Source organism: Acinetobacter sp. (assembly GCF_041911495.1).
GTDB lineage: Bacteria > Pseudomonadota > Gammaproteobacteria > Pseudomonadales > Moraxellaceae > Acinetobacter.
In genome coordinates this window covers 1-47,596 of the sequence record NZ_JAYROT010000035.1, presented here as the reverse complement: position 1 = coordinate 47,596, position 47,596 = coordinate 1, and the positions used below count along the sequence as shown (strand labels likewise).

Below are 47,596 nucleotides of genomic sequence, written 5' to 3'. Positions count from 1 at the left end.
TTTATTTGATGTTTATTTTGATTATGCTCGGAAAAGGGTGTAGCACAGGTTCGCAAGTGGATGGTGCGCCGATTGTTTCTGATGAGCATATTGCTGTCGTGGATATTCAAGGCATGATCGCAGGCGATGCCAATAGCGTAAATAGTAAAGACACCAACAAAGCATTGAAGCGTGCTTTTGAAGCGAAAAATGCGAAGGCGGTGGTGCTCAATATCAATTCGCCGGGTGGTTCACCTGTACAGTCGGATGAAATTTGGCAAGAGATACGCTATCAGAAATCGCAACATACCGATAAAAAAGTCTATGCCATCATTGGTGATATGGGCGCATCGGGTGCGTATTATATTGCATCAGCCGCTGATGAGATCTACGTCAATCCATCAAGTATTGTCGGTTCGATCGGTGTGGTGATGCCAAACTATGGTGTAACAGAGCTTGCGAAGAAATTAGGCGTGGAAGATCGCACCATGACTTCAGGCGACCATAAGTCATTATTGAGTTGGACGAAGCCAGTCGATGCAGAAGAGAAAGCCCATGTACAAGCCTTGCTGAATAATGTCCATCAACACTTTATCACTGCGGTAAAAGAAGGTCGTGGTAAACGTCTAAAAGCAGATACGCGAGACTTGTTCTCAGGACTGTTTTGGACAGGTGATCAAGCGATCAAAATTGGTCTAGCAGATAAAGCAGGCAATCTCACCACTTTAGCACGTGAACTGAAAGTCGATAAAAAAGTAGATTACACCGTGAAACGTAGTCCGTTTGAATCTTTGCTTGGCACGGTTGGTACATCTATCGGAAATGGTATTGGTCAGTCGATCAATCAACAGATCGAAGCCCAGTCACAAGCAAAATTACAGTAACAAGCAAAATTACAGTAATAAGAAAAATTGCAGTAATAAGCTTGCAAGGCGATAGCGGATGATCTCGTGATCTCATTTGCAGAAGTGTTCATTGCAATAGTAAAACCGCTCAGTTCTACCCCTTGTGTCTTATTCACAAGGGGAGGAAGATAAAAGTCTAATCCCACAAGAATGTACATGATGAAACCACTGATTCATTTTGCTCATGCCAATGGCATTCCATCTGAAACCTATCAAAAGCTATTTGATGCGCTGTCTGATGAATATGACATCATCTATACCACACCGATTGGTGCGAATCCTCGCTATCCGATTACCGATCATTGGGATTATTTGGTACAGCAGATTACCGATAGCATAGAATCACAAGCCAATGGTCGTAAAGTGATTACCTTAGGGCATTCGCTCGGTTCGGTACTGAGTTTTATGGTATCGAATAAACGTCCAGACTTGATTAGCCAAGTGATTATGCTTGATCCACCGTTGATCTTGGGCGCAGCATCTTTGGTCTTTCACATGTCCAAGTTGTTTTATCCAAAGTTCGTTGATCAAATTACGCCTGCGGGATTGTCAAAGCATCGTCGTGATCACTGGGAAAGTCGTGAGCAAGCTGCACAGCTTTTATCGGGGAGAGGCTTTTTTAAAGACTTTGATCCTGAATGTTTTAATGCATATATTCAACATGGTTTAACTGAAGATACCGTGCGTGGTGGTGTGACTTTAACCATTCCTAAGGCAGCCGAAGTAGAAATTTTTAGAAAGAATCCATCGCTATGGTGGCTACCTCAACCTCAACCCAAAGTTCCAGTAGATTTAGTCGTTGGGCAAGATAGCCAATTCTTAAAACGTAAATTTCCACAGGTAGCAAAACGCAAGCTAGGCATTCCATTCCAAGTAGTCGAAGGTGGACATATGTTCCCACTAGAGCATCCGCTAGATACGGTGGAAAAAGTCAAATCATTGATTCGTCAAGATTTGCTGTAGCTCATCTTGTGTTTTGATTTTTTAAAATTGAGCTGCCATAACGGTGGCTCTTTTTTTATGTGTGGTTTTTTCTGCTTAGATTTTTGTGTAGGAAGGGTGCTTCAAAATTTACCATTATAAACTCTAGCAATTAACTATCCGTCATTAATCATTTACCATAAAAAAACCTCGGAAATTCCGAGGTTTTTTCGATTCTGTAAATCGTAAATCGTAAAGAGCCGTTGCTCTGAAAAAATTAACGCTTAGAGAATTGAGGACGTTTACGTGCTTTACGTAAACCAAGTTTCTTACGTTCAACTTCACGTGAGTCACGAGTAACGAAACCAGCTTGACGAAGCGCAGGCTTCAAAGTTTCGTCAGATGCGATCAATGCACGAGTGATACCGTGACGGATTGCACCAGCTTGACCACCGATACCACCACCTTTAACAGTGATGTAAAGATCATATTTGCCAGTTGCTTCAAGCAACTCAAGCGGTTGACGAACAACCATACGTGCAGTTTCACGACCGAAATACTCTTCGATAGAACGGTTGTTGATCACGAGTTTACCAGTACCAGCTGATAAGAAAACACGTGCAGTTGCGGTCTTACGGCGACCTGTACCATAATTTTGTGCCATGTCTTTTATCCCTTAGATATCCAAAACTTGCGGCTGTTGAGCAGTATGAGGGTGCTCGCTACCAGCATACACTTTCATTTTCTTGATCATTGCATAACCAAGTGGACCTTTTGGCAACATACCTTTAACAGCACGTTGGAAGATTTCTTCAGGTTTGTGCGCAACTAATTTTTCAAAGTTAGTTTCTTTCAAACCACCTGGGAATTCAGTGTGGCGATAGTATTTTTTGTCAAGTGACTTGTTACCAGTAACTTGAACTTGTTCCGCATTGATCACTACGATGTAATCGCCTGTATCAACGTGCGGTGTAAAAGTTGTTTTATGCTTACCACGAAGGCGGCGAGCAATTTCAGTCGCTAAACGACCAAGTGTTTTACCTGATGCATCCACAACATACCAGTCGTGTTGCACCTCAGCAGGTTTTGCACTGAGAGTTTTCATGAACGAAATACCTATTATAGTTGGTTTGTTCATTTTTAAATTGTGTAATCACACAAAACAAAACGACCAAACGAAAAGAAGCGCAAATTATAGGAGCTTTGTAAATAAAGATCAAACAAATATTACGCTGAAATTGAATTTATTCCGGTGTTTTTATGCCAAGTTTTCACTATGACGATAACCACCGTGAAGCTGTCGATATAAACCTGGTGTTACACCTGTCCATTTTTTGAATGCACGATGGAATGTACTGGTTTCACTAAATCCAACTTGCTGTGCGACATCTTCCAAAGTCAAATCATGGCGCAACAATAAGTGAATCGCTGCATCACGACGAAGCGCATCTTTGACACCTTGGTAGCTCTTGCCTTCGGTGGCAAGGCGACGTCGCAAAGTCTGCGGTGACAGATACAGCATAGCAGCGACATCATTGAGTGTTGGCATTTCTTCGCCAATATGGCTTTTCAATACATCGCGAATGCGATTGGTCAGTGAGTTTGTATTTTTAAATTTCACCAAAAGCCCAGCAGGTGCGGTTTTTAAGAACTCTGCGAGAGTTTCTTCAGTCTGACGAATTGGCAAATCCAAATAATCAGCTGCAAAAGTGACCTCTGTACGCTGTGCATTAAATTGCATGACAGGTGCAAAGAATAAGGCATCGTATTCATCGGCATGTTTTGGACGTTCATAGCCAAAATGAACACGTTCTAAAGGAATACGGCGTTCAATCAACCAAGAGGCTAAGCCGTGCCAAATCATCAGCATACTTTCGGTAACGAAATGATCGGGATCGTATTTCGGCGGAATCGCAGGAATCAAACGTGCTTCATGTTTATCACGTTCAAGATTTACCGACCATTCATCACCAAATAAACGATAAAATTCAGTAGATCGCTCTAGTGCTTCGCCCAAAGTTTTGCAATGAATAATCAACTGACACATCATGGCAAAGGTGCCGAGTTTACGTGGTTGTATATCAAAACCAATGTGTTCATCTTGGGTGACAAGCCACAGCATTCGAGCAAATTGGGTATATTGATCGGGAGAAATACGTGCTTTAGGTTGTTTGAGTAATTCTGCCTCAATCCCGACGTGGGAGAGCAAAGTATCAGTATCTAAACCTAGACGCTTTACACCTGTGAGTGCAGCATTGACAAAATGAATGCTAATCGTATCACGGCTCATGTTTTTGACCTTTTGTTGGATTTCACTGCATCAGTGCAATCTCGTTCTTGCTAAAAAATACAACTGTTCACTGAGTAATTATGATAACGCAAATCTTATATTCTTGAATATGTCATAATTTGCGTAAAATTGCAGTAATCTTTTATCAATCATTTACTTAATGTTGAATTAAATCAAATATTAACTTTAGTCGAATAAGATTGGGCTTGGCAGAAAATGACAAAGCCATTGAGCAAAATGCGTATTGTATCGTGGTTGGAAAATACATTATGGTACTGGCTTTGCAGAATCAAGATTTAGGGAAAGTGTGATATGGATGGCGCATTAAGTGGTTTAAAAGTTTTAGATTTTTCGACTTTATTACCAGGTCCTTTTGCCACATTGATGTTCGCCGATATGGGGGCAAAAGTCGTGCATATCGAATCGCCAACTCGGGTGGATTTGGTGCGAGTAATGCCACCTTATGCCAATGGGCAAGCCACAGCTCATAGCTATCTCAATCGAAATAAACAGTCGATCGCCCTCGATTTAAAAGATGCAAACAATATTGAATTGATCAAATCTAAAATTAATGACTATGACATTGTGGTTGAGCAATTCCGTCCTGATGTGATGAAGCGACTCGGTTTGGGTTATGAAGAACTTTCGGCAATTAATCCACGACTGATTTATTGTTCAATTACAGGTTATGGGCAAACTGGTCAATATCGCAATCGTGCAGGTCATGACATTAACTATCTTGCCTTGTCGGGGATTGCAGGGCATAGCGGACGTAAAGCGTCTGGTCCACCACCTTTGGGTGTGCAGGTTGCTGATGTAGCAGGTGGTTCACTTCATGCGGTGATAGCGATCTTGGCGGCTGTGGTTGAACGTACTCGTAGTGGTCTGGGACAGTATATTGATATTTCGATGACGGACTGCGCAGTAAGCCTCAATAATATGGCGGCATCTGCACAACTGGCAGCCAATCATGGTACAGAAGCTGAATCCGCCGCACTGAATGGCGGTAGTTTTTATGATTATTATCGCTGTGCCGATGGTCGATACCTATCTATTGGTGGCTTAGAGCCACAGTTCTTACAAGGCTTAGCTCAAGCTTTAGAGTTGTCGATTGTCGCTGAAAAAGGTTTATCGCAATTGCCTGACGATCAGAAATTAGTAAAGGAAGCGATTCAAAATAAAATTGAAACGAAGGACTTGGCATATTGGCAAGATTTTTTCGCGCAGCGTGATTTATGTGTTGAGCCTGTTTTAAGTTTGGCAGAAGCGTTAAATTCTGAATTGTCTAATGAGCGTGAGTGGGTTGTTAATGTACCTTTAAATAAGAATGACTCCGCTGTAGAGCGTCAGTTGGCGAATCCAATCCAATTTTCACGTTCAAAAATGCGCTATGACTATATAGGTCGAGCTTTAGGCGTGGGCGAGTGGTAGTTTGCGGATTTGAATTGAAGTATTCGTGAGATGCTCAAATTAAGAATTATTTATTAAGGGATGGGTGCGCTAAAAAAATGTGATTTGCTTATATCAATAAAATCGAAATTAAATATGCAAAAAAAGCATTTTATTGATGAAGTAAATATCGGTATGCTACACACCTTTCTAGAATGACTTACTAGCTGAACGCCATGTATTTATATACCGACTTCGATCAACAGTTGCTCAATCAACGTGTTGCACAGTTTCGAGATCAAACTAAACGCTATCTTGCTGGCAAACTGACAGAGGATGAATATCGTCCGCTGCGTCTGCAAAATGGCTTATATGTACAGCGCTATGCGCCAATGCTTCGTATTGCTGTGCCTTATGGTTTGATGAATACCAAGCAATTGCGCAAGATCGCTGAGATTAGTCAGGAATATGACCGTGGTTATGCGCACGTATCAACACGTCAAAACATTCAGTTTAACTGGCCTGCACTGGAAAATGTGCCTGATATGCTGGCAGAGCTTGCAACCGTGCAAATGCATGCCATTCAGACGTCTGGTAACTGTATTCGTAATACCACCACAGACCAGTATGCAGGTGTTGTGGCGGGCGAAATTGCCGATCCACGTCCAACCTGTGAATTAATTCGTCAGTGGTCGACTTTCCACCCAGAATTTGCCTTCTTACCACGTAAGTTTAAAATTGCTGTGTCTGCACTCGAAGAAATTGACCGTGCTGCAACTGCATTTCATGACATTGGCGTCTATATTGTTAAAAATGAAGCAGGCGAAATTGGCTATAAAATTAAAGTTGGTGGTGGCTTAGGTCGTACTCCAATTATTGGTAGCTTTATTCGTGAGTTCTTGCCACGTGAGGATTTGATTGCTTACTTAGAAGCTATTTTACGTGTCTATAACTTGCATGGTCGTCGCGACAATAAATATAAAGCACGTATTAAAATTTTGGTAAAAGCCCTAACTCCAGCAGTATTTGCAGAAAAAGTTGAAGCTGAATTTGCACATACCGTGAAAACCTTAAAAATTGATGCTGAAACTTTGAAAAAAATGGATGAAAACTTCACGCCATTTGCTTATCAAAACTATGCCGATGAAGATTTTAGTGAGCTGTTTGCACAGTATCCAAAATTCAAACAATGGTTCAACATCAACACCAATGCGCACAAAGTTCAAGGCTACCGTATTGTCACTATTTCATTGAAACGTGCAGGTGTTGCACCAGGTGACATGACAACCGAAGAAATGAATCTAATTGCAGATTTAGCAGATCAATATACCTTTGGTGAATTGCGTACCACGCATGAACAAAATATTGCCTTGGTAGATGTGCCACAAAAAGACTTATTTGCATTGTGGCAAGTCCTAGATGCTAACAACTTGGCGCGCGCGCATATTGGCTTTATCACCGATATTATTTGCTGTCCGGGGGGTGATTTCTGTTCACTTGCCAACGCTAAATCTATTCCAATTTCAGAAGCTATTTCACGCCGTTTTGATGATTTGGATACCATATATAATCTTGGCAAACTGGATTTGAATATTTCAGGTTGTATGAATGCTTGTGGTCATCACCACGTTGGTAATATCGGGATTTTAGGTGTCGATAAAAAAGGCGCCGAATTTTACCAAATCACTTTAGGTGGGCATGCAGACCATGATGCTTCAATTGGTGATATTTTAGGGCCATCTTTTGCTGCCGAAGTGATTCCAGATGTCGTGGAAGAAATTTTAAATACCTACTTAGATTTGCGTAGTGAAGGTGAAGACTTCATCGACACTTATCGTCGTTTCGGCATTCAACCATTTAAGGAGCGCGCTTATGCTTAATTTGACTCAGCCTGTGCTCGGCAAAGATGGCAGTATTTTTGATAATACCTTTCAGCAAGTTTCTGAAGAAGGACAGTTGCCACAAGGTGATGTGGTATTAACGGTTGAACAGCTTGATCAATTGCCGAATGTTTCAGGGAAAAAAGCATTATTTTTGACTGCGGAAGATTCACCTGAAACAACAGCATACCCACTGGATCAACTCGAGGCGATTTTTATTGATTTCGCAGGTTTTGGTGATGGGCGTGGATATTCTTTTGCAGCACTTTTACGCCGTCAAGGCTATCAAGGTGAGCTGCGTGCAGTTGGCGATGTCTTTAAAGATGTGTTGAATTATCTAAAGCGTTCAGGTTTTGATAGCTTTGTGATTAAAGAGGGCAAAGATATTCAAGAAGCTGCGGCAGGTTTGAATGATTTTACCCATCCTTATCAAGCCTCAACGGCGGTACGTGAAGCGAGCTATCAAACTAGTCGTTAAAAGTAACTCATGCTGTTATATAAAAATCCCGCACTTTGATGCGGGATTTTTATGGCTGGGATTATCAAATAGAATATTCGAGAGTTGATGAAAAATTATAAAGCAATGTCTTGGCTGTAATGTGTCGCATCAAGCTGACAATTCACCATCCATTTCACTCCGAACTGATCGGTAAACGAACCAAACAACGCACCCCAAAAGGTTTTTTCTAGCGGACATTCAATATGACCATGCACAGATAATTGATTGAACAAACGACGAGTTTCGGTTTCATCATTCACTAAATTGATGGAAATATAATGATTGTTACCCTGAATAAACCCATGCGCATTATTGCCACAGAAGGCCTCCATATAGTCCGAACCCATCAGCTCAGTATGTTCATTGATCGGAAGCGATACGTGCATAATAAAGGTGCGTTCTTCTTCAGTTAAGTTTACGCCATCTTCAGGTGGCATATCGCCATAGCGTGTCATGTTGGAAAATGTTCCGCCAAATACGGATTGATAAAATAAGAATGCGGCTTCGGTTTGTCCCTTAAAGTTTAGATAATGATTAAGTTGCATTGTTATATCCTTCGATTGCTGGACGAACTTTAGTTTTGGAAAAGATGTTTAAATATTATACGATGTGTTTATGTAACATCCTAGCTTTGAATTGTTATAAGAATATTATTCCACTAAACAAAAAATCCCGCATCAATGTGCGGGATTTTCTGTTTAAACTTTTGAATTAAAATAATTCAATCGCTACAGCAGTTGCTTCACCACCGCCGATACATAGTGCAGCAATGCCTTTTTTGCCACCAGTACGTTTTAAGGCATGGATTAGCGTTAAGATAATGCGTGAACCTGTAGAGCCGACAGGGTGACCAAGTGCACATGCACCACCGTTGATATTCACTTTTTCGATATCAAGTTTGAACTCATCGATCGGACACATCGCAACCATGGCAAATGCTTCATTGATTTCCCAAAGGTCAACATCTTGTACATCCCAACCTGTTTGATTGAGCACTTTGTGGATTGCGCCAACTGGTGCAATGGTGAACTCAGATGGGTGTTGTGAGTTTGAAGCGTAAGCAATAATTTTTGCCAACGGATTTAAACCCTTTGCTTCTGCATTATCAGCAGTCGTCAATACTAATGCAGACGCACCGTCAGAGATCGAACTTGCATTGGCTGCGGTGATGGTACCGTCTTTGGCAAAAGCAGGGCGAAGTGTTGGAATCTTGTCGATATTGGCATTGAACGGTTGCTCATCTTTATCAACGACCACATCACCTTTGCGTGTAGATACAGTGACAGGAACGATTTCATCAGAAAAATAGCCTTCATTGACCGCAGTTTGCGCACGCTTCAATGAACGAATCGCAAATTCATCCATTTGCTCACGACTGTACGATTTTTTATTTGCCATGTCTTGTGCAAATGAACCCATTAGGCGACCAGTTTCTGCATCTTCTAAACCATCTAAGAACATGTGATCTTTAACTTCACCATGTCCCATGCGGTAGCCACCACGTGCTTTTGGTAGGATGTAAGGTGCATTGGTCATGGATTCCATGCCGCCAGCAACCACGATACTTGCCGAACCAGCTTTAATCATGTCCGCAGCCTGCATCACGGCTTTCATCCCTGAACCACAAAGCTTGTTAATGGTCACTGCGCCAGTAGAGTCTGGAAGTCCAGCTTGACGCATGGCTTGACGAGCAGGACCTTGCTTTAGACCTGCAGGCAATACGCAGCCCATGATGACTTCTTCGATATCAGTCGGCTGAAGACCTGCACGAGCAATCGCTTCTTTAATCGATACTGCGCCAAGTTCAGGTGCGGTAACACCTGCTAAACTGCCTTGAAAACCGCCCATTGCAGTACGAGCACCATTGACAATTACGATATCAGACATGAATAAACTCCTGTGTAAAATCTAGTGGCTTATAAAAAGATGAACAAACTATAAGTCATTTTTAAATATAGGTACAAAAATAAAGGGAACTATACGTTCATTTGTTACCAAATTCTTAGGGAGATTAATGGGGATGGTTAAATTTTAACAACTGGTCACCGTTTCATGTCGTGCATGTCCCATCGTGCCAATAATAATCTTTTGATGTTTATTTGAGTTCGCACAATACGTGAAACTGCCGTTCGATCCACGAGGGAGACCAGTATCAGGCTGAAAGAATAATGCACTACCACCAAAACCACGCCAAGAGAGTGTGCCATGTTTCAAATTTAAACTGTGCTTCTTTATGATCTCTTCAGCAAGATCTTTTGTTTTGTTGATATTTAAGTCATTAAAAATGATAAATCCATTAGACCACTGCGCATCGCAATCTTGTAGATTTGAACTGCCGCAAATCGTAATACGCTGTCGATTAGTGAAAGCACGATATTTACTGTCTTGGATAACGGATCGCATGGTAGATTGAACTCGATTTGCCTCAAGATTAGCCATGACGGCTTGGAAAGAGGGTACTGCAATCATCGCTACAATAGCTAAGATTGCAATGGTGATCATCAACTCGACTAAAGTGATACCATATTGTTTGGAGTGTGTGAAAGCTCGCACTTGAAACCTCATGTTTTAATTTATTGTTCGTTTCTGTTACCCAGTTTCTTTAATGATTACGTAGTAGATTGTAAAATTGATATGGGTATTTGTGATACTTGTCAAAATATAATAATTTTGTACATATTGTTTTGCAATAATTTTAATTTATTTTGTTAGTAATAAGGCAATCATAGTTACAAAAAAACTGTGTTGGATATCAAACTTTCATAAAAAAGTATAGAAAAAGCATTTAAATACAACTAGACTGCAAAGCAAGGATAAGTCAATATCCTAGACGAGTTACCGAACTACAACGGTAATTGTAAATAAGTTTGTCAATACTATTGACAATTGGGTTATGACATTTGAGTTTGATGTCCAATTTTTGTAAAATTTTAGGCAAGTAGCTTAAAAACATATGAAATTGTGTATATACTATGCACTGAAAACAAAGTTTTAGGCTTGCGTTACACAACAAAATGTTAATCTGGAGGCATTCCATGAAAATGAGTCGTATTGCATTAGCAATGTTAGTCGCTACTCCATTTGCAGCTGCAAATGCGGGTATTACAATTACTCCGTTGATGGTTGGTTATCACTGGTATCCTGAAGATACTCAAGATAAGCAACGTGAAGTATTGACGAGCCGTGATGGCGGAACTACACCTACTGGTACTTTGCCAGGATCTACTGGATCTGGTGTTGCGCTTCAAAGTGATTTGGTTGTTGGTGCTGCAATCGGTGCAGAATTGACGCCATGGTTACAAGCTGAAGTTGAATACCAACAAACTAAGCCAGATGCTGCTGCGAATGAATCTGCAACTAACTTTGGTCAACCATGGGAAGCTAAGCAAGAAACTCTTAGCTTGAATGCGATCGCTACTACAGACGTATTCACTGGTAACTATGACAGCAAAATCAAGCCTTATGGTTTGATTGGTGTTGGTCATTCACGTATCACTGTAGATAATCCTGGTTTTGATCGTCGTTCATACGATACGCTTGGTAACTTAGGTGCAGGTGTACTTTGGCAGTTGAACGATGCATTGACACTTCGTACAGAAGCTCGTGCAATCCACAACTTCGATAACAACTGGTGGGAAGGTCAAGGCTTGGCAGCACTTCAAGTTGTTCTTGGTGGCCACTTGAAACCAGCTGCGCCAGTGGTTGAAGTTGAACCAGTTCCAGAGCCAGTTATTGTTGAACCTGCTCCAGAGCAACCACAAGAAATCACCGAAGATCTTAAGATGGAACTTCGTGTATTCTTTGACATTAACAAGTCAAACATCAAACCACAATACAAGCCTGAAATTGCTAAAGTTGCTGAGAAACTGGTTGAATATCCAAATGCAACTGCACAAATCGAAGGTCACACTGATAACACAGGTCCACGTAAGTTGAACGAACGTCTTTCACTTGCTCGTGCAAACTCTGTGAAATCATCACTTGTAAATGAGTTTGGTATCGATGCAAATCGCTTGAGCACTCAAGGTTTTGCATGGGATCAACCAATTGCAGACAACAATACTAAAGAAGGTCGTGCGATGAACCGTCGTGTATTTGCTACGATCACTGGTAGCCGTACTGTGATGGTTCATCCTGGTCATTAATTTGACAGTTTTTACCAAATAATAAAAAAGCAACTTTCGGGTTGCTTTTTTTGTATCAAAAAATTACAAACAACACGATTATAAATCACTATATTGAACACAACTTGTTGATTTAGTAATTAAATGATAAAGCTTAAAGCGAGAATTGTTTCAAAGCTTTCAATTTTGATTACTCAATAAATTTTAATGCAGAATGCATATTTTGGAGTTAGATATGAATTTAAATCGTATAACATGTGCCTTGTTGTTGGCTCTCCCGTTTGCTGCAGCTAATGCTGGTGTGACTGTTACCCCATTAATGCTTGGTTATACTTTCCAAGATACCCAACACAACAATGACGGCGACAAAGGTGATCTAACCAGTTCTGCTGAAATCCAAGACGATTTATTTGTTGGTGCAGCGCTTGGTGTTGAATTGACACCTTGGTTGGGCTTTGAAGCTGAATATAACCAAGTGAAAGGTGATATTGAAGTCGGCGGTCAAGAGCTTAATGCTGCAGAGTACAAACAAACTCAGATCAATGGTAACTTTTATGTGACTTCTGATTTGATCACAAAAGATTATGACAGTAAGTTTAAGCCTTATGTACTTTTAGGTGCTGGTCATTACAAGTATGATTTTGATGGTGCGGATGAAGCAACATTGGGTCGTGCAGGTCGTGGTTTGAAAGAAGAAGGTACTTTGGGTAATGCGGGTATTGGTGCGTTCTATCGCTTCAATGATGCTTTGTCACTACGTACAGAAGCTCGCGCTACCTATAATGCTGATGAAGAGTTTTGGAACTATACAGCACTTGCAGGCTTGAATGTTGTTTTGGGTGGTCACTTGAAGCCTGAAGCGCCTGTCGTTGCGGTTGAACCACTTCCAGAGCCTGCTCCTGCGCCAGCACCACGTGTTGAGCAAGAAACGATTAACCTAGCTGCTGACGCATTGTTTAAGTTTGATGGTTCATCGGTTTCTGACTTGTTGCCACAAGGTCGTGCAACTTTGGATCAAGTTGTTGACGCTGTGAATGGTAACTACACAACGATTAACAGTATTGATGTCACAGGTCATACCGATCGTTTGGGTTCTGAAAAATACAACTACAACCTTGGTATGAAACGTGCGCAAACTGTACAGCAATACCTTGCAAGTCGTGGTATTCAAACTCAAATGAACGTGAACAGTGCGGGTGAATCTCAACCTGTAACTACGAACTGTACTGGTACTAAAGCAACTGCTGAATTGAAAGCTTGCTTACAACCAGACCGTCGTGTAACATTGCAGATTACCGGTGTTAAAAAAGTTGTTGTACAGCTGGGTCAATAATCATATTGGTTGAATTACCATAGATGTGAAGTAAAAAAGCAACCCTCGGGTTGCTTTTTTAGTTTGGTATTGATTAAGTTTATCTACCAAACTTATTTATCGGCTTGCCAATCTGTTTTACGAAGCTGATGTTTCGATGCTTTGCGTTCACGTCGATGCGTCGCTTGAGGCTTTTCAGTTTCAAAGACACCACTTTTATGCAAAAGCGGTGATAGTGCAACAGGATTGCGTGATTTGATTTTAGGCATATCTTTCAGTTTCATTTTTTAATCATTCCAAAAAAGAAAAAATCTAGCGAATGCTAGATAGGGAAGTTTGTCTTGGCATTCGGACGTTGTTTGGATACAACATATGTCCTATACCGACGTATGCTGAATTAGTTAAATGTGTACTCTTGGGTGAATAGCATAACGACCTCCTTTAAAAGAATGTTGAAGACAGCGTAAGGTGAGCGCATTTTAATCTAGACGTACAATTTGTCAATCAACAAGCTCCACAGCAGTGATAAATGCCGATATAGTGGGATATAAATGTGTAAGAAAATAGTAGGTTGTCATCATGAAAATGTATCAAGTCGATGCTTTTAGCCAAAAGTTGTTTAAGGGGAATCCTGCGGCAGTGATTATCTTGGAAGAATGGCTTGATGAATCTGTCATGCAGAATATTGCGATGGAGAATAACCTTGCTGAAACTGCTTTTGTAAAAAGGTTAAATACGACAAACTTTGAGATTCGATGGTTTACACCTGTTGCTGAAGTTGATTTTTGTGGTCATGCGACTTTGGCGAGTGCCTGTATTTTGTTTCAGCTTGATTTGGACTTGCAACAAATCATTTTTCATGTGCGGAAGCTCGGTGAATTTATTGTACATCAAGCTATTGATGGCAAGATTCATATGAATTTTCCGATTCGTCGTGCAGAACGTATAGATGATTATCCTGAGTTGTTGCGTGAAGGTTTAACTAAGCCATTTAAAGCGGTTTATCTCAGTCCACAAGCTTATATTGTGGAATATGAGTCTGTGCAAGATGTACTCGATGAACAACCTGATTTTGCAAAACTAAAAGCACTGGGTAATTTAAGAACAGCGATTACAGCATCTAATCGTGATGTAGCAATCACAGCCAGTGCAGATCATGAGCATGTGGATTGTGTTTCTCGTTATTTTGCGCCTGCGATGGGTATAGATGAAGATCCTGTGACAGGTTCGATTCATACTGGAATTGTGCCGATTTGGGCGGATCGTTTTAATAAACAAGAGCTTGTTGCCTATCAAGCCTCAAAACGAGGCGGAACACTATATTGCAAAATCCTAGATAATGATCGCATGGAAGTTGCGGGCTATACACGGCTGTATATGATTGCCGAAATTAATATTGCCAATTAACTCAGTGAGTTTATTCAAATCTTAGATTAGCAATTGATGAAACAGAGCATTGCTCCAAAATGAGGCGTAAAATTGGATTCTATGCAAATTGAATCTAAAGTATGATTTTGTGGCTTTGCTTTGTGTTGCACGAAAATGGTGCAATTCAGCATTTAATTAAATATAAAGTGAGTGTTAGCAAGCAAAGATAAGAATAAATAAACAATCAAGTTGACGACGTGATTTTGGTTGATGAAGTCGTGAGCATTTATATGTTTATTCTCAAGTTGAGAATAAGAAAAATATGCTACTTCTAATAGATAAAAATTTATGGTTTTTAATTTAATTTAAGTAAAAACAAATTCTTAAGAGTGATTTTTTGTTAATGGAAATACTTTTCAATTAACTATTTGAATTTTGGCATGGCTGTTGCATTACATCTTGTAAGTCAAAGATGACTCCAAATTGCAACGGTCAATGGCGCCCGTTCTGACAAGCGAATATGTGGTTTTAAGTTTTATTACTGCATTAATTTATGTTTAGTTCAGGGGACGCCATTATGTCTGTTACTTTCCCATCTGTAGATTTGTCGGCCAAAAAAGCAACATCAATTAAACTATTTAATTTTTCCACTCCCGCAATGCGTGCTTTCCATATGTCATGGCTCGCATTCTTTATCTGTTTCTTTGCATGGTTTGCCTGTGCGCCATTGATGCCAGTCATCGCAGGTGAGTTTAGCTTAACCAAAGATCAGATTGCCAATATCAATATTGCCGCAGTTGCGATCACCATTCTCGTTCGCCTCATCATTGGTCCATTGACTGATAAATATGGTCCACGTCGTACCTATACCGCTTTATTACTGATCGGCAGTATTCCTGTATTTGGTGTGGCTGCTGCAAATAGCTATGAATCATTCTTATTCTTCCGTCTATTGATTGGTGCGATTGGTGCGAGCTTCGTCATCACGCAGTATCACACCAGTGTCATGTTTGCACCAAATGTCGTCGGGACTGCGAATGCAGCAACTGCGGGTTGGGGTAATGCAGGTGGTGGTGCGACGCAAGCGTTAATGCCTTTATTAATGGCTGCGTTAATCATGGTTGGTGTTGATGCGGCTTGGGGTTGGAGAGCAGCGTTATTGGTGCCAGGTATCTTGATGGTCATCGTTGGCATCATGTACTGGAAGCTTACTCAAGATAGCCCACAAGGTGACTACAAAGAACTTCGTGCCATGGGCGTGGAAACAGGTAGTGGTAAGAAAAGTAGCATGGGTATCTTAAAACAAGCTGCATCGAACTACCGTGTGTGGATTCTGTTCCTGACTTATGGTGCGTGCTTCGGTGTGGAAATCTTTATCCATAATATCGCAGCAATGTACTACGTCGATACCTTTAATCTTGGTCTAAAAGAAGCAGGTCTAGCAGCAGGTATCTTTGGTTTGCTTGCACTGTTTGCTCGTGCACTAGGCGGCATCATTTCTGACAAAGTTGCGATCGGTAAAGGTTTGGATGGTCGTACCAAAATATTACTGATCATGATCTTGGGTGAAGGGATTTTCTTAATCTTATTCTCGCAAATGTCTACGGTGTGGACAGCGATCATGATGATGACAATCTTTGGTTTGTTCACACACATGGCATGTGGCGCAACGTACGCACTGGTACCGTTCGTTGATCGTGAATCATTAGGTGGTGTAGCTGGGATCATTGGTGCAGGTGGTAATGTCGGTGCGGTGGCAGCAGGTTTCTTGCTCAAAGGTATGGTGGATATTCAAACTGCACTGATGGTCATCGGGGTGTTGGTGCTGGTTGCAGGTGTATCAGTAATGTTCATCCGCTTTAGCCCAGAGCACAAAGCCAAAGAGCAAAAATTATTTGAACAAGCGATTGCGGAACGTAACGCAATTGCAGAGGCCTAAGCATAAACCTTAGCCTCAATAGCCAAAATAGCAGAGGTCAACTGACTTGAAGTGATGAAGTAGATAGTCAGTTGATCGAAGCCAAAGATAGCAAGTAAAGATAGTAGAAATAACGCGGAGAAATTCCCATGAAATTAGTAGTTGTTGGTCATGGTATGGTTGGGCACAAATTCTTGGAAGGCGTGCTTGAATATGCGAACGATGATGTTGAGATTACGGTAATCGCAGAAGAACCACGTTTGGCGTATGACCGTGTCCATCTCAGTGAATATTTTTCTGGGAAATCGGCAAAAGACTTGTCGCTTGCTCGTCAAGATTTTGCGGATGCCTATGGGATTGATCTGCATTTGGATACCCAAGCGATTGCGATTGATCGTGAAGCGCAAGTCGTGACGACAAAATCAGGTCAACAAGTCCCATATGACAAGTTGATTCTGTCTACAGGTTCGTATCCATTTGTACCGCCGATTCCAGGCAATGATCGTGAAAACTGCTTTGTTTACCGTACCATTGAAGATTTGGATGCGATCCGTGCTGCAAGTCAAACGGCAAAAAATGGTGTCGTGATCGGTGGTGGTCTGCTTGGTCTAGAAGCGGCAAAAGCACTGGTTGATTTGGACTTAAAAGCACATGTGGTGGAATTTGCACCTCGCTTGATGGCAGTGCAAATTGACGATCTTGGCGCTAAAGTTCTGCGCAATAAGATTGAAGATTTAGGTGTTGAAGTTCTCACCCAAAAAGCCACTCAAGCGATTGAGGATGGAGATGACTTCATTCATAGCATGAAGTTTTCTGATGGCACAGAGCTGAAAACAGATTTGATCGTCTTCTCCGCAGGGATTCGTCCACGTGACGAGTTGGCACGTCAGTCAGGGCTGGAGCTTGGTGAGCGTGGCGGTATCGTGATTAATGATTATTGCCAAACTTCTGATGAACATATCTATGCAATCGGTGAGTGTGCACTGTGGCAGGGCAAAATCTATGGTTTGGTTGCACCAGGTTATGATATGGCGCGTATCGCTGCCAAGCATGTGATGCAAGAAGAAACCAATCCTTTTGCAGGTGCGGACATGAGCACCAAACTCAAGCTGATGGGTGTCGATGTGGCATCAATCGGTGATGCACATGCTAATCATCCGTCTGCAGCAAGTTATTTCTATAATGATGACCATGCACAAGTCTATAAAAAAATCGTCATCAATAAAGAAACCAAAAAATTACTCGGCGCAGTCCTTGTCGGTGATGCAAAAGAATATAGCGAACTGCTCCAAATGATGCTCAACGACATGGATTTGCCTGAAAATCCAGACAGCTTGATCGTGCCACAATATGGCGGGAGCAATGTCGCATCATCAGGTGGCACAGGTGTAGATCTGTTGCCTGATTCTGCAACGATATGTTCATGTAATAACGTGTCGAAAGCAGATTTGTGTAGTGCGATTGCTGATGGTTCGACCTCACTTGGCGCATTGAAAAAATGTACCAAAGCCGCAACAGCATGTGGTGGCTGTGCGCCACTGGTGACACAAGTGCTGAAAGCAGAATTGCAACGTCAAGGTGTCACGGTCAACAACCACCTTTGCGAACATTTCCCGTACTCACGACAAGAGCTGTATCACTTGGTACGTGTCAATGAAATTCGTTCTTTTGATGAGCTAATTTCAAAACACGGTCACGGACTCGGTTGTGATATCTGTAAGCCGACTGCATCGAATATTCTCGCTTCATGCTGGAATGATTTTATCTTGCAAAAAGAACATGCAGGCTTGCAAGACAGTAATGACTACTTCCTCGGTAATATTCAAAAAGATGGTTCTTACTCGGTCGTGCCTCGTATGGCAGGCGGTGAAGTCACGCCAGATGGTTTGATCGCAGTCGGTCAAATTGCCAAGAAATATGGTCTATATACCAAAATCACAGGTGGTCAACGTGTCGATTTGTTTGGTGCGCAAGTACATCAATTACCAACGATTTGGGAAGAGTTGATCGCAGCAGGTTTTGAGTCTGGACATGCCTATGGTAAGTCACTGCGTACCGTGAAATCATGTGTCGGTAGCACATGGTGCCGTTATGGTGTGGATGATTCTGTAGGCTTGGCGATCTTCTTGGAAAACCGTTACAAAGGCTTGCGCTCTCCGCACAAATTAAAGATGGCAGTGTCGGGTTGTACTCGTGAATGTGCCGAAGCACAAGGTAAAGACGTCGGTGTCATCGCCACTGAAAAAGGTTGGAATCTCTATGTCTGCGGTAATGGCGGTATGAAACCTCGCCATGCAGAGTTACTGGCATCTGACTTGGATACCAATACCTTGATTCGTTATATCGACCGCTTCTTTATGTTCTATATCCAAACTGCCGATCGCCTACAACGTACCAGCGTATGGCGAGACAACCTCGAAGGTGGTTTGGATTACCTCAAAGATGTGGTGGTGAATGACTCGCTGGGTGTGGCACAAGAGCTTGAAGATCGTATGCAACACGTGGTGAATACTTATCAAGATGAATGGAATACTGCGGTCACTGATCCAAAAGTCCGTGCACGTTTCCAAACCTTTATTAACTCTGATCAAGCGGATCCGCATATTCAGTTTACCCCTGAGCGTGGTCAAATCCGCCCAATGAATGCGCAAGAGCGTGATGCAAAACGTATTGCAGTAACGTCTGTATAAAGTGAACACATTCGAGTTAGCGAAAAGTATTTAAGAATTGAAGGAAATGATTATGTCAGAGATGAAGCAAGGTTTAGATTGGCAAAAAGTGTGTTTGCTTGATCAAATCCAGCCAAACACAGGTGTTTGCGCACTGATCGGCGAGCAACAAGTTGCCATGTTCCGTGTGGGTAATGAAAAGCGTATTTATGCACTCTCCAACCACGATCCATTTAGTGGTGCTAATGTCATGTCACGTGGCATTTTGGGTGATATTTTGGGAGAGCGTGTGATTGCATCGCCGATTTATAAACAACATTTTAGCTTAGCCACAGGTCGTTGCTTGGAAGATGGCAGTCAAAGTTTGCCAGTCTTTCCGACCAAGATCATTGATGGTGAAGTGTGGGTGTATCCTGAAGCACAAAAAACCTATCTCACCAACGTGGCATTGCAACGTGATCGGATGAAACTCGTCCTCGTGGGGAATGGTTTGGCAGGCATGCGTTGCCTCGAAGACTTACTCGATATGGCACCTGAGATGTATGATATCACCGTGATTGGTGAAGAGCCGTGGGGCAATTACAACCGTATCATGCTTTCGCCAGTGCTTTCAGGGGAAAAAACCATTGAGCAAATCATGTTGCATGCACCTGAATGGTATGCGGAGAAAGGCATTAAATTCATCGCAGGGGATAAAGCTGTGAAAGTTGAACGTCGTAAAAAGCAAGTCATTACCGAATCAGGTTTATCGGTAGATTATGATCGTTTGATCTTGGCAACAGGCTCAAAACCATTTATGCCACCGATCAAGGGTAATGATCTCGATGGCGTGCTGAGCTTCCGTGATATTTATGATGTCAATAAAATGATCGAAATCAGCCAAACCAAGCAAAATGCCATCGTCATTGGTGGTGGTTTGCTTGGACTTGAAGCGGCGTATGGCTTAAAGCAACGTGGTATGAATGTCACGGTATTACACCTGATGGATCGTATCATGGAGCGTCAGCTTGACCTACGTGCGAGTCAAATGCTACGCCAAAGCATCCATGAAAAAGGCATCAAAATCATCACTGAAGCCTCAACCCAAGAGATTCTCGGACAAGATGGTAAAGTCGTTGGCGTGCGTCTTGCTGATGGCACACAGCTTCTTGCCGACCTCGTGGTATTTGCGGTAGGGATTCGTCCGAATACCGATCTTGCGCAAAGTGCAGGCTTGCGTTGCAACCGTGGTGTGGTGGTCAATGACACCATGCAGACTTTTGACCCAAGTATCTATTCGATCGGTGAATGTATCGAGCATCGTGGTAGCGTCTTTGGTTTGGTTGAGCCACTTTGGGGACAAGCCTTTGTTTGTGCAACACATTTGGCAGAACATGGTAGCTTGACCTTCAAAACCTTGCCAACGCCGACACAGCTTAAAGTGAGTGGTGTTGATGTGTTCTCCGCAGGCAATATTGAAGCAAACGAAGACTGTGAAGACATCGTGCTCAATGATGAAAAGCGTCAAATCTATAAACGCTTAATTATCCAAAATGACAAAGTGATCGGTGCGGTATTGTTTGGTGATACTGAAGATGGTGCATGGTATGCAGAGTTGATCAGTGACCAAACGCCGATTCACCAAATCCGTAATAAGCTGTTGTTTGGTCGAGATTTCGCTCTAAAACAAGCAAGCTAAAGTAGATCAATAAAAAATATTAGGGTTGAATCTGATGTGCGATGCAAGTTTAGGCTTGAATCTTTTTAAAAATCAGAGCTCAATTTAATGCTAAATCCCCTCTAAATCTCCCCTTTAAAAGGGGAGACTTCTCACGAAATTAATGATTGGGATAGGAGTACTATCAGATGAATCAAGTTGCACAGCTCATCCCAACGATTTCAAACAATGAAGTCGTGCATTCGACCTGTCCTTACTGTGGCGTAGGTTGTGGTGTCACCGCACAGCAAACTGCCAAAGGGCTACAAGTGGTCGGGGATGAGTCGCATCCTGCCAATCGAGGAAAACTCTGTATCAAAGGCAGTAATCTGGCTGATACTGTGGGTATGTCGCATCGTGTGATTGCGCCACAACTTGGAAGGGGAGCTGAGCGTAAGCAAGCGTCTTGGGATCAAGCCACGGATTTGATTGCGGATAAATTTCGTCAATGTATCGACCAATATGGACGTGAAAGTGTTGCGTTCTATGTATCGGGACAGCTCTTAACCGAAGACTATTATGTGGTCAATAAATTTGTCAAAGGCTATCTCGGCACAGGCAATATCGACACCAATTCACGCCTTTGCATGTCTTCTGCGGTAGCAGCACATAAGCGAGCTTTCGGTGAAGATATCGTTGCAGGTAATTATCAAGATTTTGAACAAGCTGAATTGATTGTCCTAGTCGGTTCAAACACCGCATGGTGTCACCCGATTTTGTTTCAGCGCATCATGGCGGCCAAAGCAGAAAATGCCAATCTGAAAGTCGTGGTCATCGACCCACGTTTTACTGCAACCTGTGAACAAGCGGATTTACATCTCCCAATTTTGATCGGTCAAGATATTTGCCTGTTTAATGGTTTATTGCAATATCTCAATGAACAAGGCTATGCCGATCAAGCCTTTATTGATGCGCATACCACGCAATTGGATCGTGCACTTGATGTCAGTCAAGCTGAGCAAGACCTTGATTTTGTCGCTTCGGAAACAGGCATTGCCATTGAGAAACTGCTTGAGTTTTATCAACTGTTCGCCAAAACCAAGAAAGTCATTACGCTATTCTCAATGGGCGTGAATCAGTCCAGTCAAGGCACAAATAAAGCCAATAGCATTATCAATTGTCACTTGCTTACAGGTCGTGTGACAGGCGAAGGCATGGGCGCATTTTCCATGACAGGTCAGCCGAATGCCATGGGCGGACGGGAAGTCGGTGGACTAGCAAATATGCTGGCTGCGCATCTCGATATTGATAATCCCACTCACCAACAACTGGTACAAGAATTTTGGCAAAGTCCGCATATCGCACAAAAAGTCGGTTTAAAAGCTGTAGATATGTTCGAAGCAGTCGAAGCAGGTAAAATCAAAGCAATTTGGATCATGGCGACCAACCCTGTGGTGAGCTTACCGAATAGTGATCAAGTCAAACGTGCTTTGGAAAAATGTGAATTTGTGGTGGTGTCAGATGTCTGTAAAGATACCGATACCACAGACTTTGCCGATGTGTTGCTTCCTGCGCAAGCATGGGGAGAAAAAGACGGGACAGTGACCAATTCTGAACGTCGTATCTCTCGTCAGAATGCTTTCTTAGCTGTGCCTGAAACGATTAAGCCAGATTGGTGGGCGGTGAGCCAAGTCGCACAAAAACTCGGTTGGCAAGGTTTTGATTTTAATTCGAATTATCAGATTTTCTTAGAGCATGCAAAGCTCTCAACGGTTGGCAATGGTTTTGCCTCGGAACGTTATAACTTGCCTGCATTTCGCTATTTTAATCTGCAAGGTTTAAGCGACATCAGCCAAGCCGAATATCTTGCACTGCAACCGATTCAATGGCCTGTCTATGCGGACAAGCTAGGTACGCCACGCATTTATGGCGATGGGATTTTCAGTCATACAGATAGCAAAGCAAAATTTATTGCCACGCCAAATGTGACACCGAAAAATAAGCCAAATGCTGAATATCCTCTGATTTTAAATACAGGTCGTGTTCGTGATCAATGGCATACCATGTCACGTACAGGACTGTCTGCCAATCTGTCGACGCATCGCAGTGAGCCTTATTGTGAGATTCATCCACAAGATGCGCTCAAGTTCGGGATTAAAGAATTTGATTTGGTCGAAGTGCGCTCGGAATGGGGGCGTTGCGTAGTACGTGGTCAGTTCTCAACCAAAGTGCGACGTGGTCAGATTTTTGTGCCAATTCATTGGAATGATCAAGTTGCCTCAGATGCACGTGTTGGTGCAGTGGTCAATCCTGTGGTCGATGCGATCTCGGGTGAGCCTGAATTTAAACATACACCAGTGATGATTCAGCCATTTTATGGGCGTTGGCAAGGGGTACTGTATGTGCGTCCAGAGTGGATGGAAAATGCGCCAAGTGATAAAGCCAAGCAGTGGGATAAAGAAGCCTTTACCTGGTGGGTGAAAATCCAAACGGTACAAGCAATTCGCTATGAAATCGTCGATCGTACCGAGAGTTTACACGTCGCCAATAAATTGCAAGATTTACTGCCGTATGATGCCGAAAATGATGAATGGCTGATGTATGAAGATGTGCATACCGACACCTTGCATATCGTGGTACTACGTGAAGATGGTTTGATGGCGGCATTCTATCTTGCACCTCGTGAGTTTTTACCTGATCGGGACTGGTTGGCAGGGTTGTTTAGTCGTAATCGTCTGAGTGCTTTGCATCGCCGTGCCTTACTCGCAGGCATGCCAATCGGTCAGGCGAATAATGAAGGTGCATTGGTGTGTAGTTGCTTCAAAGTCGGTAAAAACCGTATTATTGAAACGATTAAAACCAAAAATATCACCAATGAAAAACAAGTTACAGCCTGTCTAAAAGCAGGTGGGAACTGTGGTTCATGCTTACCTGAAATCCGTGGTTTGATTAAACAATGTCAGTCGGAGCGTGAAAGTGAACTGTCCAACGAAGCCAATTGATGATTGTCAGTTTCAAAATCAGCAGTTTCAAAATCAGCAACGTCAAGATCGACAGCGCTTTGATTCGAAAACGATTCTGAACAATACCGATGCCGTGATTCTCGCAGGTGGTCAGGCGACACGGATGGGCGGTTGTAATAAACTGCTTCAGTGTTTCGATGGGCAATGTCGTCAGCTTGATCGACTACGGGAAAACCTCAAACCACAAGTGCAAAAGCTGTGGATTAATAGCCACCGAGATAGTGAAATTTATCAAGCCATAGATGCACAGCTTGGGATTTTTTCTGATTTAGAAAAAGGCTTTCAAGGTCCGATGATGGGCATGCACAGCGCATGGCTGTATAGTCAACGAGATTGGATTTTGTTTGTGCCATGCGATCTGTTTTATATTCCAAATCAATTGCTTGAGCAGTTCGCTGAGCAAATTGCGAAAGATCAAAGTCAACTCTGTTATGCAGAAATTGATGGGCAAGCCCTATATCCATTTTGTTTAATGCATCGTTCGGTGAGTGAGCACCTTGCACAAAGCTTGGCGCAAGATCAACGCAGTTTATTTCGACTATTTAAATCACTAAAATTTTCTGTGTTAAAATTAACGAATGACAGTGCGCAACCACACAGTATTAATTCGTGGGCTGAATTAAACATCAGACTTCCTTAGCCAACTTTTAAGTCAAAGCGCGCTGAACCGATGTATTTCTTTCTTTGAGAACATGAGTAAAAGCATTGACTGATCTACCAACACAGATCATGTCTAGATATGATCAATCGCCAATGCGACAAGTGAGCAACAATGCAAACTTGGTGGATCAATTTGGTCGTGAAAAAAGAAAATTGCGTATTTCCGTGACTGATCGTTGTAATTTCAAATGCCAATATTGCATGCCTGAACATCCCGAATGGTTGGCGAAGAAGGATATTCTTTCTTTTGAAGCGCTGTATACCTTTTGTGAATTGATGGTTGAGCAGGGTATTGAAAGTATTCGTATTACAGGTGGCGAGCCCTTAATGCGTCAAGGCGTGGTGCATTTTATTAATGATCTAAATCGCTTGCGTGCCAAAGGCTTAAAGCGTATCTCGATGACTACCAATGCACATTATCTCGCCAAATATGCACAGGATTTAAAACTGGCAGGCTTGGATGATCTGAATATTAGTTTGGATAGTTTAGATGCCACGCAATTTCAACAACTCACCAAAAAATCTCTACAACCAGTTTTACAAGGCGTTGCTGCTGCGCAAGCGGTCGGTTTAAAAATTAAAATTAATACCGTGCTGATGTGTGGCATCAACGATGATCAAATCATTCCTTTAGTCAAATGGGGAATGGCGCAGAACATTAGCGTGCGTTTTATTGAATATATGCCACTCGATGGTGATGCGCTGTGGCAAAAAGATTGGGTGGTCAGTGAGCAAGACATTCTGAGCACACTGGAACAAGAATTTCAGATCACTGCAATTGCCCAAGATCATGAGCCTGCACGACAATTTGCAATTCAGAATTTAAATAATGTGGTTAAAGAAAATTTTTCAAAACAAACATATAGAGTTGGGATTATCTCGACGATTTCTAATCCATTTTGCCAGCAATGTGATCGCTTGCGTTTGACGGCGACAGGTGAGTTATTTACCTGTTTGTTTAGCGATCAAGGTTTAAGTTTTAAAGATAAATTAGAGCAATATCAAAAAAATAAAGATGATGCACTACGAAACGAGATCATCGACACAATTAAAACTGTAGTGTGGTACAAAGATGCAGGCTATGTCAGTAAACAGCGTGCGCCATTACGTAAAATTAGTATGCATGCGATTGGTGGCTAATCTTTAGGGAATCTCGAAAAAACAGCTACGTAGGTAAATTTCTGCGTTGCGCCTTGCTCGCAATCCTCATGTACTTTATGTACATTGCGGTTGCTGTGCGAGGTGCGCCTTGAAATTTCCTCTACTCGCTAAGTTTTTTAAAGATTCCCTGTAAAAATTATATGCTCAAGTAAATTAAAGTGATTGATTTAAATGTTGCATCGGTTTGGCAATCTCATCATAGTTCATCTGACCAAATGCACCTGTTTTTAATCCAGATACCGTAAAAGCCATTTGCTTTTGAAAGTAAGGGATCTGATTCATCCAAGAAAACATAATATTTCGTAAACTGCCTGCCCACCATAGATCTGATTGATATAGTGGTGTGAGTAGTCGGCTCATCAGTTGATACATGTTGATCGAGGAGTGTCTGAGTTCGTGGTAATGTTGCCAAACAACGTGCCAATCCATATCTTTTGCTGTTCTTGCTTTGCTGAAACTTTGCGCCAAAGCCCAAGCATCCAGTAACGCCATATTCGCCCCTTGCCCAAGTTGAGGACTCATCGCATGTGCGGCATCACCAATGACACCAATGCGACCTTGACCATATTTCGACATGACCACATCACGGTATTGGGCATTCAACCATTGCGGTTGATTGTCTTCAAATACAGCCTCTAAACACGTTGCCAGGTCTGACCAACGGCTTTGAATTTTAGCTAACCATGCTGTGTAAGGTGCTTGTGCAAATGTATCGAACTGACCTGTTGGTAAGCTCCAGAAGATACTTGATAAACGCTTTTGCGGATCAGAGGGCAAGCTTCCAGTAGGTAAAACCCCCATCATCATTGACGTACTGTCATAGAATTGATGCAGAATTTTTGGATCGCCATATATGCAGTCAGGTACGATCGTCCATGCAGCACCCCACGGATAAGGTTTGTCTAGCTTGACCCACTGTGCAGGGCGCAAACGGCTACGTGCACCATTGGCAATAATGGTTGCGTCAAAAGCCTCATCAAAAGGCCGATCTTTGCAACGGCCTTTTACGATGACCTGCGAGCCTGTGTCTTCGAGAAGTGTGATTTTATGTTGAAAGCGCCAAGTGATTTGGCGTTCATTTGCTAAACTTTGCGTTAGCACATGGCATAAAGTGGCACGGTGGATACCAATACCAAAAAATCTTGAATCGGCTTGGGCATAATGGCTATCCACAATGAGCTGTTGATTTGGCAGTTGACCTGTTAAGCCTGTGACCTCTGCACCGAGCTTCTGAGTTTCTTCCAAAATGCCGAGATGGGCTAGTACCGCAAGTCCAGAGGGTTGGAGTAATAGACCTGCACCAACGGGATCGAGGGTCGGTGCTTGTTCAAATAGAGTGACTTCGATATCTTGATGAATCAACATTTTTGCCAATGCTAATCCTGCTGTTCCTGCCCCGATAATGGCAACTTTCATTGTTATCTATCCGTTTTTTATGAATACAGCTTAATACCGTCATATTTATAAAATGAGTATTTTACAAAGATAGACATCTTACCCAAAAAAGATGATGGAAGACAGCTATGTCATCTCAATAATTTTTAAACATATTTTTATGAAATTTAACCTCAGTTCGACATAAGATGAGTAAAAATTATCTGATTCGTGGGAGCGTCAGTCGCATTGTTCGAGGGCAGAACAACTTTAGCAAAATGACGTTTTTCAAGGTATAGGATAAATTTTAGAGTATGACCGAGTTTGCGGCTGACAAATGGTTTTGCTTACTTTTCCCGAAAGAAAAGTGAGTCGAACCGAAGGTTAATCCAGAAATATAAGTATACACCGCAAGACCTTGCCTAAAATGTTTTTCCTTTTCGACTATGTACAATACAAACTTCATCGAACTTAGGCTGAATTTAGAAAATGAACAGACCTAATTTAAACTACTCAACACCTCTTGATAACACGCCAAATCAATACACTGCAAACTATAATCCTGAAATTTTGAACTGTCTAAATCCGCATGCAACCATGCCTTGAGCTGTGACAATATCCAATCAAAATCTGTGGCTTTGGGTTGCATATTCTGCTGATGGATTTGCAGGATTAATGCTTCAACATCTTGTTGTAGTGTTGCTGAACCAAATGCAGGATCAAGCGATGAATCAAACGCAGTGTCGATAATGTCAAACTGTTGTAGCAGTTGATAGGCTACTGCACTATTTTCTTTTTTTGACAAATCTTGCTGTGCTTTTATTAAGGCACGAATCATTGCTTGATGCGCTTCGCTATGTTGCGTTGCCCACTCACTGGTCACGGCAAGCACTTTATCGGCAATACTTGGAATCACATCTTGCGAACGACACACGACTTTGGAGATTTGCTTGGTTGCGCCAACGCTATTCCACGGCTCACCGACACAACAACCATCAATCATACCTTGATCAATGGCATCAAGCATATAATGCGGTGGTAAAGTGGCAAGTTTGAATTGATGGGCAAAGTCTTGATCGGCAAGGCGTAGCCATTCTCGCAAAGTAAAATGATGCAATGACGCAGGGAAAACTTGTGCTAATTTATGCGTCATTTCACTGGATTTAGCGACAAATTTCGCTGCACTTTGATGCGGTAAATCATTCGATTGAATGCCAAACTCATCATAGAGTTCACGTTTTAGGCTAATTTTTGCGGTGTTATGCGACAGCACTAAAGCGGTGCGCATCGGAATGCCAATATCATCTGCGGTACTACTTGCACTGGCGACGATCGGCGATAGACAATGCGCAGCTTGCAACATGCCAAATGCCAAACGATCTCGCAAGGTTGCCCAAGAGGTTTCTTGTACCAATTCAACGCTTAAATTTTCCGCAGAAAAATAACCCTGATGTTGTGCCCAAAGTAGTGCAATGCTATCGACGAGCGGTAGATAGCCGATCTTTAACATGTCAGTCGTATTTTTTTCTGATTCAAATTGAGTTACTGACATGGTGGCTCCTGATCGGTGTGATTGATCAATGATAGGGCTTCGTAAAAATGCCGTGCTGCCTCACCCAAAGTAATACGATGGCTCATCGCATGTTTGCGCAAGCGTTTATACGCATCTTCTTCATCAATATTGTGCAGTTGCATGAGTAGTGCCTTCGCACGATCAATATCTTTGCGATCGGCAAGTTTGCTTTTGGCATCATTTAGATCTTTGAGCAGTTTTTGATGGTGCTTATATTGTTCAATCGCAATATCTAAGATCGCATGTAGGCGCTCATTATCAATACCATCAACGATATACGCTGTGACACCTGCATCAATCGCACTGTGAATGGTTTGACGGTCAGTATTCTTGGTAAATAAAACAATCGGTAAGTTGGAGTTCATCACGCAACTTTCTACGACATCACGATGTGGGTGATCCATATCGAGCAAAATCACGTCTGCATCCAGTGACTCCAGATTGAGTAAACTGGTTTGCGAGGAGAGAAAGCAACCAACCACTTCAAACGATTGTTGTTCTAGTGTTTTGGCGACATATTCTGCTCGGTCTGGATGATCGTCGATCAGTACGACTTTGAGTTTAGACATAACAAAATAAATTGGCTAATTGAGTTGAGTTAATCAAGTATTATAATCTGTAGCAAATATAGTGTGGATATATCTTTGTTATAAGCAAAAGCCATGCCGTAAATCGACTTTATTTCTTGTAAAATTTTAGAACGGTATCGTGAATTACTTTTTCAACGTCATTTAAGCTTTAACTTTAAATAAATAGTAGTGGCAAATTAACCAAGAAATTCTGCTCAAATTAGATAAAAAAGTGATAAATAAGGATGGATTTGGAAAACTTTTTAATCAATTGTATTTAAGTTTAAATAAATTTCCAAAAACACTGGTAAAGTTTAAAAAATCGAGAAATAATTTAATTCAGTTATTGATACATTAGTCTGCAGGGTGTGGAGGGAATGCGTCGCACCAAAATAGCACAATCTATACGGTGCAATGACCCAAAAAAGTCACGACGCAACTGAGCAAGCGATTTGCCACAAGTAAATTGATCAGTCACAGACCAGTGCATTTGTATCAGAAGATAAAGTCTATACTTTAGACTCCCTCTAAAATCCCAAAAAATTTAAAATTTTAGTAGGGTGATCAAACCCTAGTCTTCCAAATCATCAATAACGACAAAGCAATGATGTCTTTTTCATATTAGTATACGTCATCGCAAAGCATTTTTTTTAAATTCGCCTTTTCCCATATACGGAGCCATCATGGAACTCGATCAATACGATAAACAAATCATCGAAATATTGAGTCATGAGGATATGAATCTGAATGAGCTATCAGAGCGGATTCATCTATCGGTGAGCTCGGTACATCGTCGCATCAAAAATTTGATGGATCGTCAGATTATTGGCAAGATCAAACGTGAAATTAATTATCAAAAGCTTGGCTTTAGTCTACATGCCATTTTGCAAGTGTCGTTAAGCCGTCATGATAGTGAAACTTTTGAGCGATTTTTAGCAGCGGTTGAAGACATTCCAGAAGTGACCAATGCCTTTTTAATCACAGGTCAGTCGGCAGATTTCTTACTCGAAGTTGTGGCAAGAGATATGGACAATTATAGTGATGTGCTACTCAAGCGATTGGGTAAGATCGACAATGTGGTGGCATTGCATTCGAGTTTTGTGATTAAGAAATATGATGTGCTGAATGCGACAGGCTTGTTGCAACGAATTTAGTATCCACAATTTTATAGATGAAGTTGAACGCAGTAGATTTAAAAAAAGCAGTAGTAGTGTATGATGCAGGCAATTTTCTTAGAATTGTTTGTAGGCAAACAATATGCTTAAACATTTTCGTTTTTCAATTATTTTTACCATCATCTGCTTAGCGATTTCAGCCTATTGGGGATATACACACGGTGCGGAAGCAGGTGTACAAACCATGCTCAAGGCGTTGGCGATCACAGCGATTCTTGCGGTGATGGAAGTTTCTCTTTCTTTTGATAATGCGGTGGTCAATGCCTCTGTGCTCAAGGGTTGGGATCCATTTTGGAAAATGCTATTCCTAACCGTTGGTATTTTGGTTGCTGTGTTCGGTATGCGACTGGTTTTCCCACTACTTATCGTTGGCGTTACTGCGGACATGAGTATGATGGAAGTGGCACGTTTAGCCCTCAATGACCCTGATCAATATTCTGCAAAATTGATGGCGCATCATGCAGAGATTGCGGCTTTTGGTGGTATGTTCTTACTTCTTGTATTTTTAAACTTCATGTTCGATGATGAGAAAGATACACATTGGTTCCATTGGCTTGAACGTAAATCAGCGCACTTCGGCAGCATTCCTGCGGTATCGGTGTTTATTTCCTTAATTGCTTTGATCATCTTGGCAGGGCAAGTGCCTGAAGCACAAAAATTGGTCGTAATCATGGCGGGAATTTGGGGCATTGTGGTCTATGTTGGCGTACAAGTCATTGGCCATCTGCTTGAAGGAAGCCCTGAAGAGGGTGAAGAAGGCAACGGCAACGCTGAAGTCGGTAAGGCAATCATGAAAGGTGGCTTGGGTGGATTTATCTATCTCGAAGTGCTTGATGCCTCGTTTAGCTTTGATGGTGTGATTGGCGCTTTTGCGATTACCAATGATGTGGTGATCATCATGCTTGGTTTAGCGATCGGTGCAATGTTTGTCCGTTCAATGACCATCTATCTTGTCGATAAAGGCACGCTTGATGCCTATATCTATCTTGAGCATGGTGCGCATTATGCGATCGGCGCATTGGCAGTGATTATGCTCGCAAGTGGTACAGGCGTGCATGTGCCTGAGTTGGTGACAGGCTTGATCGGGATCATCTTTATTGTTTGGGCGGTCTTCTCATCTATTGCGTATAGAAAGCGTGAGCAAGCAAAGCCCAGTAGCTAATACTGGCTATTAATATTAGCTATCAATATTAGCTATCAAATCGTGATCAGTCGAATCTAGGTCGGTTTTACTTATCAGAAAAGAGCACTTCGGTGCTCTTTTTGTTTTAGGACTAGATAAGATGCTATTTGTTACATCATTCAAAAGCTAAGATAGTAATAGGAATCAGAAATTGGCATTGAAAAAGTATGTCAAAATGTAAGCTCTGCATTATTTTTGCACGGAAATAAAGGGCAGTGCTTGATGAAGTCTGTATTCAAAGTTATATTGCAAGATTCGAACAACATGAATGACTTGAATTTTGCAGATCTAGACGCATATACAGCATTCATCGCTATATAAAGATTAAAGGAAATAATATTCTTATGTATGTCCCAAGTGTTGATAATGCGCTCGTTCCAATGGTGGTTGAACAATCTTCACGTGGAGAACGTTCATTCGATATTTTTTCTCGTTTATTGCGAGAGCGTGTAATTTTCCTCACTGGTGAAGTGGAGGACAATATGGCGAATTTGATCGTGGCGCAGATGTTGTTTTTAGAAGCGGAAAATCCTGATAAAGATATTCATCTATATATCAACTCACCGGGTGGCTCGGTCACAGCAGGTATGGCGATCTATGATACGATGCAATTTATCAAACCAGATGTGGTGACCTATTGCATGGGGCAAGCGGCATCTATGGGTGCATTTTTATTGAATGCGGGTGCAAAGGGTAAGCGTTATTGCCTTGAGAATGCTCGAGTAATGATTCACCAACCGTTGGGTGGCTTTCGTGGTCAGGCTTCTGATATCGAAATCCATGCCCGTGAAATTTTATATATTAAAGAGCGTTTAAATCGCTTGATGGCAGCACACAGTGGTCAAGATTATGAAACTGTTGCACGTGATACAGATCGTGACAACTTCATGACTGCACAAGCTGCTAAAGACTATGGACTTGTTGACCAAGTACTCAGCAAACGTCCATAACCCTGATCGATCGAATTTGGAGTGTCTATGTCCGAAACAACGAAAGGACAAAAAAGCTGTTCATTTTGCGGTAAAGCGCAATCAGAAGTCGGCAAGTTAATTGCTGGCGAAGATGCTTATATCTGTAATGAATGTGTCGATGTCTGCCTTGATTTGGTGCAAACCAGTCAACAAGTTGAGTCAGGTGATTGGGCATCACGTCCGTTGCCAAAACCTCAAGAGATTCGTGAGGCTTTGGATCAATACGTGATTGGTCAAGACTGGGCGAAAAAGACACTGTCCGTCGCAGTATATAACCATTACAAACGCTTGAAGATTACACAACAAGTCGGTGCAAAAGCCGATATTGAGCTTTCTAAGAGTAATATTTTGCTGATTGGGCCAACAGGTTCGGGTAAGACCTTGCTTGCTCAAACGCTTGCTCGCTTATTGGATGTGCCTTTTGCGATGGCGGATGCAACGACATTGACCGAAGCAGGCTATGTCGGTGAAGATGTTGAAAACATCGTTCAAAAGTTGCTGCAAAAAGCGGATTATGATGTCGATAAAGCCCAAAAAGGTATTATCTACATTGATGAAATCGACAAGATTACTCGTAAGTCTGAGAATCCATCCATTACTCGTGATGTATCGGGTGAAGGTGTTCAACAAGCTTTGTTAAAAATGATCGAAGGTACTGTCGCCTCTATTCCACCTCAAGGTGGGCGTAAGCATCCGCAGCAAGAGTTTATCCAAGTCGATACGTCGAATATCCTCTTTATCTGTGGTGGTGCATTTGCTGGCTTGGATAAGATCGTTCAACAACGCCATGAAAAAGGTGGTATTGGCTTCACGGCAGAAGTGAAGAAAAAGGACGAAGTGAAAAAGCTTGGTGAATTATTCCGTGAAGTTGAACCAGAAGATTTGATCAAGTTTGGTTTGATTCCAGAGTTTATTGGTCGTTTGCCTGTCATTGCGACTTTGGAAGAGTTGGATGAAGCTGCACTCATGCAAATTCTCACAGAACCAAAAAATGCACTCACTCGTCAGTATCAGTATTTATTCGAGATGGAAGATGTTGATCTGATCTTTGAAGATAAGGCATTACGTGCTGTGGCGAAAAAAGCATTAGAACGTAAAACAGGTGCACGTGGTCTACGTTCGATTCTAGAAAATGTTTTGCTTGATACCATGTACGATCTGCCAAGTAGCAAAGACATTGGTACAGTCACGGTGACCGAAGAGGTGATTCGTGACAATGCGAAGCCAGTATTGGCTAAGCAACGCCTAACCAAAACAGCCCAAAAAGAAGATGAGCCATCTGTTGATTTGAAAGTTGTGAATGATCAACGTTCTGCTTAAATTTTCCAGTTGATAAATTTTCTTTAAAAAGCGCATGATCTGTTCATGCGTTTTTTGTTTGCAAAATAAGATTGAAATGTTAAGCTTGCATCAAACCACATTGATGTTGGTGTTGTGGCGTTTTAAAAACCCACGAAGGATTAAAAAAAGAAAAGCACGCTAGAGGGAAGTCATGCGTTATTTATAGATTGTCATCTGTGCCTCCATCATGGTGGGATGCGCATCAACGGGGAAAGAGCACTCGTCGCTGTGGAATAAGCTATGGCATAAAGATCATAAAGAAGAAGTTACCACCGACCAAGCGCCAAATAACTCAACCTTACCTGATGTGGATTTGAGTAAAGAACCAGGCTTGCTTGAGCAATACCATGTTGGTGGATTTTCATTGGGTGCGTGGGTCAATCAGACGCCGGGTCAAAGCTTTCAGCCTGTCAATATTCGCCATCCTGAAGCAGCAATGGTCTATTTGTATCGACCATATACGCAGTGGAATAGACAAGAAATTGCAGCGCCAAACTTTTTCTTAAATGGAAAACGTATTCCAAGCTTGATTAATAACCACTATTATTAGGTTGAACTCCCTGCTGGAAGCTATCGCCTCAGTTCAAGTCATCCTCTAATGAATATGCATTTTCAAAAACCGAAGTTGCTCGACTTTGATGTAGAGGCAGGGCAGACTTATTATATTAAATATGAAGAGCAAGGTTTCCGTACAGGTGGTAGCTATAAAAAACCATTTTATCTGATGTCAGAGCAACTTGGTTTGCGTGAAATCATGGAAACACAGCTGAAATCCCCAGGAATTAGTTTTGTCAAATATGATGATATTGAGCCTGTAGCGTTAGCGGGCAATATTCATCAAGGTCAATATCAAAAAGTGGATGAGGATGAGCTCTCTGACAAAGAACGCCTCGTATTGCGTAAGCCATTTGAGATATGGAATCCGCTGACTTGGTAAGCTCTAGAGTCTAAAAGTTATAGAAGATAAAAAAAGACGCCGAGGCGTCTTTTTTTGTCAATGTGTTGATTAGAGTGGTCTAGCTTATGGATGATATGGCTTATGGTTGCATTAACCGTGTCACGACACCTTCAAGCTTCTGTTCAAAGTTCGCTGTATGGAAGCTATTTTCTGCGAGGCTCTGAAAGTAGTTTTGCATTTGATTGACGATTTCTGTTTCTTTTCGATTGATAGATTGACCTTCAGGCGTACTCAAGAACTTGATATAAGCCTGCACTTCTTCCTCAGTATAGACGGTTTGCATAATGTCTTTGATTTTGAGCTTCACTTGAGGCTGAGTCATGATCTGCTTCGTGGTATCAAAAAGCAATTGAGCGATCTCTTGTGATGCAATGAGTTGCTGTGCATCAAGTTGATCACTGCCTGTTATTCTCAAAATAATACTTTCAGATTCTGCTTCAAAATGAGGGTGTAATTCAGCCAAAGTGCTTTGAATGACAACATCTACTTCTGAAAGCTGTAGTAGATGTTCTACAGAGCTTGCTTTTGCAGGAGTGGCAATTGCCGTAGGTGTAATGAATACACTTGTGAGTAATAAGACAAAATTTAGAGGCTTAATTCCCAGCATGACCTGTTCCTTCTTCGAGATTCAAAAGCAATAGCTATGAATTCCAACATAGCATAATGTGATCAAAGTACAATTATTTTCTAGAGATGTGACCTAAATAAGCTGATAAGCGGTAATTTCATCCATTAATCTCATTTTTATGCTGTTTTTTATCCGTTCTCGTAACTTAACATTTTTGGATTCGTTGTCATTTGAGCATCTAAGGAGAATAAAAAAGCACAACCGAAGTCGTGCTTTATGACGTTCCAAATGGCTTGAACTAATTAGTTCGCTGCATCCACCACTGGTATTTTTCCAATTTTCGCTTGCCAGATTTTCGGTGCTGTTGCGTGTACCGATGTACCGTTGACATCCACCGCCACAGATACAGGCATATCTTCAACCACAAATTTATAGATGGCTTCCATACCAAGATCAGCAAAGGCAACGACTTCTGCTTCACGAATCGCTTTAGACACGAGATACGCCGCACCGCCAACTGCCATCAAGTAAGTCGCTTGGTTATCTTTGATTGCTTCCACTGCGGTAGGACCACGATCCGCTTTACCAATCATGCCGAACAAACCAGTTGCTTCAAGCACTTGACGAGTAAATTTATCCATACGAGTTGCAGTCGTAGGACCTGCAGGACCGACCACTTCATCACCAACTGGATCAACTGGGCCAACGTAATAGATAAATTTGCCTTTCAGATCGACAGGAAGTTCTTCACCTTTATTGAGCATATCGACCATGCGTTTGTGCGCTGCATCACGACCTGTATAAATCGTACCATTGAGCAATAAGGTATCACCCGGTTGCCACGCATTCATTTCTTCTTGGGTAATGGTATCCAAGTTGACACGTTTCGACGTTGAGGTATCCCAAGTCACTTCAGGATAGTCTTCAAGTTTTGGCGCTTGGATATGTGCAGGGCCAGAACCATCCAAAGTGAAATGTGCATGACGAGTCGCTGCACAGTTTGGAATCATACCGACTGGTTTGCCTGCGGCATGACATGGATAATCTTTGATTTTAATGTCGAGTACAGTGGTCAATCCACCAAGACCTTGTGCACCGATACCGAGTGCGTTTACTTTTTCAAAGATTTCAATACGAAGTTCTTCGATGTTGTTTTGTGGACCACGGCGCAGTAGCTCGTCCATGTTGATTTCTTCCATCAACGATTCTTTGGCGAGCATCATAGCTTTTTCTGCTGTGCCGCCGATACCAATACCGAGCATACCCGGCGGACACCAACCTGCGCCCATTGTTGGGACAGTTTTCAACACCCAATCGACGATTGAGTCAGATGGATTGAGCATTGCGAGTTTTGATTTATTTTCCGAACCGCCACCTTTGGCAGCCACAGTAATATCAACGGTATTGCCTGGGACGAGTTTGTAGTGAATCACCGCAGGCGTATTGTCTTTGGTATTTTTACGACCGAATGCAGGATCAGCCAAAACAGATGCACGAAGTACGTTGCTACTTTCTAAATAACCTTGACGCACGCCTTCATTGACCGCGTCGTCTAGGCTCATAGTCAAGTCAAATTTGACATCCAAACCAACTTCTAAAAAGACATTAACAATACCAGTATCCTGACAGATTGGGCGATGACCTTCTGCGCACATACGAGAGTTAATCAAGATTTGCGCAATCGCATCTTTTGCTGCTTGGTTTTGTTCACGGTCATAAGCACGGCTCATGGCTTGGATAAAATCTTGGGGATGGTAGTAAGAAATAAATTGCAGGGCATCCTTGACCGAAGTGATCAAGTCATCTTGTTTGATAATGGTCGTCATATAAATCTCTTTTGCGGGCAGGTAGCTAGCGCAGGAAATTATACGAGAAATTCACCGCCTTGTGGTGAAAAAATGGGTGAACTGCGCTAAAGGTCGGAGTATATTGGTGAAAATATTCGCTGAATCTGACTGTGTCAGGACAAGTGATAATCATTGACTTAAATAACCAGATAAACCAATAGACAAAACTGTATGAGCGATCAACACCTTGCAAAAAATATCATCGACTTCTACCGTAAATACGGACGAGTGTGGACTGAGCTGCGAGGTGAATATTTGTATGAGCAGTCTTGGTTAGATCGTTTTTGTGAAAAATTGCCAAGCAATGCAAAAGTATTGGATTTAGGATGTGGTTCGGGTGTACCGATTGCACGTTATTTAAGCGAGAAAGGTTGTGAAATCACTGGTGTGGATAGTTCCGAAGTGATGTTGGAAATGGCACAGCAAAATTTTCCGATGGAGAATTATCCGAATCATCGCTGGATTCTTGGCGATATGAGAAATGTTCAGCTCAATGAAAATGCTAATTACAATACGGATTCTATTTTCGATGGTATCTTGGCATGGGATAGTTTTTTTCATCTGACTGCGGATGATCAACGGCAAATGTTTGCACAGTTTCAGCAATTTTCCAAAATCGGCACGATGTTGATGTTTACATCAGGTCCAAGTGATGGCGAAGCAATCGGTGAGATGTTCGACGAAGCCTTATACCATGCTAATCTGTCGCCTGATGAGTATCGTGAATTGTTGGCGCAACACGACTTTCTAGTCCTAGGGATGGTCGCTAACGATGCTGATTGTGCAGGGCATACCGTGTGGTTGGCGCAGAAAATTTAGTCCTAAAAAATAGTTTGTGAGTGATGCTGTGAATAAAATGATGGAAAGCAAAAAATATATCAACGTGATCCAACATCTTGCTTTTGAAGATTTGGGCAGTTTTGGCAAGGTGTTTCAATCACAAGGTTTTGAGATTCGCTACTACCATGCGGGTGTGAATATTCCTGAGTTGGTTTATCAAGATGAAGCAATCTTAGTGGTGTTGGGCGGTCCAATCGGTGTCTATGAAACGGATAATTATCCGTATTTACAGCAAGAGATTGATGGGCTGAAAAACCGTATTCAAAATCAATTACCCACATTAGGCATTTGTTTGGGCGCGCAATTGTTAGTTGCGGCAAGTGGTGCAAAGGTCTATGCAGGGCATGTTAAAGAAATCGGTTGGTCTACTTTACAACTCAGTGAGCAAGGCTTCGCTAGTCCACTGAAACACTTACACGATGTGAATGTATTACACTGGCATGGTGATACTTTTGATTTACCAAAAAGTGCCACGCTTTTGGCAAGTTCTGAGCATTATCCGCATCAAGCCTTTGCGATGGGTAAACATATTTTAGCGATGCAATTTCACCCTGAAGCGGATACAAACCGTTTTGAGCAATGGTTAATTGGGCATTGTAGTGAGCTCAATCACGCCAAAATTGATATTCCAAAACTACGTGCAGATAATCAACGATTTGGTGCGACATTAGCGCAAGCGGGTGAGAAACTGTTAAGGGAGTGGCTTGATGAGATCGGTGCGCTTTTACAGTGATTCAAAATACACAAGTAAAAGCACATCAAATTTCCAATATTTACTTATCTACGTGTGAGATAAATATTGCTCAGTCGATTGATCAGTTGTGGACTCATCGCACTTAAACGGTACATCCATTTGGTCGAAGTGCCGATTGGGTGATGTGTATTTTTAAGCAATGTATGTCCTGTTGCGAGTTTCCACACGGCTTTGGCAATATCATTCGGTTGCAAGTTGACGCCCATATTTTTGATAGATCCTGCATCCATGTCAGTCACCATATCGGTCTGTACAAATAGAGGCATCACATCAAAAACACGAATGCCGTGTTTGCGCCATTCGATATCCAACCCTTCGGTAATACCACGTACAGCAAATTTACTACTTGAATAGGATGCTAAATCTGCTTGTCCGTAGATCGCTGAAGCTGAAGATAGGTTAATCACTCGAGCATTTTTTGCATGTTTGAGGTATGGGAGTGCGGCATGACAGCCGTTCAGCACGCCTTTGACATTGACATCGACTGTACGGTGATGTGCCTCGATTGGCGTATCTTCAAATGCACCAGAATATAAGATCCCTGCATTATTCACCAAAATATCAAGCCCACCGCCATGCTTGACGAAATCAGCCAAAGCATTTTGCCAAGATGAGTAATCAATCACATTGAGCTCACCTGCAAAAGCGCCATCGCCGAGCGATTGAGCTAGGGCTTGTGCTTTTACTTGATCAAGATCATAAATGCCAACAATCCATTTGTTTTGATGGAAAAATGTGGCAATAGCTGCACCTATGCCTTGAGCTGCACCTGAAATAAAAATCCGTTTTGCCATGATATGATGATCCGTCTTGATAATAGTCAATGTCATTGATTGTTAGGATCGTTTTAGCATAGAAGATGATGTGGAAACAATGTCATAATCACAATCTAAGTTGGGCAGAATTGACGTAAAGTAGAATCCCCAAAAGACCAAAAAAAATTAGAGATGGTGTTAGAGAAAAATGCAAGATTTATTAGATTTGATGCAAACACTCAGACAAGAATGTCCGTGGGATCAGAAACAAACGCCTGAAAGTCTGACGAAATATGCCATTGAAGAAGCTTATGAGGTCGATGCTGCTGTTCGCTCAGGGGATGTGGAGCACGTCAAAGAAGAGCTTGGTGATTTACTGTTGCAAGTGGTGTTTCAATCGCAAATGTACGCAGAGCAGGGTGCATTTGATTTTCAAGATGTTGTCGATACATTGAATGAAAAATTGATTCGCCGTCATCCGCATGTCTTTGATCCGAATTTTCAACATTTAGATGAAGCAGGTGTTAATCAGCTTTGGCAACAGATCAAAGCTCAAGAACAACAATTAAAACAAAAATCGTCAACAGCTAAAGCAGTCAGTCGATTGGAGAAAGTGAAAGTTGGCGCAAGTATTGATCAAGCGCAGAAGATTCAACAGTATGCAGCGACATTAAACTTCGATTGGGTAGATGTTGAAGGTGCTTGGCTAAAGCTTGATGAAGAATTACAAGAACTTCGTGAAGCCACAAAAACCAGTGATATTCAGCACATTCAAGAAGAGTTGGGCGATTGTATTTTTGCCTTGATTAATGTCGGTCGCAAGCTTGATCAAAATTGTGATCAGGCTTTACATGGCACGATTGCCAAATTCCGCAAACGCTTTGCCTATATTGAGCAAGCTTTAGCACAGCAAAACCTGACACCAGAGCAATGTGATTTGGCACAGCTTGATCAACTTTGGGATAAAGCCAAAGCACATGAACGTCAGTAAATTCTGCTTAAAAATTATTGTACTGTTATTCGGATTCTGTAGTTTATGTGCAGGGATGGTGCATGCCAAAACCACTCTAAGTTTTGAGCAATGGAAAGCTCGACAAGAGCGGATTGACCAGCGTTTAATGGAACAGCACTTAAAAGAGCAACAATCCCGTTCGACAACGCTTCAAAGTGCGCCACAAAGCTTATTGACCACACCACACCATACAACGACACCGCAAGTTGCAGATTCGACCATCACTCAAATACAGCCACAACGACTTGGTGAGGCAGTGTCGATTAATATCAATCAAGCCACTGCACAAGAAATCACGGCAAAATTGGATGGTATTGGACGCAAAAAAGCCCAAGCCATTGTGCAATATCGAAAGCAACATGGCGATTTTAAAAAAGTGGATGAGTTGATACAGGTCAAGGGCATCGGTGAGAAAACTTTGGCAAAAAATCGTTCCAGAATCCGATTAAAACCTTAAATCAAATATCAGCTTTGTTTAAATTTCAGTAATTCTTAGATAAAGAAATTGCCCTTTAACTTAGATAAAGCTATGATGAAGGCGTATTTTTTGATTTATCTTTTTAGCTAAATTCCAATCTGGAGCCAGCTTCTTTGCAAACTTTGCGTGCCTCTAAATGTGGACTATCCACTTCACAACTCAGCCCTGCCATTTTAGACATTATTGATAACCTTAGCAAAGCGGGATATGACGCTTATATCGTTGGTGGTGGTGTGCGTGATTTGATGCTCGGTGAGCATCCAAAAGACTTCGATGCGGTGACCAATGCGACGCCTGCGCAGATCAAACAAGTATTTGGTCGTCGCTGTCGTATTATTGGTCGTCGTTTTGAATTGGCACATGTGCATTCTGGACGAGAAATGATCGAGGTGGCGACTTTCCGTGCACCACCGAAAAAAGCTGTGACCAGTTCATCAGGCATGATTCTAAGAGATAATAATTGGGGAACGATTGAGCAGGATTTTGCACGTCGAGATTTCACCATTAACTCGATGTACTATCAGCCACGTGACGGTATAGTGCTGGATTTTTGCAATGCTTATAGCGATATTCAAAATAAGAAATTAAAACTACTCGGCGATGCTCGTCAGCGCTTTGAAGAAGATCCTGTGCGTATGCTTCGCACGTTGCGCTTTGCCGCTAAACTTGGTTTTCAGATTGATCAAAGTATTCTCAAAGTGTTTGATGAAGCCTGTGCACAGCAACTGCGTGAAGTGTCGCCACATCGACTCTATGATGAATCACAAAAAATGTTCTCGATGGGACGTTTGGAACAATTGCTCCCATTGTTGATCAAGTTTCATATTTGGCGTCAGATGTTCGCTGATGTAAAACCTGAAATTACCACTTTTATGCAACGTGCGGCGTTCAATACCGATCAGCGTATTCAAATTGGTAAGTCGATTAATCCTGCATTTTTCTATGCGGTATTGCTGTGGGAAGCTTATTTAGAGCGTGCCGATTTTTATCGTGGTCGTGGTGTGATCGAGGCGGAAGCACGTGCGCAAGCAGGTATTGATGTATTGAAACGTCAGGCGTCACGTACCATTATTCCACGTTTTGCGGAAACTTTTATCCGTGAAGTGTGGGAGATGCAATCTCGATTGATCAGACCAAAGCCACAACACATTATGAGCCTGGTAGGACATGCCAAGTTTCGTGCAGGATTTGATTTTCTATTACTACGTGAAGAGTCAGGTGATACTGGGACTCAAGGCATGGGCGAGTGGTGGGAACAATTCCAAGAGCTCAGCAATGATCAAAAAGAAAAAGCCATTGCCAGTTATAAGCGCAACTTCAACCGTCAGCATAAAAAGACCACAGCGGATGAACCTGAAGAATTTGTACCTTTAGTGCTGGAAACGGAGGTGAATCGCCGTGCTGCACGTCGTGCTAAACAGCGTAATGGTGCATCTTCAGCGCCACAAGCTGAGCAAAGTGCGAACAATACAATGCAAAACGGCTCGAGAAACAGTTCAAACAGTGCCAATGATCGTCGTTCAAATGATTTAGGTACGAATCAAAATAGTCATCCGATTACACGTCGTCGCCGTGTACAACGTGATTTATCGCAAGTGGTATTTGGACCAACGCAATGATTGCTTCCGCTCAAGACATTCAGACTGAAGCAGATTGCACACAAGTAGATCACACAGAAGCAGGTCACACCAGTTATATTGGTTTAGGGAGTAATTTGGGGGATCGGCTTGCCTATTTGCGTTTTGCGATCGAAGCTTTATCTAAGATAGGTCAAGTTCGAGTATCTCGACTCTACGCTAGTCCGCCGATGGGACCGCAAGATCAACCAGATTATCTTAATGCAGTGGTTGAATTGGTTACTACATTATCGCCTTTAGATTTGTTAGATCAATTACAATCCATTGAACTCGATGCAGGACGAGTGCGCAAACGACATTGGGGCGAGCGTACACTGGATTTGGATTTGCTGTTATACGATCAAGTTCAGATACAGCATCCGCGATTGAATGTACCACACGTCGGATTAATGGAACGTGATTTTGTGCTGTTACCATTGCTTGATGTGTTGCGACAGGCGACGATTTGCGAAGTTAGATTATCTGATTTGCCATGTGTTCAAAATCCAACAGCACATGCGATTTCTGATTTGCCTAACCAGAATGCGATTCAGAAAGCATGGTTTCATGATCAATTGTTTAAAGTTGCTGAGAAGTACACTTGAGTTGTGTTATTTTCATGATTCCTGACATGTCAAGATAATATTCATGGCATATGATTTTAGATAAGTGATATTTAGAGATACGATTTTTGCGATAGAGGAAGAGCCACATGATTAGTCTGACTGATTTAAGACGTTTTAAAGCAGAAGGTCGCAAGTTCTCATGTTTGACTTGTTATGATGCGAGTTTTGCCAAAGCCTTAGAAGTTGCAGAAGTCGATACGATTTTGATTGGTGATTCGCTCGGCATGACTATTCAGGGGCATGATTCGACGTTACCTGTCAATATTGAAGATATGGTCTACCATACGCAAAATGTTGCTCGTGCCAATTCACATGCTTTTATCATGGCAGATTTGCCGTTTATGAGTTATGCCACGGTCGAAGATGCTTTAATCAACTCACGTAAAGTCATGCAAGTTGGTGCGCATGCGGTGAAGATCGAAGGCGGGGCATGGCTTGCAGATGCGGTACGTAGTCTTACTCGAAATGGCGTGCCTGTTTGTGTGCATTTGGGTCTAACGCCACAGTCGGTAAACGTCTTTGGCGGTTATAAGTTGCAAGCAAAAACACGCTCTGCGGCAGATCAGCTTTTGGAAGATTGTCAGGCAGTTGTTGATGCAGGGGCTGCTTTGCTATTATTAGAATGTGTGCCTGCGGCTTTGGCAAAAGAGGTGGCAGAAAAATTTTCTGTACCAGTGATTGGTATCGGGGCGGGTGTGGATACCGACGGTCAAGTGTTGGTGATCCAAGATATGTTAGGTTTAACCTTTGGTCGAGTGGCACGTTTTGTGCGTAACTTTATGCGCGAGCAATCTGGGGAGAATGCAATCGTTGATGCCATTAAAGCCTACCATCAAGCGGTATTGGATAAGACATTCCCAGCAAAACAACATACTTTCCAAGTTGAGCTTTAGTCGCTTTATCATTTGGATAGTAGATTTTGAACAGTATAAATTGAGTAAAAAATGAAGACTGAAACCACAATACAAAGTTTGAATGCTGCGCTATCTCCTGCAAGATTGGCTCGTAAAACCATTGGCTTTGTGCCGACCATGGGGAATCTGCATCAAGGTCATCTAAACCTTGTCCGTGAGGCGAAAAAGCTGTGTGATGTGGTCGTGGTCAGTATTTTTGTCAATCCAATTCAATTTGGTCCAAATGAAGATTTTGACAATTATCCTCGAACTTTAGAAGCTGATAGTCAGCTTTTGGCGGAAGTGGGTTGTGATGTGCTGTTTGCACCATCAGTTCAGCAGATGTATGGTGATCTACCACGTCGTACAGCAGTGGTGGTGGGTGAAATCACAGAGGTGCTTTGTGGTCGCTCTCGTGCAGGACATTTTGATGGTGTGGCGACAGTCGTCACCAAGCTGTTTCATATTGTGCAACCTGATACGGCATTTTTTGGGCAAAAAGATTGGCAGCAACTGGCAGTGATTCGTCAGATGACACGAGATTTAAGCTTTCCAATTGATATTGTTGGTGTGCCGATCGCTCGTGCAGAAGACGGTCTAGCACTGAGTTCACGCAATGGTTATCTCACTGACTTGCAACGCAAAGTTGCACCGAAAATTTATCAAAGTTTGACGGATGCAGAAAAGGCCTTACGTAAAAAAACACAGTTGGCAGAAGTTTTGGCAAGTATCGAAGCGAATTTAACGAAAGCAGGTTTTGAAATTGACTATGTTGAAGCTTTGACGCCTGACTTAGAGGCTGTGAATGTGTTTGACCGAGATATTGTTTTATTCATTGCAGCCAAACTTGGTAATACACGATTGATTGATAATCTCTTGGTCAAATTTGCTTAAGCTAAACTTTCTGTAAATGAATTGTGCAAAAAACTAACACAGTTTTGAGTTTGGGCTGATATTTTAGCAATGTGAGAAAAATATAAATATCGCAGTACGACAACAGAAACGAGTTATCACACAGATTTTACGATGAAACCATCACGATGAAACCATTGTCATGAAACAGATATTGCTTGTCACAGGTCGTTCGGGTTCAGGAAAAACTTCGACGTTGCAGGTTCTAGAAGATTTAGGCTTTTATACCATTGATAATTTGCCGTTGTCTTTAGTGCCTGAAATTGTGAGTAAACTCAGTACAGATCAAGCAATGGATCAACTGGCACTGGGTTTGGATATTCGTAATTTACAGCCTGAGCAAATCTCAATTGATGAAGTCTTAGATGAGCTACGGAAGCTTGGTACGGTTGAAGTTTTATATTTAACAGCACGTGAGGAAGTTCTCGTTTCTCGTTACGCCTCATCACGGCGTCCACACCCTCTAGCACATCGTTATGAAACATTGACGGAATGTATTCGGGTTGAAGAGGATTTGCTGTACTCAGTTTATCGACGTGCAACGATGACGATAGATACGAGCAATAAAACTGTACATGAACTTCGTCACACCTTGTCCGTGAAACTTGGTCAGGGCGATAAGCTCATTGTTATTTTACAGTCGTTCGGCTTTAAACATGGCGTACCTTTGGATGCAGATTATGTATTTGACTTAAGGCACCTAGTCAATCCTCACTGGGATAATACGCTACGGAGTTATACAGGTTTAGATAAACAGGTGCAGGAATTTTTAGCATCTGATGATACAGTCAATGCCATGTATGATGATATTTATCAATTTTTAGAAAAATGGTTGCCGATTTTTAGCCAAGGGCATCGTCATTTTATCACCGTGTCTTTGGGTTGTACTGGCGGTCAACACCGCTCGGTATATTTTGTTGATAGACTTGCCAAAGCGCTTCAGGCAAAATGGTCGGTTCAGGTATTGCATCGGGAAATGAAGCACTGGTCATGATCGACACGAGTTTAGACGTAATCAATAAATTGGGCTTACATGCACGTGCTTCGGGGAAACTCATTGAGGTCACGAGTAAATATCGCTCCAATATCCAGTTGGGGAAGGGTAAAGAATTGATTGATGCCAAAAATATCATGTCTCTGCTCATGCTTGGTGCAGGCAAAGGCACGACCTTGCGGCTGGTGGTCGATGGTACAGATGAAGAAAAAGCCTGTGAAGAAATCAAAGCACTTTTTGCTGCAAAATTTCACGAGGGCGAATAATCATGGCTAAACGTCAACGCCCTTATACCGAAGGTGATTTTGAAGATTTGCTCGAAGGTCGAGCCAGTAAGTCGGAACAGAAACGCCATGTGCAACGTATGGCAGCACTTGCCGAGCAACTGGCAGAATTGCCGAAAAAACAACTGCAAAAATTGCCTGTTGATGAACGATTAGTCGATGCATTTTTAGAATTGGAAAGTATCAGTTCTTTTGAAGCACGCCGTCGCCAATTTCAACGTATTGGCAAACTGCTCAGAAATGAAGATGAAACCATGCTACTGAGTTTCTTAGTGCCAAAGCAGGGTGCAAAAAAACAAGCACAACTGATGCGTTGGGTTGATCGGATTATTGAACAAGGCGATTCAGCGATTAATGAGTTCTGTAAACAATATAATGCAGCAGAACGCCATACCTTAAGACAGCATGTGCTACGCTATCAACGTGATGCACAGCAAGGTGTCGATGAAGATACCTCAAATAGCTTAAAACAAAATATAATTAACTATGTGCAACAAGTAGCGTTAATTTCTGAGTAAATTTACCAAAGTCGATTTGAATGCTCAATACAGTATAAACCCCGAATCATTTCGGGGTTTATTGTTTTTCAGTGATTCAATTTTTTAAATCATTAGGAGATGGCGCTATTCTCCAAACTCAGCTTGAGCACGCTCCTTCGCCCAATCCCGTAGAATGAATTTTTGCAATTTCCCTGTCGAAGTTTTTGGGATCTCCGTAATCACAATCTCTTTGGGCACTTTAAAACGAGCCAATTCATTGCGACAGTGCGCAAGCAAGTCATCCACACTCACTTCCACGCCTTGCTTTAACTCGATAAAAGCACATGGCACTTCTTGCCATTTTGGATCAGGCTTAGCAACTACAGCTGCCGTCATCACCGCAGGATGACGGTAGAGCACTTCCTCCACCTCAAGCGAGGAGATGTTTTCACCACCTGAGATGATGACATCTTTGGAGCGATCGGTTACTCATCATAAGCCTTCACCATTATGATTCCCTTAAGTGGTTTTTAATCATGTCAATAAAGGTAAAAGTATGTGTGCATTTACTCACTGCGACTTTAGTCGAGAAAAACGAATCAGTTCTTTGATTAGGTTTTAAAAACAATACAACAGATTGATATGGAATTTTTCGAGATC

The 47,596-nt window shown here is 42.0% G+C and carries 42 protein-coding genes and 2 pseudogenes; 30 read left to right on the top strand and 14 right to left on the bottom strand.

Annotation, left to right across the window (positions count from 1 at the left end):
- Together sppA and ACE3PQ_RS04160 are read left to right on the top strand one after the other, a co-directional pair.
- Window positions 1-863 (top strand): signal peptide peptidase SppA (sppA, locus tag ACE3PQ_RS04165; protein WP_374295477.1); only part of this gene is annotated, 863 nt, incomplete at its 5' end.
- A 180-nt stretch (window positions 864-1,043) separates the two neighbouring features.
- The gene (locus tag ACE3PQ_RS04160; protein ID WP_374295475.1) at window positions 1,044-1,847 is read left to right on the top strand and encodes an alpha/beta fold hydrolase; all 804 of its coding nucleotides are present in this window, start codon (window positions 1,044-1,046) and stop codon (window positions 1,845-1,847) included.
- A 235-nt stretch (window positions 1,848-2,082) separates the two neighbouring features.
- Here the strand turns inward: ACE3PQ_RS04160 and rpsI are convergent, their stop codons facing one another.
- From rpsI to ACE3PQ_RS04145, 3 genes are all read right to left on the bottom strand, one after another.
- Complete coding sequence (gene rpsI, locus ACE3PQ_RS04155; RefSeq protein ID WP_092619374.1) at window positions 2,083-2,469, bottom strand: 30S ribosomal protein S9; 387 nt, start codon at window positions 2,467-2,469, stop codon at window positions 2,083-2,085.
- 12 nt (window positions 2,470-2,481) lie between these two features.
- On the bottom strand, window positions 2,482-2,910 hold the full coding sequence (rplM, locus tag ACE3PQ_RS04150) for a 50S ribosomal protein L13 (protein WP_092619377.1): 429 nt from the start codon (window positions 2,908-2,910) through the stop codon (window positions 2,482-2,484).
- Between the two features lie 153 nt (window positions 2,911-3,063).
- On the bottom strand, window positions 3,064-4,095 hold the full coding sequence (locus ACE3PQ_RS04145; RefSeq protein ID WP_374295472.1) for an AraC family transcriptional regulator: 1,032 nt from the start codon (window positions 4,093-4,095) through the stop codon (window positions 3,064-3,066).
- A gap of 312 nt (window positions 4,096-4,407) precedes the next feature.
- Here ACE3PQ_RS04145 and ACE3PQ_RS04140 point away from each other — a divergent pair, with 312 nt between their 5' ends.
- The 3 genes from ACE3PQ_RS04140 (at window position 4,408) to ACE3PQ_RS04130 (ending at window position 7,842) form a co-directional block, all read left to right on the top strand.
- On the top strand, window positions 4,408-5,526 hold the full coding sequence (locus tag ACE3PQ_RS04140; RefSeq protein ID WP_374295470.1) for a CaiB/BaiF CoA transferase family protein: 1,119 nt from the start codon (window positions 4,408-4,410) through the stop codon (window positions 5,524-5,526).
- Between the two features lie 194 nt (window positions 5,527-5,720).
- Window positions 5,721-7,364 (top strand): nitrite/sulfite reductase, encoded by a 1,644-nt coding sequence (locus ACE3PQ_RS04135; RefSeq protein ID WP_374295468.1) that lies wholly within the window; start codon window positions 5,721-5,723, stop codon window positions 7,362-7,364.
- The gene (locus ACE3PQ_RS04130; RefSeq protein ID WP_374295465.1) at window positions 7,357-7,842 is read left to right on the top strand and encodes a DUF934 domain-containing protein; all 486 of its coding nucleotides are present in this window, start codon (window positions 7,357-7,359) and stop codon (window positions 7,840-7,842) included. Before ACE3PQ_RS04135 ends, ACE3PQ_RS04130 begins: the two co-directional genes overlap by 8 nt.
- A 95-nt stretch (window positions 7,843-7,937) precedes the next feature.
- Here the strand turns inward: ACE3PQ_RS04130 and ACE3PQ_RS04125 are convergent, their stop codons facing one another.
- From ACE3PQ_RS04125 to ACE3PQ_RS04115, 3 genes are all read right to left on the bottom strand, one after another.
- Window positions 7,938-8,408, bottom strand: coding sequence for a VOC family protein (locus ACE3PQ_RS04125; protein ID WP_374295464.1), 471 nt, complete (start codon window positions 8,406-8,408; stop codon window positions 7,938-7,940).
- Between the two features lie 166 nt (window positions 8,409-8,574).
- Window positions 8,575-9,750, bottom strand: coding sequence for an acetyl-CoA C-acyltransferase (locus ACE3PQ_RS04120; RefSeq protein WP_374295462.1), 1,176 nt, complete (start codon window positions 9,748-9,750; stop codon window positions 8,575-8,577).
- A gap of 144 nt (window positions 9,751-9,894) precedes the next feature.
- Window positions 9,895-10,428, bottom strand: a complete 534-nt coding sequence (locus ACE3PQ_RS04115; protein ID WP_374295460.1) for a GspH/FimT family pseudopilin — start codon at window positions 10,426-10,428, stop codon at window positions 9,895-9,897.
- Window positions 10,429-10,898: 470 nt separating this feature from the next.
- On the opposite strand from ACE3PQ_RS04115, the gene omp38 reads away from it, so the two are divergent.
- Window positions 10,899-12,008 (top strand): outer membrane protein Omp38, encoded by a 1,110-nt coding sequence (omp38, locus tag ACE3PQ_RS04110; protein WP_374295458.1) that lies wholly within the window; start codon window positions 10,899-10,901, stop codon window positions 12,006-12,008.
- 214 nt (window positions 12,009-12,222) lie between these two features.
- Complete coding sequence (locus tag ACE3PQ_RS04105; RefSeq protein ID WP_374295455.1) at window positions 12,223-13,320, top strand: OmpA family protein; 1,098 nt, start codon at window positions 12,223-12,225, stop codon at window positions 13,318-13,320.
- Between the two features lie 92 nt (window positions 13,321-13,412).
- Here ACE3PQ_RS04105 and ACE3PQ_RS04100 read toward each other — a convergent pair whose 3' ends face one another.
- On the bottom strand, window positions 13,413-13,583 hold the full coding sequence (locus ACE3PQ_RS04100) for a hypothetical protein (RefSeq protein ID WP_374295453.1): 171 nt from the start codon (window positions 13,581-13,583) through the stop codon (window positions 13,413-13,415).
- A 295-nt stretch (window positions 13,584-13,878) separates the two neighbouring features.
- Here ACE3PQ_RS04100 and ACE3PQ_RS04095 point away from each other — a divergent pair, with 295 nt between their 5' ends.
- The 7 genes from ACE3PQ_RS04095 (at window position 13,879) to moaA (ending at window position 25,713) form a co-directional block, all read left to right on the top strand.
- Entirely contained in the window at window positions 13,879-14,706 is an 828-nt protein-coding gene (locus tag ACE3PQ_RS04095) for a PhzF family phenazine biosynthesis protein (RefSeq protein WP_374295452.1), read from the top strand.
- Between the two features lie 538 nt (window positions 14,707-15,244).
- A complete protein-coding gene (locus ACE3PQ_RS04090) occupies window positions 15,245-16,606 on the top strand; it encodes an MFS transporter (RefSeq protein WP_374295450.1) in 1,362 nt (453 codons plus the stop codon).
- 128 nt (window positions 16,607-16,734) lie between these two features.
- The gene (gene nirB / locus ACE3PQ_RS04085; protein ID WP_374295448.1) at window positions 16,735-19,275 is read left to right on the top strand and encodes a nitrite reductase large subunit NirB; all 2,541 of its coding nucleotides are present in this window, start codon (window positions 16,735-16,737) and stop codon (window positions 19,273-19,275) included.
- Window positions 19,276-19,321: 46 nt separating this feature from the next.
- A complete protein-coding gene (gene nirD, locus ACE3PQ_RS04080) occupies window positions 19,322-20,932 on the top strand; it encodes a nitrite reductase small subunit NirD (protein ID WP_374295447.1) in 1,611 nt (536 codons plus the stop codon).
- Window positions 20,933-21,099: 167 nt separating this feature from the next.
- A complete protein-coding gene (locus ACE3PQ_RS04075) occupies window positions 21,100-23,892 on the top strand; it encodes a molybdopterin-dependent oxidoreductase (RefSeq protein WP_374295445.1) in 2,793 nt (930 codons plus the stop codon).
- Window positions 23,867-24,553 carry an NTP transferase domain-containing protein gene (locus ACE3PQ_RS04070; RefSeq protein ID WP_374295443.1) on the top strand — a complete coding sequence of 229 codons (687 nt, stop codon included), beginning with the start codon at window positions 23,867-23,869 and terminating at the stop codon, window positions 24,551-24,553. The genes ACE3PQ_RS04075 and ACE3PQ_RS04070 overlap by 26 nt, the downstream gene beginning before the upstream one ends.
- A gap of 113 nt (window positions 24,554-24,666) precedes the next feature.
- On the top strand, window positions 24,667-25,713 hold the full coding sequence (gene moaA, locus ACE3PQ_RS04065; protein ID WP_374295481.1) for a GTP 3',8-cyclase MoaA: 1,047 nt from the start codon (window positions 24,667-24,669) through the stop codon (window positions 25,711-25,713).
- Between the two features lie 174 nt (window positions 25,714-25,887).
- Here moaA and ACE3PQ_RS04060 read toward each other — a convergent pair whose 3' ends face one another.
- The 3 genes from ACE3PQ_RS04060 to ACE3PQ_RS04050 form a co-directional block, all read right to left on the bottom strand.
- Entirely contained in the window at window positions 25,888-27,150 is a 1,263-nt protein-coding gene (locus tag ACE3PQ_RS04060) for an FAD-dependent oxidoreductase (protein ID WP_374295441.1), read from the bottom strand.
- A gap of 457 nt (window positions 27,151-27,607) precedes the next feature.
- Window positions 27,608-28,660 carry an ABC transporter substrate-binding protein gene (locus tag ACE3PQ_RS04055; RefSeq protein ID WP_374295439.1) on the bottom strand — a complete coding sequence of 351 codons (1,053 nt, stop codon included), beginning with the start codon at window positions 28,658-28,660 and terminating at the stop codon, window positions 27,608-27,610.
- Complete coding sequence (locus ACE3PQ_RS04050) at window positions 28,651-29,250, bottom strand: ANTAR domain-containing response regulator (protein ID WP_374295437.1); 600 nt, start codon at window positions 29,248-29,250, stop codon at window positions 28,651-28,653. The genes ACE3PQ_RS04055 and ACE3PQ_RS04050 overlap by 10 nt, the downstream gene beginning before the upstream one ends.
- Window positions 29,251-29,933: 683 nt before the next feature.
- On the opposite strand from ACE3PQ_RS04050, the gene ACE3PQ_RS04045 reads away from it, so the two are divergent.
- The 5 genes and pseudogenes from ACE3PQ_RS04045 to ACE3PQ_RS04025 all read left to right on the top strand — a co-directional run bounded on the left by ACE3PQ_RS04045 (window position 29,934) and on the right by ACE3PQ_RS04025 (window position 34,857).
- Window positions 29,934-30,404: an Lrp/AsnC family transcriptional regulator gene (locus tag ACE3PQ_RS04045; protein WP_241570711.1), complete on the top strand. Its 471-nt coding sequence runs from the start codon at window positions 29,934-29,936 to the stop codon at window positions 30,402-30,404.
- A gap of 103 nt (window positions 30,405-30,507) precedes the next feature.
- Window positions 30,508-31,587 (top strand): DUF475 domain-containing protein, encoded by a 1,080-nt coding sequence (locus tag ACE3PQ_RS04040; protein ID WP_374295434.1) that lies wholly within the window; start codon window positions 30,508-30,510, stop codon window positions 31,585-31,587.
- 365 nt (window positions 31,588-31,952) lie between these two features.
- On the top strand, window positions 31,953-32,558 hold the full coding sequence (clpP, locus tag ACE3PQ_RS04035; RefSeq protein WP_374295432.1) for an ATP-dependent Clp endopeptidase proteolytic subunit ClpP: 606 nt from the start codon (window positions 31,953-31,955) through the stop codon (window positions 32,556-32,558).
- 27 nt (window positions 32,559-32,585) lie between these two features.
- Window positions 32,586-33,899 (top strand): ATP-dependent Clp protease ATP-binding subunit ClpX, encoded by a 1,314-nt coding sequence (gene clpX, locus ACE3PQ_RS04030; protein ID WP_374295430.1) that lies wholly within the window; start codon window positions 32,586-32,588, stop codon window positions 33,897-33,899.
- 208 nt (window positions 33,900-34,107) lie between these two features.
- Window positions 34,108-34,857 (top strand): annotated as a pseudogene (locus ACE3PQ_RS04025) (DUF2846 domain-containing protein).
- A 100-nt stretch (window positions 34,858-34,957) separates the two neighbouring features.
- Here ACE3PQ_RS04025 and ACE3PQ_RS04020 read toward each other — a convergent pair.
- Together ACE3PQ_RS04020 and ACE3PQ_RS04015 are read right to left on the bottom strand one after the other, a co-directional pair.
- Window positions 34,958-35,485, bottom strand: coding sequence for a DUF2059 domain-containing protein (locus ACE3PQ_RS04020; RefSeq protein WP_241570706.1), 528 nt, complete (start codon window positions 35,483-35,485; stop codon window positions 34,958-34,960).
- A 263-nt stretch (window positions 35,486-35,748) separates the two neighbouring features.
- Window positions 35,749-37,272 (bottom strand): fumarate hydratase, encoded by a 1,524-nt coding sequence (locus ACE3PQ_RS04015; protein ID WP_374295427.1) that lies wholly within the window; start codon window positions 37,270-37,272, stop codon window positions 35,749-35,751.
- 192 nt (window positions 37,273-37,464) lie between these two features.
- Here ACE3PQ_RS04015 and ACE3PQ_RS04010 point away from each other — a divergent pair, with 192 nt between their 5' ends.
- Window positions 37,465-38,112, top strand: coding sequence for a trans-aconitate 2-methyltransferase (locus ACE3PQ_RS04010; protein WP_374295424.1), 648 nt, complete (start codon window positions 37,465-37,467; stop codon window positions 38,110-38,112).
- A gap of 37 nt (window positions 38,113-38,149) precedes the next feature.
- Window positions 38,150-38,866, top strand: a complete 717-nt coding sequence (locus ACE3PQ_RS04005; protein ID WP_374295479.1) for a glutamine amidotransferase — start codon at window positions 38,150-38,152, stop codon at window positions 38,864-38,866.
- A 44-nt stretch (window positions 38,867-38,910) separates the two neighbouring features.
- On the opposite strand, the gene ACE3PQ_RS04000 is transcribed toward ACE3PQ_RS04005, so the two are convergent.
- Window positions 38,911-39,681, bottom strand: a complete 771-nt coding sequence (locus ACE3PQ_RS04000) for an SDR family oxidoreductase (RefSeq protein WP_374295422.1) — start codon at window positions 39,679-39,681, stop codon at window positions 38,911-38,913.
- Window positions 39,682-39,850: 169 nt separating this feature from the next.
- On the opposite strand from ACE3PQ_RS04000, the gene mazG reads away from it, so the two are divergent.
- From mazG to yjgA, 9 genes are all read left to right on the top strand, one after another.
- Complete coding sequence (gene mazG, locus ACE3PQ_RS03995) at window positions 39,851-40,633, top strand: nucleoside triphosphate pyrophosphohydrolase (protein WP_374295420.1); 783 nt, start codon at window positions 39,851-39,853, stop codon at window positions 40,631-40,633.
- Window positions 40,620-41,111 (top strand): ComEA family DNA-binding protein, encoded by a 492-nt coding sequence (locus ACE3PQ_RS03990; protein ID WP_374295418.1) that lies wholly within the window; start codon window positions 40,620-40,622, stop codon window positions 41,109-41,111. The genes mazG and ACE3PQ_RS03990 overlap by 14 nt, the downstream gene beginning before the upstream one ends.
- 134 nt (window positions 41,112-41,245) lie before the next feature.
- Window positions 41,246-42,751, top strand: a complete 1,506-nt coding sequence (gene pcnB / locus ACE3PQ_RS03985) for a polynucleotide adenylyltransferase PcnB (RefSeq protein WP_374295416.1) — start codon at window positions 41,246-41,248, stop codon at window positions 42,749-42,751.
- A complete protein-coding gene (gene folK / locus ACE3PQ_RS03980; protein ID WP_374295414.1) occupies window positions 42,748-43,353 on the top strand; it encodes a 2-amino-4-hydroxy-6-hydroxymethyldihydropteridine diphosphokinase in 606 nt (201 codons plus the stop codon). Before pcnB ends, folK begins: the two co-directional genes overlap by 4 nt.
- A 107-nt stretch (window positions 43,354-43,460) precedes the next feature.
- Window positions 43,461-44,267: a 3-methyl-2-oxobutanoate hydroxymethyltransferase gene (gene panB / locus ACE3PQ_RS03975; RefSeq protein ID WP_374295412.1), complete on the top strand. Its 807-nt coding sequence runs from the start codon at window positions 43,461-43,463 to the stop codon at window positions 44,265-44,267.
- Between the two features lie 51 nt (window positions 44,268-44,318).
- The gene (panC, locus tag ACE3PQ_RS03970; protein WP_374295410.1) at window positions 44,319-45,161 is read left to right on the top strand and encodes a pantoate--beta-alanine ligase; all 843 of its coding nucleotides are present in this window, start codon (window positions 44,319-44,321) and stop codon (window positions 45,159-45,161) included.
- 160 nt (window positions 45,162-45,321) lie between these two features.
- Complete coding sequence (rapZ, locus tag ACE3PQ_RS03965) at window positions 45,322-46,173, top strand: RNase adapter RapZ (protein ID WP_374295408.1); 852 nt, start codon at window positions 45,322-45,324, stop codon at window positions 46,171-46,173.
- Window positions 46,170-46,439 (top strand): HPr family phosphocarrier protein, encoded by a 270-nt coding sequence (locus ACE3PQ_RS03960; RefSeq protein ID WP_241570695.1) that lies wholly within the window; start codon window positions 46,170-46,172, stop codon window positions 46,437-46,439. The genes rapZ and ACE3PQ_RS03960 overlap by 4 nt, the downstream gene beginning before the upstream one ends.
- A 2-nt stretch (window positions 46,440-46,441) precedes the next feature.
- Window positions 46,442-46,975: a ribosome biogenesis factor YjgA gene (gene yjgA, locus ACE3PQ_RS03955; protein ID WP_374295406.1), complete on the top strand. Its 534-nt coding sequence runs from the start codon at window positions 46,442-46,444 to the stop codon at window positions 46,973-46,975.
- 105 nt (window positions 46,976-47,080) lie between these two features.
- Here the strand turns inward: yjgA and ACE3PQ_RS03950 are convergent.
- Window positions 47,081-47,425: pseudogene (locus ACE3PQ_RS03950) on the bottom strand (acyl-CoA synthetase); the annotation flags it as partial.
- Window positions 47,426-47,596 lie beyond the last annotated feature (171 nt).

What these genes read in the sequence shown, in the direction of transcription:
- ACE3PQ_RS04020 (WP_241570706.1), bottom strand. Translation starts at nt 35,485, where the DNA reads ATGCTGGGAATTAAGCCTCTAAATTTTGTCTTATTACTCACAAGTGTA.
- ACE3PQ_RS04125 (WP_374295464.1), bottom strand. Translation starts at nt 8,408, where the DNA reads ATGCAACTTAATCATTATCTAAACTTTAAGGGACAAACCGAAGCCGCA.
- ACE3PQ_RS04135 (WP_374295468.1), top strand. Translation starts at nt 5,721, where the DNA reads ATGTATTTATATACCGACTTCGATCAACAGTTGCTCAATCAACGTGTT.
- ACE3PQ_RS04160 (WP_374295475.1), top strand. Translation starts at nt 1,044, where the DNA reads ATGAAACCACTGATTCATTTTGCTCATGCCAATGGCATTCCATCTGAA.
- ACE3PQ_RS04130 (WP_374295465.1), top strand. Translation starts at nt 7,357, where the DNA reads ATGCTTAATTTGACTCAGCCTGTGCTCGGCAAAGATGGCAGTATTTTT.
- nirB (WP_374295448.1), top strand. Translation starts at nt 16,735, where the DNA reads ATGAAATTAGTAGTTGTTGGTCATGGTATGGTTGGGCACAAATTCTTG.
- ACE3PQ_RS03990 (WP_374295418.1), top strand. Translation starts at nt 40,620, where the DNA reads ATGAACGTCAGTAAATTCTGCTTAAAAATTATTGTACTGTTATTCGGA.
- moaA (WP_374295481.1), top strand. Translation starts at nt 24,667, where the DNA reads ATGCGACAAGTGAGCAACAATGCAAACTTGGTGGATCAATTTGGTCGT.
- mazG (WP_374295420.1), top strand. Translation starts at nt 39,851, where the DNA reads ATGCAAGATTTATTAGATTTGATGCAAACACTCAGACAAGAATGTCCG.
- ACE3PQ_RS04010 (WP_374295424.1), top strand. Translation starts at nt 37,465, where the DNA reads ATGAGCGATCAACACCTTGCAAAAAATATCATCGACTTCTACCGTAAA.
- ACE3PQ_RS04105 (WP_374295455.1), top strand. Translation starts at nt 12,223, where the DNA reads ATGAATTTAAATCGTATAACATGTGCCTTGTTGTTGGCTCTCCCGTTT.
- ACE3PQ_RS04060 (WP_374295441.1), bottom strand. Translation starts at nt 27,150, where the DNA reads ATGAAAGTTGCCATTATCGGGGCAGGAACAGCAGGATTAGCATTGGCA.
- ACE3PQ_RS04120 (WP_374295462.1), bottom strand. Translation starts at nt 9,750, where the DNA reads ATGTCTGATATCGTAATTGTCAATGGTGCTCGTACTGCAATGGGCGGT.
- clpP (WP_374295432.1), top strand. Translation starts at nt 31,953, where the DNA reads ATGTATGTCCCAAGTGTTGATAATGCGCTCGTTCCAATGGTGGTTGAA.
- panC (WP_374295410.1), top strand. Translation starts at nt 44,319, where the DNA reads ATGAAGACTGAAACCACAATACAAAGTTTGAATGCTGCGCTATCTCCT.
- ACE3PQ_RS04100 (WP_374295453.1), bottom strand. Translation starts at nt 13,583, where the DNA reads ATGAAACTGAAAGATATGCCTAAAATCAAATCACGCAATCCTGTTGCA.
- ACE3PQ_RS04050 (WP_374295437.1), bottom strand. Translation starts at nt 29,250, where the DNA reads ATGTCTAAACTCAAAGTCGTACTGATCGACGATCATCCAGACCGAGCA.
- folK (WP_374295414.1), top strand. Translation starts at nt 42,748, where the DNA reads ATGATTGCTTCCGCTCAAGACATTCAGACTGAAGCAGATTGCACACAA.
- rapZ (WP_374295408.1), top strand. Translation starts at nt 45,322, where the DNA reads ATGAAACAGATATTGCTTGTCACAGGTCGTTCGGGTTCAGGAAAAACT.
- ACE3PQ_RS04040 (WP_374295434.1), top strand. Translation starts at nt 30,508, where the DNA reads ATGCTTAAACATTTTCGTTTTTCAATTATTTTTACCATCATCTGCTTA.
- ACE3PQ_RS04140 (WP_374295470.1), top strand. Translation starts at nt 4,408, where the DNA reads ATGGATGGCGCATTAAGTGGTTTAAAAGTTTTAGATTTTTCGACTTTA.
- ACE3PQ_RS04045 (WP_241570711.1), top strand. Translation starts at nt 29,934, where the DNA reads ATGGAACTCGATCAATACGATAAACAAATCATCGAAATATTGAGTCAT.
- omp38 (WP_374295458.1), top strand. Translation starts at nt 10,899, where the DNA reads ATGAAAATGAGTCGTATTGCATTAGCAATGTTAGTCGCTACTCCATTT.
- ACE3PQ_RS04115 (WP_374295460.1), bottom strand. Translation starts at nt 10,428, where the DNA reads ATGAGGTTTCAAGTGCGAGCTTTCACACACTCCAAACAATATGGTATC.
- ACE3PQ_RS04090 (WP_374295450.1), top strand. Translation starts at nt 15,245, where the DNA reads ATGTCTGTTACTTTCCCATCTGTAGATTTGTCGGCCAAAAAAGCAACA.
- ACE3PQ_RS04145 (WP_374295472.1), bottom strand. Translation starts at nt 4,095, where the DNA reads ATGAGCCGTGATACGATTAGCATTCATTTTGTCAATGCTGCACTCACA.
- rpsI (WP_092619374.1), bottom strand. Translation starts at nt 2,469, where the DNA reads ATGGCACAAAATTATGGTACAGGTCGCCGTAAGACCGCAACTGCACGT.
- panB (WP_374295412.1), top strand. Translation starts at nt 43,461, where the DNA reads ATGATTAGTCTGACTGATTTAAGACGTTTTAAAGCAGAAGGTCGCAAG.
- ACE3PQ_RS03960 (WP_241570695.1), top strand. Translation starts at nt 46,170, where the DNA reads ATGATCGACACGAGTTTAGACGTAATCAATAAATTGGGCTTACATGCA.
- ACE3PQ_RS04015 (WP_374295427.1), bottom strand. Translation starts at nt 37,272, where the DNA reads ATGACGACCATTATCAAACAAGATGACTTGATCACTTCGGTCAAGGAT.
- ACE3PQ_RS04005 (WP_374295479.1), top strand. Translation starts at nt 38,150, where the DNA reads ATGATGGAAAGCAAAAAATATATCAACGTGATCCAACATCTTGCTTTT.
- ACE3PQ_RS04095 (WP_374295452.1), top strand. Translation starts at nt 13,879, where the DNA reads ATGAAAATGTATCAAGTCGATGCTTTTAGCCAAAAGTTGTTTAAGGGG.
- rplM (WP_092619377.1), bottom strand. Translation starts at nt 2,910, where the DNA reads ATGAAAACTCTCAGTGCAAAACCTGCTGAGGTGCAACACGACTGGTAT.
- ACE3PQ_RS04055 (WP_374295439.1), bottom strand. Translation starts at nt 28,660, where the DNA reads ATGTCAGTAACTCAATTTGAATCAGAAAAAAATACGACTGACATGTTA.
- ACE3PQ_RS04000 (WP_374295422.1), bottom strand. Translation starts at nt 39,681, where the DNA reads ATGGCAAAACGGATTTTTATTTCAGGTGCAGCTCAAGGCATAGGTGCA.
- ACE3PQ_RS04075 (WP_374295445.1), top strand. Translation starts at nt 21,100, where the DNA reads ATGAATCAAGTTGCACAGCTCATCCCAACGATTTCAAACAATGAAGTC.
- clpX (WP_374295430.1), top strand. Translation starts at nt 32,586, where the DNA reads ATGTCCGAAACAACGAAAGGACAAAAAAGCTGTTCATTTTGCGGTAAA.
- yjgA (WP_374295406.1), top strand. Translation starts at nt 46,442, where the DNA reads ATGGCTAAACGTCAACGCCCTTATACCGAAGGTGATTTTGAAGATTTG.
- nirD (WP_374295447.1), top strand. Translation starts at nt 19,322, where the DNA reads ATGATTATGTCAGAGATGAAGCAAGGTTTAGATTGGCAAAAAGTGTGT.